54 protein-coding genes, 1 tRNA gene and 9 pseudogenes (1 of these 64 running past the window's edge) are annotated in these 57671 nt (G+C 29.8%); 45 read left to right on the forward strand and 19 right to left on the reverse strand.

The genetic code is table 11. The features are described 5' to 3' along the window. Positions 1–23: 23 nt before the first annotated feature. Both ACOTU8_RS03545 and ACOTU8_RS03550 read right to left on the reverse strand, forming a co-directional pair. A complete protein-coding gene (locus ACOTU8_RS03545) occupies positions 24–899 on the reverse strand; it encodes a hypothetical protein (protein ID WP_422341813.1) in 876 nt (291 codons plus the stop codon). Positions 900–1014: 115 nt separating this feature from the next. Beyond that, a complete protein-coding gene (locus ACOTU8_RS03550; RefSeq protein WP_422341814.1) occupies positions 1015–1233 on the reverse strand; it encodes a hypothetical protein in 219 nt (72 codons plus the stop codon). A 288-nt stretch (positions 1234–1521) separates the two neighbouring features. On the opposite strand from ACOTU8_RS03550, the gene fdhD reads away from it, so the two are divergent. The 6 genes and pseudogenes from fdhD to ACOTU8_RS03580 form a co-directional block, all read left to right on the forward strand. Next, positions 1522–2304, forward strand: a complete 783-nt coding sequence (gene fdhD / locus ACOTU8_RS03555; protein WP_422341815.1) for a formate dehydrogenase accessory sulfurtransferase FdhD — start codon at positions 1522–1524, stop codon at positions 2302–2304. Beyond that, on the forward strand, positions 2297–3034 hold the full coding sequence (locus ACOTU8_RS03560; protein ID WP_422341816.1) for a winged helix-turn-helix domain-containing protein: 738 nt from the start codon (positions 2297–2299) through the stop codon (positions 3032–3034). The genes fdhD and ACOTU8_RS03560 overlap by 8 nt, the downstream gene beginning before the upstream one ends. 112 nt (positions 3035–3146) lie before the next feature. Further along, a complete protein-coding gene (ccaA, locus tag ACOTU8_RS03565; RefSeq protein ID WP_422341817.1) occupies positions 3147–5249 on the forward strand; it encodes an aspartate chemotaxis receptor CcaA in 2103 nt (700 codons plus the stop codon). A 109-nt stretch (positions 5250–5358) separates the two neighbouring features. Further along, positions 5359–5931, forward strand: a complete 573-nt coding sequence (yedF, locus tag ACOTU8_RS03570) for a sulfurtransferase-like selenium metabolism protein YedF (protein ID WP_422341818.1) — start codon at positions 5359–5361, stop codon at positions 5929–5931. A gap of 10 nt (positions 5932–5941) precedes the next feature. Then, entirely contained in the window at positions 5942–6964 is a 1023-nt protein-coding gene (gene selD / locus ACOTU8_RS03575) for a selenide, water dikinase SelD (RefSeq protein WP_422341929.1), read from the forward strand. Between the two features lie 128 nt (positions 6965–7092). Then, positions 7093–7313, forward strand: a pseudogene (locus tag ACOTU8_RS03580) (hypothetical protein); the annotation flags it as partial. 50 nt (positions 7314–7363) lie between these two features. Here ACOTU8_RS03580 and tnpA read toward each other — a convergent pair. Continuing rightward, positions 7364–7798 carry an IS200/IS605 family transposase gene (tnpA, locus tag ACOTU8_RS03585; protein ID WP_422341819.1) on the reverse strand — a complete coding sequence of 145 codons (435 nt, stop codon included), beginning with the start codon at positions 7796–7798 and terminating at the stop codon, positions 7364–7366. 66 nt (positions 7799–7864) lie between these two features. Here tnpA and ACOTU8_RS03590 point away from each other — a divergent pair. The 3 pseudogenes from ACOTU8_RS03590 to putP all read left to right on the forward strand — a co-directional run bounded on the left by ACOTU8_RS03590 (position 7865) and on the right by putP (position 11417). Then, a pseudogene (locus ACOTU8_RS03590) lies at positions 7865–9106 on the forward strand (RNA-guided endonuclease InsQ/TnpB family protein). An 18-nt stretch (positions 9107–9124) separates the two neighbouring features. Further along, positions 9125–9931, forward strand: a pseudogene (locus ACOTU8_RS03595) (aldehyde dehydrogenase family protein); the annotation flags it as partial. 17 nt (positions 9932–9948) lie between these two features. After that, a pseudogene (putP, locus tag ACOTU8_RS03600) lies at positions 9949–11417 on the forward strand (sodium/proline symporter PutP). 15 nt (positions 11418–11432) lie between these two features. On the opposite strand, the gene yedF (ACOTU8_RS03605) reads toward putP, so the two are convergent. After that, entirely contained in the window at positions 11433–11660 is a 228-nt protein-coding gene (gene yedF, locus ACOTU8_RS03605; RefSeq protein WP_422341820.1) for a sulfurtransferase-like selenium metabolism protein YedF, read from the reverse strand. Between the two features lie 3 nt (positions 11661–11663). Further along, positions 11664–12872 carry a selenium metabolism membrane protein YedE/FdhT gene (yedE, locus tag ACOTU8_RS03610; RefSeq protein WP_422341821.1) on the reverse strand — a complete coding sequence of 403 codons (1209 nt, stop codon included), beginning with the start codon at positions 12870–12872 and terminating at the stop codon, positions 11664–11666. A 138-nt stretch (positions 12873–13010) separates the two neighbouring features. Here yedE and ACOTU8_RS03615 point away from each other — a divergent pair. From ACOTU8_RS03615 to ACOTU8_RS03760, 30 genes and pseudogenes are all read left to right on the forward strand, one after another. Next, positions 13011–13108 (forward strand) — tRNA-Sec (locus tag ACOTU8_RS03615). Between the two features lie 28 nt (positions 13109–13136). Continuing rightward, positions 13137–14387 carry an adenylosuccinate synthase gene (gene purA, locus ACOTU8_RS03620; protein WP_422341822.1) on the forward strand — a complete coding sequence of 417 codons (1251 nt, stop codon included), beginning with the start codon at positions 13137–13139 and terminating at the stop codon, positions 14385–14387. Further along, positions 14384–14812, forward strand: a complete 429-nt coding sequence (locus tag ACOTU8_RS03625; RefSeq protein ID WP_422341823.1) for a flagellar export protein FliJ — start codon at positions 14384–14386, stop codon at positions 14810–14812. The genes purA and ACOTU8_RS03625 overlap by 4 nt, the downstream gene beginning before the upstream one ends. After that, the gene (locus ACOTU8_RS03630) at positions 14805–15323 is read left to right on the forward strand and encodes a MotE family protein (protein ID WP_422341824.1); all 519 of its coding nucleotides are present in this window, start codon (positions 14805–14807) and stop codon (positions 15321–15323) included. The genes ACOTU8_RS03625 and ACOTU8_RS03630 overlap by 8 nt, the downstream gene beginning before the upstream one ends. A 92-nt stretch (positions 15324–15415) precedes the next feature. Next, complete coding sequence (locus tag ACOTU8_RS03635) at positions 15416–15967, forward strand: DUF507 family protein (RefSeq protein WP_422341825.1); 552 nt, start codon at positions 15416–15418, stop codon at positions 15965–15967. Further along, positions 15967–17085 carry a glutamine-hydrolyzing carbamoyl-phosphate synthase small subunit gene (gene carA / locus ACOTU8_RS03640; RefSeq protein WP_422341826.1) on the forward strand — a complete coding sequence of 373 codons (1119 nt, stop codon included), beginning with the start codon at positions 15967–15969 and terminating at the stop codon, positions 17083–17085. Before ACOTU8_RS03635 ends, carA begins: the two co-directional genes overlap by 1 nt. Next, positions 17082–17741, forward strand: a complete 660-nt coding sequence (locus ACOTU8_RS03645; protein WP_422341827.1) for a sulfite exporter TauE/SafE family protein — start codon at positions 17082–17084, stop codon at positions 17739–17741. Before carA ends, ACOTU8_RS03645 begins: the two co-directional genes overlap by 4 nt. Further along, the gene (bumS, locus tag ACOTU8_RS03650; protein WP_422341828.1) at positions 17738–18949 is read left to right on the forward strand and encodes a butyrate sensor histidiine kinase-like phosphatase BumS; all 1212 of its coding nucleotides are present in this window, start codon (positions 17738–17740) and stop codon (positions 18947–18949) included. The genes ACOTU8_RS03645 and bumS overlap by 4 nt, the downstream gene beginning before the upstream one ends. Positions 18950–18951: 2 nt before the next feature. Then, positions 18952–19632, forward strand: coding sequence for a butyrate response regulator transcription factor BumR (bumR, locus tag ACOTU8_RS03655; protein ID WP_422341829.1), 681 nt, complete (start codon positions 18952–18954; stop codon positions 19630–19632). 125 nt (positions 19633–19757) lie between these two features. Next, the gene (gene ccoN, locus ACOTU8_RS03660) at positions 19758–21224 is read left to right on the forward strand and encodes a cytochrome-c oxidase, cbb3-type subunit I (RefSeq protein ID WP_422341830.1); all 1467 of its coding nucleotides are present in this window, start codon (positions 19758–19760) and stop codon (positions 21222–21224) included. Positions 21225–21236: 12 nt separating this feature from the next. Then, entirely contained in the window at positions 21237–21902 is a 666-nt protein-coding gene (gene ccoO / locus ACOTU8_RS03665; protein ID WP_422341831.1) for a cytochrome-c oxidase, cbb3-type subunit II, read from the forward strand. A 4-nt stretch (positions 21903–21906) separates the two neighbouring features. Beyond that, the gene (gene ccoQ / locus ACOTU8_RS03670) at positions 21907–22170 is read left to right on the forward strand and encodes a cytochrome c oxidase, cbb3-type, CcoQ subunit (protein WP_002851307.1); all 264 of its coding nucleotides are present in this window, start codon (positions 21907–21909) and stop codon (positions 22168–22170) included. Beyond that, a complete protein-coding gene (gene ccoP, locus ACOTU8_RS03675) occupies positions 22170–23033 on the forward strand; it encodes a c-type cytochrome (protein ID WP_422341832.1) in 864 nt (287 codons plus the stop codon). The genes ccoQ and ccoP overlap by 1 nt, the downstream gene beginning before the upstream one ends. Beyond that, positions 23030–23251 (forward strand): DUF4006 family protein, encoded by a 222-nt coding sequence (locus ACOTU8_RS03680; RefSeq protein ID WP_422341833.1) that lies wholly within the window; start codon positions 23030–23032, stop codon positions 23249–23251. The genes ccoP and ACOTU8_RS03680 overlap by 4 nt, the downstream gene beginning before the upstream one ends. Continuing rightward, complete coding sequence (locus tag ACOTU8_RS03685) at positions 23248–23349, forward strand: hypothetical protein (RefSeq protein ID WP_002858872.1); 102 nt, start codon at positions 23248–23250, stop codon at positions 23347–23349. Before ACOTU8_RS03680 ends, ACOTU8_RS03685 begins: the two co-directional genes overlap by 4 nt. Continuing rightward, positions 23346–23948, forward strand: coding sequence for a hypothetical protein (locus ACOTU8_RS03690; RefSeq protein ID WP_422341834.1), 603 nt, complete (start codon positions 23346–23348; stop codon positions 23946–23948). Before ACOTU8_RS03685 ends, ACOTU8_RS03690 begins: the two co-directional genes overlap by 4 nt. Beyond that, positions 23935–24456, forward strand: coding sequence for a FixH family protein (locus tag ACOTU8_RS03695; protein ID WP_422341835.1), 522 nt, complete (start codon positions 23935–23937; stop codon positions 24454–24456). Before ACOTU8_RS03690 ends, ACOTU8_RS03695 begins: the two co-directional genes overlap by 14 nt. Next, positions 24453–26819 carry a PD-(D/E)XK nuclease family protein gene (locus ACOTU8_RS03700; RefSeq protein ID WP_422341836.1) on the forward strand — a complete coding sequence of 789 codons (2367 nt, stop codon included), beginning with the start codon at positions 24453–24455 and terminating at the stop codon, positions 26817–26819. Before ACOTU8_RS03695 ends, ACOTU8_RS03700 begins: the two co-directional genes overlap by 4 nt. Continuing rightward, a complete protein-coding gene (locus ACOTU8_RS03705; RefSeq protein WP_422341837.1) occupies positions 26816–29581 on the forward strand; it encodes a RecB-like helicase in 2766 nt (921 codons plus the stop codon). Before ACOTU8_RS03700 ends, ACOTU8_RS03705 begins: the two co-directional genes overlap by 4 nt. Before the next feature lie 83 nt (positions 29582–29664). Further along, positions 29665–30090: a 50S ribosomal protein L13 gene (rplM, locus tag ACOTU8_RS03710; protein ID WP_422341838.1), complete on the forward strand. Its 426-nt coding sequence runs from the start codon at positions 29665–29667 to the stop codon at positions 30088–30090. Positions 30091–30092: 2 nt separating this feature from the next. Then, a complete protein-coding gene (gene rpsI, locus ACOTU8_RS03715) occupies positions 30093–30482 on the forward strand; it encodes a 30S ribosomal protein S9 (RefSeq protein WP_002851459.1) in 390 nt (129 codons plus the stop codon). A gap of 119 nt (positions 30483–30601) precedes the next feature. Beyond that, positions 30602–31561 carry a fibronectin-binding outer membrane protein CadF gene (gene cadF / locus ACOTU8_RS03720; protein WP_422341839.1) on the forward strand — a complete coding sequence of 320 codons (960 nt, stop codon included), beginning with the start codon at positions 30602–30604 and terminating at the stop codon, positions 31559–31561. Beyond that, positions 31561–32202, forward strand: coding sequence for an HAD family hydrolase (locus ACOTU8_RS03725; RefSeq protein WP_422341840.1), 642 nt, complete (start codon positions 31561–31563; stop codon positions 32200–32202). Before cadF ends, ACOTU8_RS03725 begins: the two co-directional genes overlap by 1 nt. 92 nt (positions 32203–32294) lie before the next feature. After that, positions 32295–35855, forward strand: a complete 3561-nt coding sequence (nifJ, locus tag ACOTU8_RS03730) for a pyruvate:ferredoxin (flavodoxin) oxidoreductase (protein WP_422341841.1) — start codon at positions 32295–32297, stop codon at positions 35853–35855. A gap of 23 nt (positions 35856–35878) precedes the next feature. After that, on the forward strand, positions 35879–36190 hold the full coding sequence (ctsR, locus tag ACOTU8_RS03735) for a transformation system protein (protein ID WP_422341842.1): 312 nt from the start codon (positions 35879–35881) through the stop codon (positions 36188–36190). Next, positions 36168–37579 (forward strand): annotated as a pseudogene (gene mshL, locus ACOTU8_RS03740) (pilus (MSHA type) biogenesis protein MshL). Before ctsR ends, mshL begins: the two are co-directional and overlap by 23 nt. Next, entirely contained in the window at positions 37572–38180 is a 609-nt protein-coding gene (gene ctsP / locus ACOTU8_RS03745; protein WP_422341843.1) for an ATP-binding protein, read from the forward strand. Before mshL ends, ctsP begins: the two are co-directional and overlap by 8 nt. Positions 38181–38183: 3 nt before the next feature. Next, a pseudogene (locus ACOTU8_RS03750) lies at positions 38184–38773 on the forward strand (transformation system protein). Then, a pseudogene (gene ctsE, locus ACOTU8_RS03755) lies at positions 38763–40322 on the forward strand (GspE/PulE family protein). Before ACOTU8_RS03750 ends, ctsE begins: the two co-directional pseudogenes overlap by 11 nt. Continuing rightward, positions 40319–41496: pseudogene (locus ACOTU8_RS03760) on the forward strand (type II secretion system F family protein). Before ctsE ends, ACOTU8_RS03760 begins: the two co-directional pseudogenes overlap by 4 nt. Here the strand turns inward: ACOTU8_RS03760 and ACOTU8_RS03765 are convergent. The 10 genes from ACOTU8_RS03765 to ACOTU8_RS03810 all read right to left on the reverse strand — a co-directional run bounded on the left by ACOTU8_RS03765 (position 41493) and on the right by ACOTU8_RS03810 (position 49188). After that, complete coding sequence (locus ACOTU8_RS03765; RefSeq protein ID WP_422341844.1) at positions 41493–42257, reverse strand: TSUP family transporter; 765 nt, start codon at positions 42255–42257, stop codon at positions 41493–41495. The pseudogene ACOTU8_RS03760 and the gene ACOTU8_RS03765 overlap by 4 nt on opposite strands. A gap of 2 nt (positions 42258–42259) precedes the next feature. Then, positions 42260–43024, reverse strand: coding sequence for a TIGR02757 family protein (locus tag ACOTU8_RS03770; RefSeq protein WP_422341845.1), 765 nt, complete (start codon positions 43022–43024; stop codon positions 42260–42262). Positions 43025–43040: 16 nt separating this feature from the next. Next, the gene (gene flgK, locus ACOTU8_RS03775; RefSeq protein WP_422341846.1) at positions 43041–44867 is read right to left on the reverse strand and encodes a flagellar hook-associated protein FlgK; all 1827 of its coding nucleotides are present in this window, start codon (positions 44865–44867) and stop codon (positions 43041–43043) included. Positions 44868–44876: 9 nt separating this feature from the next. After that, positions 44877–45311 (reverse strand): flagellar protein FlgN, encoded by a 435-nt coding sequence (locus ACOTU8_RS03780; RefSeq protein ID WP_002779263.1) that lies wholly within the window; start codon positions 45309–45311, stop codon positions 44877–44879. 40 nt (positions 45312–45351) lie between these two features. After that, positions 45352–45549, reverse strand: a complete 198-nt coding sequence (flgM, locus tag ACOTU8_RS03785) for a flagellar biosynthesis anti-sigma factor FlgM (RefSeq protein ID WP_422341847.1) — start codon at positions 45547–45549, stop codon at positions 45352–45354. A 63-nt stretch (positions 45550–45612) separates the two neighbouring features. Beyond that, entirely contained in the window at positions 45613–45954 is a 342-nt protein-coding gene (locus ACOTU8_RS03790) for a hypothetical protein (RefSeq protein ID WP_422341848.1), read from the reverse strand. After that, the gene (gene flgI / locus ACOTU8_RS03795) at positions 45954–47000 is read right to left on the reverse strand and encodes a flagellar basal body P-ring protein FlgI (RefSeq protein WP_002826014.1); all 1047 of its coding nucleotides are present in this window, start codon (positions 46998–47000) and stop codon (positions 45954–45956) included. Before flgI ends, ACOTU8_RS03790 begins: the two co-directional genes overlap by 1 nt. 58 nt (positions 47001–47058) lie before the next feature. Continuing rightward, positions 47059–47742 (reverse strand): 16S rRNA (guanine(966)-N(2))-methyltransferase RsmD, encoded by a 684-nt coding sequence (rsmD, locus tag ACOTU8_RS03800; protein WP_422341930.1) that lies wholly within the window; start codon positions 47740–47742, stop codon positions 47059–47061. Then, positions 47735–48118 carry a hypothetical protein gene (locus ACOTU8_RS03805; RefSeq protein WP_422341849.1) on the reverse strand — a complete coding sequence of 128 codons (384 nt, stop codon included), beginning with the start codon at positions 48116–48118 and terminating at the stop codon, positions 47735–47737. Before ACOTU8_RS03805 ends, rsmD begins: the two co-directional genes overlap by 8 nt. After that, positions 48115–49188: a DUF5644 domain-containing protein gene (locus ACOTU8_RS03810; RefSeq protein WP_422341850.1), complete on the reverse strand. Its 1074-nt coding sequence runs from the start codon at positions 49186–49188 to the stop codon at positions 48115–48117. The genes ACOTU8_RS03805 and ACOTU8_RS03810 overlap by 4 nt, the downstream gene beginning before the upstream one ends. A gap of 86 nt (positions 49189–49274) precedes the next feature. Here ACOTU8_RS03810 and thiL point away from each other — a divergent pair, with 86 nt between their 5' ends. The 3 genes and pseudogenes from thiL to ACOTU8_RS03825 all read left to right on the forward strand — a co-directional run. Next, on the forward strand, positions 49275–50096 hold the full coding sequence (gene thiL, locus ACOTU8_RS03815; protein ID WP_422341851.1) for a thiamine-phosphate kinase: 822 nt from the start codon (positions 49275–49277) through the stop codon (positions 50094–50096). Continuing rightward, complete coding sequence (gene truD / locus ACOTU8_RS03820) at positions 50065–51183, forward strand: tRNA pseudouridine(13) synthase TruD (RefSeq protein ID WP_422341852.1); 1119 nt, start codon at positions 50065–50067, stop codon at positions 51181–51183. Before thiL ends, truD begins: the two co-directional genes overlap by 32 nt. A gap of 111 nt (positions 51184–51294) precedes the next feature. Next, positions 51295–51606 (forward strand): annotated as a pseudogene (locus tag ACOTU8_RS03825) (hypothetical protein); the annotation flags it as partial. Positions 51607–51759: 153 nt separating this feature from the next. Here ACOTU8_RS03825 and prfB read toward each other — a convergent pair. Next, complete coding sequence (gene prfB / locus ACOTU8_RS03830) at positions 51760–52866, reverse strand: peptide chain release factor 2 (protein WP_422341853.1); 1107 nt, start codon at positions 52864–52866, stop codon at positions 51760–51762. A gap of 74 nt (positions 52867–52940) precedes the next feature. On the opposite strand from prfB, the gene rimO reads away from it, so the two are divergent. Both rimO and tilS read left to right on the forward strand, forming a co-directional pair. Then, on the forward strand, positions 52941–54260 hold the full coding sequence (rimO, locus tag ACOTU8_RS03835) for a 30S ribosomal protein S12 methylthiotransferase RimO (RefSeq protein WP_422341854.1): 1320 nt from the start codon (positions 52941–52943) through the stop codon (positions 54258–54260). Further along, positions 54250–55215, forward strand: a complete 966-nt coding sequence (gene tilS / locus ACOTU8_RS03840) for a tRNA lysidine(34) synthetase TilS (protein WP_422341855.1) — start codon at positions 54250–54252, stop codon at positions 55213–55215. Before rimO ends, tilS begins: the two co-directional genes overlap by 11 nt. Here tilS and ACOTU8_RS03845 read toward each other — a convergent pair. The 3 genes from ACOTU8_RS03845 to ciaI are packed head-to-tail and all read right to left on the reverse strand — an operon-like array spanning position 55198 to position 57203. Beyond that, entirely contained in the window at positions 55198–55911 is a 714-nt protein-coding gene (locus ACOTU8_RS03845; RefSeq protein ID WP_422341856.1) for an EI24 domain-containing protein, read from the reverse strand. The genes tilS and ACOTU8_RS03845 overlap by 18 nt on opposite strands. 1 nt (position 55912) lies before the next feature. Then, positions 55913–56602: a dUTPase gene (gene dut / locus ACOTU8_RS03850; RefSeq protein ID WP_422341857.1), complete on the reverse strand. Its 690-nt coding sequence runs from the start codon at positions 56600–56602 to the stop codon at positions 55913–55915. A 37-nt stretch (positions 56603–56639) separates the two neighbouring features. Next, positions 56640–57203, reverse strand: coding sequence for an intracellular survival protein CiaI (ciaI, locus tag ACOTU8_RS03855; protein WP_422341858.1), 564 nt, complete (start codon positions 57201–57203; stop codon positions 56640–56642). A 74-nt stretch (positions 57204–57277) separates the two neighbouring features. Here ciaI and ACOTU8_RS03860 point away from each other — a divergent pair, with 74 nt between their 5' ends. Next, positions 57278–57671: the 5' portion of a hypothetical protein gene (locus ACOTU8_RS03860; protein ID WP_422341859.1), read on the forward strand. Its footprint extends 14 nt past the window's final position; the window shows 394 of its 408 coding nt (coding positions 1–394); its start codon is at positions 57278–57280; the stop codon falls past the right edge of the window.

The raw sequence follows: 57671 nt of genomic DNA on the forward strand, positions 1-57671 counted from the left end.
GCTAAAACTTTTTAAATCTAGTCCTAAACCTTGATCTGCAAGTTTGTCCGCGATTTCTCTAAGATTACAGCATTATATTCAGCACTTCCTTCTTTAAGGTTGTATAATTTTACTACTTCTTTGTCTAAGTTTGGATTGTTTTCACCTTTTTTTATTATTTCATTTAATTTATTTTTTTGGTCTTCAAGCTGTTCTTTTATTTGTTTATTATCACTAAATTGTTCTATTAGTTTTTCTAGCATTTTTAAGTCAATTTTTAATTGAGTTAGAGTATTTTCTAAATGCTCAGTTGCTGTTCCATTTGCTACCAAGCATTTGCTAGATCCGCAATTTACTTCTTTTAAATTGTAATCTACTAATTCCATACTCAGTAAGTCTTCATCAAGTGTTATACTTTGAAAGGTGTCTTGATTTTTATCTATATCGATATAATCACTTGCAAATTTGCCATATGAAGCTCCAGCTGTATTTGATGTGCTTATATCCTTGTTAAATCCTTGTGCTTGGATTAAAAGTGTGTTTTTAGCAAGCAAATCTCTAAAAGATGTACCATTTACGCTAAATTTAGAACGAGTGATATTCGCATTTTTAGCAACTTTTATAGAATAATTTTGCACTGCATAAGGATTGCCAAATTCAAAAAAGGTCTTGTCTGTATTTAAATTTCCATTTACAACAAGGTTATTTCCATATACAGATACTCTTGAGCCTTTTTGTGTATCATCTTCTACTAAATTAGTTCCGCTAAGGCTTAAATCCCCATTGAACACCGAGCCACTTTGATTGACATATAAATTCATATCTTTAAGTATGGTTTCTTTAGCATTTACATAAAGATTTGCAATGTTAGAACTTCCTGTATTAATATTTTTGATATTTAAAGTATTTTTATCGCCCAAATCAAAGACATATTTAAATTCATCAGTATCGATATCTTTATCATCTGAATTTAAAAAGCTTTCATCATCAAATCTAGAAATTTTTGATTTTATGGTTAAATCATTGCCTTTTAAACTATCTCCATATTATTAAAACTACATCTTGCCCTTTAACTTCAAAATAATCTTGCAGATTTTTTCCGCTAGTCCCACCTAGTTCTATTTCAGTTGGTATTATCTGAGCTTCAACTAAGGTATTTTTAGAATTTAAATCTACTGCCATTGCATTGCTACAAAGTGCAGCACCTAAGCCAAAACCCACTAAAACTTTACTCGCTGAAAACGAAAGCTTCATAAATTCTCCTTATACAAAAAATAAAAAAAACCATTATACCCCCCCCATAAAAAAGAGCTTAAAAAGTAATCCCATAAAGAGAAAATTTTATTTTTGTTTTTAAATTTCAAATTGTTAGTATATTTTCACTTGAAGAGTTTAAAGAGTAAATTTATGTTTTTTTGACATAAAATGCTTTAAAATTCTTAAAAATTATAAATTAAATCCCTATTTTTTCATTAGTATTACTTTTAATTATATTTTTTTGATATAATTAAATTTTTAAAATAACGCGAAAAGAGAAAGCTTATGGAACCCTTATTTACAACTCAAATTCAAAAATATAAAGGCAATGAACTTTTAACTTGTGATGATACCTTAGTGCGTGAAATTAAGCTTGAAATTTTTATTAATGATGAAAAAGTAGGTGCTTTAATGGCAACCCCTGTAGATGAACAAGCCTTAGCTATAGGGTATTTAATGAGTGAAAATATCATTGCTAAAGTAAGCGATATTGAGAGTATAGAAACAAAAAATGATGATATGAGTGTATATATTAAAGCAAAGATTGATAAAGAAAATTTGGCAAAACTTAATGCCGAAGGTGTAGTTATAAGTGGTTGTGGTAGAGCACATACTGCAAATATCGATCCAGAAGCTATTGAAGCAAGTAAAATTAGTTCCGATGTAAAATTTAGTAAAAATGAAATTTTAAAACAAATGAGTACTTTTTATACTCAATGTGAGCTTTATGAGAAGACAGGCTGTGTACATACGGCTAAACTTTTTGTTGATGAGAAAACTTTTTTTATAGGTGAAGATATAGCTCAACACAATACCATAGATAAAGCCTTAGGAAAGGCATGTTTAGCTGGGATTGATTTGAGTCAATGTTTTTTAATGGTTAGTGGAAGGCTAAGTTCTGAAATGGTGGCTAAAGCAGTCATGCATAAAATTCCAGTACTTGTTTCACGTACAGCTCCTACTTGTTTAGGAGTTATGATAGCAAGGAAATTTGATTTAACACTTTGTGGTTTTGCTAGAGAAGATAAGATGAATATCTATAGTGGAGAATTTAGAATTCATGGATAAAAATCAAGAAAAAGAAATCATCTCATATATGAGAGAATTGTTAAATAGTAATGAAAAATTAGATTGTGGTACGGCTTTTAAAGTTGCAAAAAAATTTAATGTAAATATAGAAAAAATTGGACAATTAGCCGATGAAAATCACATGAGAATTGATAATTGCGAGTTGGGGCAATTTGGACATTTAGATTTTGAAAAAGCAAAGATTGAAGTGCTTAAAAAAATAGAACCTAGTTTAGATGAAAAGCGTAGAATTTTTTGTAAAGATGCAAGAGATATTGCTAAAGAAGAATGTGGACTTAAAAGTATGCGTTCAGCTTTAAAAGCTTATAAGGTTGATGTAAAGTATTGTCAACTTGGTTGTTTTAAAGAAAAAAAAGGAAAACAATTTATAGTAAGAACAAAAACTTGGATTGAAAATGCGGATGGAGATTTGCTTTTTGGACGAGGAAAAACAGAACTTTTAGAGCTTATCGGACAAACAGGTAGTTTATTGCATGCTTCTAAACTAATGGGGATTAACTATAAAAAAGCTTGGATGCATTTACAAACCTTACAAAAAAATTCTCAAGAAATTTTAGTTAGCACACGACAGGGACGCTCTAAAGAATCAGGAACAAAACTTACTCCTAGAGCTTTGGAATTAATGGAAAATTACTCTATTTTGCAAAAAGACATAGAAGAATACGCTAATAAACGCTTTAAAGAATTGTTTTTAAAAGGAAAAAAATAAATCTTTCACAAAAAAATACTAATACATAATATTTTTATAATTAATTAATAGTATTTTTTTAAAAAATATGTTAAAATATAAAATCCAAAATTTTATTTTTAGGAGTTATAAGATGTTTAAATCTTTAAATATAGGTTTAAAACTTATTTTTTCTGTAGCAACTGTTGTTGTTATTGGGCTTATTATTTTAATCTCATTAATCACAAAACAAGTAAGTCAAAATATTACCAAAAATACAGAAGATATTTTAGCTTCTATCACGAAAGAATATGCTACCCAAGCTCAAGGAATTTTTGGGGAAATGATTGCTTTAAATAAAAGTATTTCAGGTACTTTAACAGAAATGTTTAGATCAACTTCAAAAGAAAATTTAGATATAGATAATATAACAAATATCATAACCAATACTTTTGATAATAGTGCTTATTCTAATTTTACTTATTTGTATCTTATCGATCCGCCAGAATATTTTAAAGAGGAGAGTAAATTTTTCAATACTCAAAGTGGAAAATTTGTTATGCTTTATGTTGATGAAGAAAAAGATAGCAAAGGCGGGATAAAAGCAATACAAGCTAGTGATGAAATAGCTAATTTACAAGTCGTGCAAGATATATTAAAAAAAGCAAAATATGGGGAAAATAAAGTATATATAGGACGTCCTATTAGGATGAATTTAGAGGGCCAAGATTTTAATGCTGTAAATATTGCTATGCCTATATTTGACCGAAAGAATCAAGTTGTAGGTGTTATCGGTATGACTTTAGATTTTTCGGCTATTGCCACTTATCTTTTAGATCCTAAGAGTCAAAAATATGATGGAGAATTAAGAGTTCTTTTAGATTCGGATGGTCTTATGGCAATACATCCAAATAAAAATTTAGTTTTGAAAAATTTAAAAGATATCAATCCTAACAAAGGTGCACAAGAGACTTATAAGGCTATGAGCGAAGGAAAAAATGGAGTTTTTAACTATATAGCTTCTGATGGTGATGATTCTTATGCCGCGATTAATAGTTTTAAAGTGCAAGATAGCTCTTGGACAGTTTTGGTAACTGCTCCTAAATATTCAGTTTTTGAGCCTTTAAAAAAATTGCAATTAATTATTATTGGAGCATCTTTTATTTTTATTTTTGTTGTTTTGGGAGTGGTTTATTATTGTGTAAGAAAAATTGTTGCATCTAGATTGCCTGTTATTCTCAGTTCTTTAGAATCATTTTTCCGTTTTTTAAACCATGAAAAAATTGAGCCTAAAGCCATTGAGATTCGTGCTAATGACGAATTAGGAGCAATGGGTAGGATTATAAATGAAAATATTGAAAAAATTCAAATATCCTTAGAACAAGATCAGAATGCTGTTGATGAATCAGTGCAAACTGCTAAAGAAATTGAAAAAGGTAATTTGACTGCAAGAATTACTAAAAACCCTATAAATCCTCAACTAATAGAACTTAAAAATGTTCTTAATAGAATGCTTGATGTTTTACAAAATAAAATTGGCTCTGATATGAATGAAATTAATAGAGTTTTTGATAGTTATAAAGCACTTGATTTTAGTACAGAAGTATTTAATGCTAAAGGTGAAGTTGAAATCACAACTAATATTTTAGGCAAAGAAATTAAAAAAATGCTTGTAGCTTCTTCAAATTTTGCTAAAGATTTAGCCAATCAGTCAGAGGAATTGAAAAATTCTATGCAGAAACTTGCTGATGGTTCTAATGCTCAAGCAAGCTCTTTGGAACAATCAGCTGCAGCTGTAGAAGAAATTAATTCTTCTATGCAAAATGTAAGCGGAAAAACAGTTGAAGTTGCTTCTCAAGCCGATGATATTAAAAATATTGTTAATGTAATTAAAGATATTGCTGAACAAACCAATCTTCTTGCTTTAAATGCTGCTATTGAAGCTGCTCGTGCAGGAGAGCATGGACGCGGTTTTGCGGTTGTTGCAGATGAGGTAAGGCAACTTGCAGAAAGAACAGGGAAATCTTTATCTGAAATTGAAGCAAATATTAATATACTTGTCCAAAGTGTTAATGAAGTAGCAGAGTCTGTAAAAGAGCAAACAGTAGGAATTACGCAGATAAATGATGCTATAGCACAACTTGAAAGAGTAACTAAAGAAAATGTTGAAGTTGCAAATGCGACTAATAATATAACTAATGAAGTTAATCAAATTGCTGCGGTAATTCTTGAAGATGTAAATAAAAAAAGATTTTAAAAAGCTCATTTTTTGAGCTTTTAAATTTTTTCTTAACTTTTTAAATTTTTAAACACAAAACAAGTGATAAAATAATATTATTTTTCAAAGTTAATATCTAAGGAAAATAATGAAAATTGATTGTCGTAATCTTTCTTGTCCTCAGCCTATAGTTGGAACAAAAAACGCTCTTGAAAAACTTCAAGAAGGTGAAACTTTAGAAATTGTTTTAAATTCTATTATTTCAAAAAAAAATGTTGTAAAATTTCTTAACTCTTTAAATTTAAACCCTGTTGTAGATGAAAATGCACAAGAGTTTTGCATCAAAGTGCAAAAAAAGAATTTTAATTCTAGTGAAGTAAATGTTCACGATTATAGTGTTTTATTTTTAAAAACTGATAAAGTAGGTGAAGGTGAATTGGGACAAAATTTACTTGTAGGATTTTTAAGTACCTTAAAAAATTTAGATCATGCTCCAAGTAAAATTCTTTGCGTAAATGAAAGTGTTTTAATCAATGTTGATGAAAATCATAAAGCACATTTAGCTATGAAAGAACTTGAAAATTTAGGTATCGAGATTATAAGTTGCGGAGCTTGTCTAGAATTTTTTAATAAAAGCAAAGAGCTTAAAATAGGAAATATAGGCAATGCTTATGAAATTTTAAATGAGCTTTTTGGTAAAGCAAAAATTATTACTCTATAAAGGAAAAATGCTGAAATATAAAAATCAAAATTTAACATATTTTGTTAAAGCAGCAGGTTGAGCAGCGAAATTAAGCCCGGGTGGTCTTAAAACAATTTTAAATTTCATGCAAAAAAGCCCTGCTTTACTTAGTGATATCGGTAATAATGAAGATGCAAGTGTATATCAAATCAGCTCTGATTTAGCTTTAGTACAAACGCTTGATTTTATTACTCCTATAGTAGATAGTGCTTATCATTTTGGTGCTATTGCTGCGGCAAATGCTTTAAGTGATGTTTTTGCTATGGGTGCAGAGGTAATTAATGCCTTAAATATAGTAGGTTTTGATACTTGCAATCATGATTTAAGTATTTTAAAAGAACTTTTAGAAGGTGCAAATGATAAAGTTAAAGAATGTAATGCTTTAGTTGTGGGTGGCCATACTATAGAAAGCACTGAGCTTTTTTTTGGACTTAGTGTTACAGGAAAAGTACATCCTAGTAAATTTATTGCAAATAATACTGCTAAAATCGGAGATTGTATCATTTTAACCAAGCCTTTAGGAACAGGAATTTTAAGTACAGCTTTAAAGGCACAAATGTTAAATCAAAAACATTTAGATATAATGCTTAAAAGTATGATGGAGTTAAATTATAAAGCCAGTCAAATCGCTCTTAAATTTCATCCAAGTGCCATGAGTGATGTCACAGGTTTTGGACTTTTAGGACATTTAAAAGAAATGCTAAATAAAAATATTTCTTTTGAAATTTTTGAAAGTGAACTTCCTTTTTTAGATGGAGTAAAAGAGTATTTTAATATGGGTTTAATTCCTGCTGGAGCTTATAAAAATTTAGAATTTATAAAAGAATTTATCCCTAGTTTAAATGAAGAAAAATTGTTACTTTGTGATCCGCAAACTTCAGGAGGACTTTTAATTTCTATAAGTGAAAAAGAATCCTTAGAATGTTTAAAAAAATTACAAGATGAAAATATTCAAGCTAAAATTATTGCCAAGGTTGTAAATAAGCAAGAAAATGATATTATTATCTCTTAATTTTTGTTACTTATATACCCATTAAAATTTTTTTATCATTTTTTATACATTTTCTATGATTTAAAATATTATTTTTATCTTATTTATATATTATTTATTAAAATTTATTTTATCTTAGGAGATACGAAATGATACAAAAAGCTTTGGTTTTAGCAGAAGAATTGCAAGGAAAAATAGAAGTCAACATTTCAAATTTTGAAAAAGAATTTCACTCAAAAATGCAAGTTTTAAGCTTATAGAATATACTTTGAGTAAATATGGTATAGCGGATTTTTTTAGCACTTTTGAAAAATTCCTACTTTTTAGCTTTTTAAATTTTGGCAAATTTGCTCCTAATTTAAACCCATTTAAGCAGAAATCCCAACTGCTTTAGTGTGGTTGGGCTGAATGCCAACGAGCTTAGCGAGTTTTATCCTTTTTTATATAAGCCTTGATTGTTTCAGGGTTTGCTTCGCCTATACTACCAGCAAAAAATCTATCAGTCCAAAAAGTCTTTTCTTTCCAAAAATGTTGTTTTAGAAATGGTTCAAATCTCTTGTCTCTCCAAACATAAAAAGTCATTATTTGTTTTATCTTTTGGACAATGTAGCTTATACTAACTCTTGGTAAGTATTGTATCATTAAACGGATATGGTCTATATCGCTTTCCATAGCTAAGATTATAAATTCTCTATTCTCACTTATTTCATCAATTTTAGCTTTTATAAAATTATTCAAATCACCTTTTAGAAGTTTCTTTCTATATTTACAAACTAAAATTATATGTGCTTTTAGATTGTGCTTAGAGCGATTTGTAGAGATATATCCGTGTAGTTCATAATTATTCTTTTTCATTTTTATACTCACATTTATATTTTTGTATTTTAATTATATAAAAATATAAACAAGGAATACTAAAAATTGCTAAGTACTGTAAAATATAGAATTTATCCTACAAAAGCTCAAAAAGAATTAATCCATAAACACTTTGGCTGTGCTAGAGTAGTTTATAATTATTTCTTAGATTATCGTCAAAAACAATTTAGTAAAGGCATAAAAGAAACATACTTTACTATGCAAAAAGAGCTTACTATTCTAAAAAAGCAACATGAATATAAATATCTTAACGAGTGTGCTTCACAATCTTTACAAATGGCTCTTAGACAATTAGTTACTGCTTTTGATAATTTCTTTACTAAAAGAGCAAAATACCCAAATTTCAAGTCAAAGAAAAATGCAAAGCAAAGTTATGCTATTCCACAGAATATTAAGCTAGATGATAAAAAAGTTTATATTCCAAAATTTATAGAAGGTATAAAAGCTAAAATCCATAGAAAGCTTGATAAGGATTACACAATAAAACAAGCCTTTATTTCTAAAATAGCTAATGAATACTACATTGCAATTAGCTACGAAAACAATAAATCTTTACCTAAACCAAAAGTAATAGAAAATGCTGTTGGTTTAGATATGGGTTTATCAAATCTTATCATTAGAAGCGATGGTATAGTTTATAAAAATCACAAATTCTTACAAGATAAAGAAAATAAACTCATAAAGCTTCAAAGACAACTTAGCAAAAAACAAAAAGGTTCAAATAATCGTGCAAAAGCTAAGCTAAAAGTAGCTAAAGCTCATCAAAAAATTACAAGAGCAAGAGATGATTATTTGCATAAGATAAGCGATGAAATCACAAATTTATATGATTTTATAGCTGTTGAAAATCTAAATATTAAAGGACTAATTAAAAACAAACACTTATCTAAATCTATTACTAATGCTAGTTGGGGTAAATTTATCAACTTGCTAACTTATAAAACCGAAAACAAAGGTTAGACGCTAATGCAAATTGATAAATTTTTTCCTAGTTCTAGGATTTGTAGTCATTGTGGAAGCAATACAGGTAAAAAGTCTCTACATATTAGAAACTTTACTTGTCCTAATTGTCATACTAAACATAATAGGGACTTAAATGCTAGTATCAATATAAGAAATTATGCACTAGGTATCATTGATGATAGATATAAGATAAAATTAGATAAATCTAGGGTAGGAATTACCCAAAGTTACGCTTGTGGAGATAGCTCTAGTAGGGTATCAAAATATGGTTATATACTTGATACTAGCTATCTATCGATGAAGCAAGAAGCCCACTTGCTTTAGCAGGTGGGTGATTCACCTGCAGGTTTTGAAAGCTTAGATGAAAGAGAATGGGAGTATTTTCACACCCACATAGAAGCGGGAAATATTTATATCAATAAACCAACCACAGGGGCTATAGTGCTTCGTCAACCTTTTGATGGGATTAAAAATCAGCTATAGGTTTGGGTAGAAAAGTGGGAATTTATAATTATATCACTCAATTTTTAGAGATTAAGCAAGAAGATTTTGATGATCATTTAATTGAAGATAAATTTTCAAAAAAAATTAGCACAAATAGATTTAAAAGAAGCACAAGATTTTATGAATGATTTAATTAAAATGTCTCAATCTTATGCTTATCATTATAAAAATGAGTTTAGTGTTTCAAAAGATTATGTCAATATTCGTGGAGAAGATAATCTTTTTTCTTATACCGAAATAAAGAATATGGTTTTAAGACTTTGTGGAAATGAAAGCTTAAAAGATGTTTTAGGGGTGATTTTAGGTGCAAATATTGCAAATATTGATCTAAGTATTAGTTATGATGAACAAGATATTAGCATGATAGAACAAATTGTTCAAAGTATAGGAGCAAAAGTATTATTTTTAAAAGAAAATAAAGAAAATTTTATCAAGGGTATTAAAAAATATGAAAGAGAGCGTTATTTAGCAAAGCCAGATGTAAATGATGAGATTTATAAAGAGGCTGCAAAGCTTGCTAAAATCATCATAAGAGAAAAGCCATTATTAAATGGTCGTTTTGAACTTTTAAATTATTTTAATGAAAAAGCTTTGAGTGTATCTTTCCATCGCTATCGAAATTTAGGCATTAGAGCAATATCTTAATGATTAAGGAGAGATTGATGGAAGTAGTTCAAATTAATACCCCAATAGCAGTGATGTTTGTAGTTTATGCTTTATTGATGCTTTATATAGGTTTTTATTTTTATAAGCAAAATAAAAATTCAGAAGATTATTTTCTAGGCGGGCGTACTATGGGGCCTGTGATATCTGCGCTTAGCGCAGGGGCTTCTGATATGAGTGGTTGGCTTTTAATGGGATTACCAGGAGCTTTATATGTAAGTGGTTTTATAGATTCTTATATTGCGATCGGGCTTACTATAGGAGCTAGTTTAAATCGGATTTTTGTGGCAAAAAGACTTAGAATTTATACCAGTGTGATTGCAAATTCTTTGACTATTTCTGATTATTTTGAAACTCGTTTTGATGATGATAAACATATACTGCGCATCGTATGTGCGGTGGTAATTTTGATATTTTTTACCTTTTATGTTTCATCAGGGCTTGTAAGTGGAGCAAAACTTTTTGAAAGTACTTTTGGCATCAGATATGATTATGCTTTAACTACTGGAACGATTATTATTGTTGCTTATACTTTTTTAGGTGGATATAAGGCAGTTTGTTGGACGGATATGATACAAGGGCTTTTAATGATGATGGCTTTAATCATTGTGCCTTTGGTTATGCTTTATCATTTAGGTGGCTTTGGTGAAGCGATGAATATAGTAAGGGAAATAAAGCCACAAGCTTTATCTATGGGTGAAGGAGTAGGAGTTGTAAGTATTATATCTGCACTTGCTTGGGGTTTGGGTTATTTTGGTCAACCACATATTTTAGTGCGTTTTATGTCGATTCGTTCTACTAAAGATATTCCTATGGCTACTTTCATAGGTATTGCTTGGATGGTGGTTTGTCTTTTAAGTGCTTGTATGATAGGTTTTTGGGTATAGCTTATGTGTATAAATTTGAATTAAGTTTGCAAGATCCTGAAAAGATTTTCATCGTGATGTCGCAGCTTTTATTTAATCCTTGGATAGCAGGTATTTTACTCAGTGCTATTTTAGCAGCTATTATGAGTACTGCTAGTTCTCAACTCCTTGTTTCAAGTTCTACTATAGCGGAAGATTTTTATAAAAAGATTTTTAGAGAAGATGCGCCAAGTCATGTTGTATTAAATTTAGGTAAATTAGGTGTTTTACTGGTAGCTGCAATAGCGTTTTTGATTTCTACTGATAAAAACTCAAGTGTTTTGAGTATAGTTTCTTATGCATGGGCTGGATTTGGAGCTTCTTTTGGTTCTGTAATGCTTTTTTCTTTATTTTGGAGTAGAATGACAAGAGCAGGAGCGATCTTAGGTATGATAACAGGAGCTGCTACTGTGGTGCTTTGGAAGAATTTGGTAAATTTAGGTCTTTATGAAATAGTTCCAGGGTTTTTAGCAGCTTCAGTAGTGATAATTATTGCAAGTTTGTTTACAAATATAAGATCTGGAACTAAAGCAGCTTATGAAAAGATGTTAAAAGAGCTTTGAGAACAAAAGCCTTTTTTAAGGCTTTTGGATTAAAAATTTTAGCGTGGGCCCACTTTGATCGATTTCAAGTATTTTAAAACCTCGGTTTTTTGCATCTTGAGGTATGGAATTGATACTTTGTGGACAATCACAAAGCACTTCCAAAATTTCTCCGCTTTGAAGCTTAGGTAAGACATCAAGTGTTGCTATAGCAGGATAAGGACAAGCTTCACCTTGTAAATTTAAACTATAAGTAATTTTCACTGTTTATCCTTTAAGTTGATTTTTAAAAAAGTGTTTTTTGTAAAACACTACAAAAGCAAACATTAAGATGAATAAAATAAGATTGATAAAAAATCCATTTAAATTGCCAAATTCAGTTAAAAGATTGATTTTTATACCTTCTTTAAAAGCCTTTGGTAAAAAGTCATAACTTAAAGCTAAAATCATAGTTCCTATTATATTTGCAATTCCTACTATCATAAAATGACTTTGTCCTTCAAAGGCACGATAAGTCCAACCACACTCGCAACCTCCAGCAAAAACTATACCAAAACCAAACAAAAATGCTCCTATAGCTACAGCAGGAGAAAGTTCTATGAGTTTGCTAGTATGACCTTGTAAGATAAAAGCAAAAGCGATTAAAGAGGCGATAATCATACCGATTAATGCGCCTTTTATAGCATTGTCTCTACCAAATAAAAATAAATCTCTAAAGCAAGAAGTAAAACAAATTTGTCCCCTAGAAATAACAAAACCAAAAACAAAACCAAAAATCAGTGCTAAAGCTAGAAGACTTTGTTTGTTTTGTGTGCTGATATTGCCATTTATGGATATAAGATAAAACACCCAAATTAAAAAGGCTATGAAAAGCAATATGCCTAAGTTAAAATATAGTTTTGTACGCGAACTTTGCTTGTTTAGCGGCAAGTTTTCTTTATTTACCCGTTCTAATTTAGCTTTAGGTTTAAAAAAAGAAGTATTACAAATTTTCACTCCTAAATAAATTCCTAAAACCATAAAAACAGTAAAAAGCCAAGTGTGTAAAGAAAAATAAGGTAAACCTGTAAAAAAATTAGCTAAATTGCATCCAAATGCAAGTCTTGCTCCATATCCTGAAAGAATTCCACCTACTATTGCTTGAAAAATTCTTATATTGCTAGCAGGTAGACGAAATTTGATTTTGTTAGCTAAAAGTGCGGCTACTAAACAACCTATAAACATACCTATGAGCATAATACCATCAGTTCTTGTTAAAGGGGTTCCATTTAAATTTTGCTTTTGGTAATAAGAATATGCATCTAAATTCATACCTAAAAGTTCTAAAAATTCACCGCCCCAACGCGTCATTTCTCCAGTAACAGCCCAAACGCCACCAAAAATCCCAAAATACACTGCACTTAAAATTCCAAGTGCAATCATAGAACGGGAATTGTCCCAAAAATTGATTAAATATTTTTGTTTAAAAGAATTCAAAGAAAGATCCTAAAATGTAATCATCAAAACTTGATGCTAAAAAAGAGTGAGATTATAGCTTAAATTTAATATGAAGTCAAAAAGAATATTGATAAATTTATTTTGTTTTACATTAAAAATCGTTATAATTGTTACTTTGGAAGATTAGCGTATCTGGTGATCGCCACTGACTTCAAATCAGATGAAAGGATAGTTGACTATTCTTTGGGGAGTTCGATTCTCTCATCTTCTCGCCAATATTAAAGTAAAATCAAGGGAATTTTTATGAGCAAAGCAGATATTATTGTCGGCATTCAATGGGGCGATGAAGGAAAAGGCAAGGTAGTTGATAAATTATGCGAAAATTATGATTTTGTTTGTAGAAGTGCAGGTGGACATAATGCAGGACATACGATTTGGGTAAATGGTGTAAGATATGCACTTCATCTTATGCCAAGTGGAGTTTTGCATCCAAGATGTATTAATATTATCGGAAATGGAGTTGTGGTTTCTCCTGAAGTATTGATTGCTGAAATGGCTCAATTTGAAAATTTAAAAGGTAGATTATATATCAGCGATAGAGCTCATTTAAATTTAAAACATCATTCTTTAATAGACATTGCAAAAGAAAAACTCAAAGGCAAAAATGCCATAGGAACAACAGGTAAGGGTATAGGACCTTCTTATGCAGATAAGATTAATCGTACAGGACATAGAGTTGGAGAGCTTTTAGAACCACAAAGACTTTGCGAGGCTTTGATGAAAGATTTTGAAGCTAATAAAACTTTTTTTGAAATGCTTGAAATTGAAATTCCAAGTGCTGAAGAATTGCTTGCTGATTTAAAACGCTTTAATGAAATTTTAACTCCTTATATTACAGATACTACAAGAATGCTTTGGAAGGCTTTAGATGAAGATAAAAGAGTGCTTTTAGAAGGAGCTCAGGGCTCTATGCTTGATATTGATCATGGAACTTATCCTTATGTTACAAGTTCAAGTACTATTTCAGCAGGCGCTTTAACAGGACTTGGGTTAAATCCTAAAGAAGCAGGAAATATTATAGGTATTGTAAAAGCTTATGCAACGCGTGTGGGAAATGGAGCTTTTCCTACTGAGGATAACAGCGAAGATGGAGAAAAAATTGCGCAAATTGGAAAAGAAATTGGCGTAAGCACGGGACGTAAAAGACGCTGTGGATGGTTTGATGCAGTTGCTGTAAGATATACAGCAAGGCTTAATGGTCTTGATGCTTTATCTTTGATGAAGCTTGATGTTTTAGATGGTTTTGAAAAGGTAAAAATTTGTCGTGCTTATGAATATAAGGGCATGGAAATTGACTACATACCAAGTGATTTAGAAAATGTTCAACCTATTTATGAAGAAATGGATGGTTGGGATAAAGTTTTTGGTATAAAAGATTATGATTTATTGCCAGAAAATGCTAAAAAATATATAGCAAGACTTGAAGAGCTTGCAGGGGTTAAGGTTAAGTATATTTCTACTAGCCCTGAAAGAGATGATACTATTATCTTATGAAAAGCAAATATAATTCTGTTGTAAAAGTAAGAAAACAACAACTTGATAAAGCAGAAACAAATCTTAATCAAGCCAAACAAAGACAACTCGAACATGAGAAAGCTTATGAACTTTCACGCCAAGAGTGCGAAAGTTTAGGCGTATTGCCAAAATCAGGTTCTATAGCAGAATTAAGATCGAATTTAAGTATGGCACAAGTAGGACGCGAGGCTTTAGCAAGAGCTAAGGAGAAAGTAGAACTTTCTAAAAAAGAAATGAATCATTATCAGTTTTTATATCAAAAAGCGCATTTAGATTATGAAAAAATGAAGGTTTTAGAAGCTGAAGAAATTAAACAAAAACAAAAAGAACTTGCCAAGGCTGAAGAAAAATTTTTAGATGAAATTGCAATCAGTCGTTTTTTCAAAGGAGAAAAAGATGGTTAAAAAAATTATATTTTTAGTTTTTATTTCAAGTGTAGTTTTTGGGGCTGAACAAGATTGTGAGCAGTATTTTGAAGCTAGAAAAGCTCAGATTGAATTGCAAACTAGAGAATTTGATGAGGCAAGACAATCTTTAGAAGCTTATAAAGCCTCTTTTGAAGCTTTGCAAAAAGAAAGGCTTGAAAATTTAGAAAAAAAAGAGGCTGAGGTTAATGCAACTTTGGCAAAAATTGAAGAATTGAAACTTGAAAACGCAAGGCTTGTAGAAGAACAACAAAAGATTTTAAATTCAATCAATGATAAGACTCAAGGTAGGGTTAAAGAAATTTATTCTCAAATGAAAGATGCAGCCATTGCAGATGTTTTAAGTCAAATGGATGCAGAGGATGCAAGTAAAATAATGCTTTCTTTGGAATCGCGTAAAATTTCAGGTGTTTTATCTAAAATGGATCCAAAAAAAGCCAGCGAGCTTACTTTGCTTTTGAAAAATTTAGATAATAATGCGAGTAATTAGGTGATTAAAAAAATGAAAATTTTTCATTTTTAACATTCTTTTACCAAAAATAAGCTATTATTTCAAACATTATTAAATAAAAGGTTTTTAAGATGCGTATAAAATTACCACATATTCCTTATATCGCAAATAAAATGATGTTAGATATAGCTAATTCTTCTTTTGTAGAAATTAAAGATCAATTAGAAAAGCTTAAGGTATGTATAATAGAAGTTTTAGAGAAAGATATTCTAAATGAAAGAAAATTAGATGAAAGAGTAAAAGAGCTTTTAGAGCAGCAAGAAGATGAAATGGAACTTATGCAAGTAGATCGTAAAAATATGTTTTGGCTTGTGAAGAAAAAGTTAGCCCCCGAATTTAATATGATTTTAGATTCTGAAGATAGGCATAATCATCTAGCGCATCAAATTTTAGAAGAACTTGTAGAAAATGATTATATTAATTTTATAGTGAGTGAAAATAGAGTTAAAAACTTAATCTTTTCAAGCATAGAGTCTTATCTTAAAATTTATGAAAAACTTGAAGATGAGGTTTATGAGAAAATTAGTAACTATAAAACAAAACCTATTCCAGGTAGCGAAGAATATGATCTTATCTTTGAAAAACTCTATCAAGAAGAGCTTAGAAAAAAAGGTATGTTTTAATGAAGGCTTATATTTATTTAGAAAATGATATTTTTTTAAGCGCTAAGGCTTTTGGAAAGAGTGGTACTTTTTTTGGAGAGCTTGTATTTAACACTTCTTTAACAGGGTATCAAGAAATTATTTCAGATCCTTCTTATGCGGGGCAATTTATCGTATTTTCCATGCCAGAAATTGGTATAGTGGGAACCAATGAAAATGATAATGAAAGTAAGGAAATTTTTGCAAGTGGTGTTTTAATGCGTGAATTAAGTTCCAGTTTTTCAAATTTTCGCGCTAAAGAAAGTCTGCAAGATTATCTTGAAAAACATGGAAAAATAGGAATTTATGAACTTGATACAAGATATTTAGTAAAAATGATAAGAAATAATGGCAATTTAAGAGCTGTAATTTCAACTGAAATTTCAAATAAAGAAGATTTAAAAATCGCTTTAGAGAAATCAGCAAAAATTGATGAAGTAAATTTTGTAAAAGAAGTTAGCACTAAGAAAAATTATTCTCATAAACAAGGCGTTTGGAATGCTAGTTTTCAAAAATTTAATGAGGCTAAAAGAAGTGAGAAAAAAGTTGCTGTTATAGACTATGGTGTTAAAACAAATATCTTAAATGAACTTGTAGAAGTAGGTTTTGAAGTAGAAGTTTATCCATATAATGTTAAAGCAGATGAGTTGATTGCTCTGTATAAAAAAGGTGAAATTCAAGGTGTGTTTCTTTCTAATGGTCCAGGTGAGCCAAGAATTTTAAAACAAGAGATTGTAGAGATTAAAAAACTTGCAGAAGCTAAAATTCCTATGCTTGGAATTTGCTTAGGTCACCAGCTTTTAAGTAATGCTTTTGGATATGAAACTTATAAAATGAAATTTGGACAACATGGAGCAAATCATCCTGTGATCAATCTTGATACAAAAATGATAGAAATTACTGCACAAAATCATAATTATAATGTTCCAGAAGAATTAGCTCAAGTAGCTCATATCACTCATAGAAATTTATTTGGCGATAATGTTGAAGGAGTAAGATATAAAGACTATCCTATTATTTCAGTGCAACATCACCCAGAAAGTTCTTCAGGCCCTCATGAAAGTAAGTATATTTTTAAAGAATTTATGAATTTGATGTGAGTATAGATTTTTTAGCTATTATCAGCGTTGCTTTTTTATCTAGTTTTGGACACTGCTATTCTATGTGTGGTGGTTTTAATTTACTTTTTATAAATTTGAATTCAAAAAATAATAATTTATTTTTATTAACTTTTATTTATCATTTGTTTAGAATTTTTGCTTATATTGTTTTAGGGATAATTTTTGGGACTTTTGGAAATATCTTGGCAATCAATGCTAAGGTTCAAAGTTTATCCCTTTTTATTCTCGGTATATTTATGATGATTTTAGGTTTTGCTCTTATTTTTAGAGGTAATATATTATCTTTTATTGAAAATAATGTTTTTTTTAATAGTTTTATAAAGAAAATTATTAAAAAATCTAAAAATTTTAAAGGATTAAAATCAGCTATATTTTTAGGATTTTCAAATGGTTTTGTTCCTTGTGGATTGGTGTATTTTTTTATAGCCAATGCAATGAGTAAGCAAAATATTTTTGAAGGTATTTTTGTAATGATGATTTTTGGAATATCAACTTTACCTGCGATGTTATTTTTTTCAAAAATTTCACAGTTTTTTAGTGATTTTTTGAAAAATTTGTTTAATTATTTATCATATGGCATTATTGTTTGTTACGGTATAAATCTTGCCTATATAGGTTTTAAGGCTTTTCAATGAAAGATTTTTTTAAAGATCAGTTTTTTAAAGCTCTTGAAAAAAATACAATTTTTTCAAGAGCTGATGTTCAAGGAAATTTAATTTTTGTCAGTGATAAGCTTTGTCAAATAAGTGGATATAGTAAAAAAGAGCTTATAGGAAAAAAACATTCAATATTTAAACATCCAGATGTTGAAGAATGTTATGTTGAGAAGCTTTTAAAAGATCTTTCATATAAAAAGCCTTATCAAGTTATTTTTAAAAATATTGATAAATTAGGCAAAACCTTCTATCTTGAAACTTTATTAACCCCAATATTAGATAAAAATAATGAATTAATAGAAATAGTAGCACTTTCTCATGATGTCAGTAATTCTTTTAAGCTTAATGAAGAGCTTGCTCTAAATCACGCTAAATTAAGAGAATTAAGTATTAATCTTGAAAATACAGTTAAAAATCACCAACAAGAATTTATACAGTTAGGTAAAAAATTTGAGAAAAAAATGAAAATTGCCTTGGAAAAAAATGAAAAAGATATTAAAATAGCATATGAAGAGATTTTAAAATCTTCATTAGAACAAGTGATTAGTGATATAGCGCATCAATGGAGACAACCGTTAAATGAGCTTGGTATTGCCATGTTTCAAATGAAGCAAAATCTTAAAGATGAAAAAGGATTTGCTGAAATTTATTCACAATCAAAAGATATGATTAAAAATATGTCAGAAACAATTGATGTGTTTAGAACTTTGTTTAACAAAGGAGTAGGGCAGTGTGTATTTATAAAAGAGACTTTAAATAAAGCCTTAGAAATTGCTTTTGAAACTATAGAAAAAAATCATGTAAATATTAATATTGTTTCGAAAAGTGATTATGAAGTTTTGGCGTATGAGAATGGTTTAATAAGAGTTTTTCTTAATTTGATTTTAAATTCAATAGAAGCATTTAAAAACAAAAAAAGGAAAATCATAACAATAAATTTTTCAAAATTTGGAAAAAATTATCTGAAAATTACAATAAAAGATAATGCTGGTGGGATTGATAAAGAAAATTTAGATAAAATTTTTCAACCTTATTTTACAACAAAACATCCCAGTCAAGGTATAGGAGTAGGACTTTATATAAGTAGACAAATTATCGAAAGTTTCCAAGGAAAAATAAAAGTTAAGAATGGAAAAGATGGGGCTTGTTTTGAAGTATTTTTAAAGTTAAAAGAGAGGCTAGAGTAGAAATGTCACAAGAATGTAAAGAATTGATAATATTAGTAGTTGAAGATGAGGTTAAGACTAGAGAATCATTGATTAATGTATTAAGTGAACGCTTTAGTAAGGTAATCGGAGCTCAAAATGGAGATGAAGGGCTTAAAAAATTTAAAAAATTTAAACCGGATTTAGTTATTACAGATATTGCTATGCCGATAATGGATGGACTGGATATGGCAAGAGAGATTAAAGAAATTTCAGATGATGTCCCAATTGTCGTTCTTAGTGCGTATTCAGAGAAAGAGAGACTTTTGCGTTCTATTGATATTGGTATAGATAAATATTTAATTAAACCTGTTGATATAGAAGAATTGTTTAAAGTCTTAGATTGTTTAGTGGGTGAAAAAATTGAAGCAAACATGCTTGTAAAAATTTCCGAAGAATATCAATTTAACAAAACTAAACGAACTTTGATTCATAATGGTAAAGAGATTGTTTTAACTAAAAAAGAATTGGCTTTTATTTCTTTGCTTTTAAAACAACCTGGGGTTTTGGTTTTGCATGAAGATATTAAGAAAAATGTTTGGATAGGTGAATATGTGAGTGATACTGCTGTTCGAACTTTTATTAAAAGAGTAAGAGATAAAGTGGGTGAAGATTTTATAAAAAATGTGCCAAGTTTAGGTTATAAGATAAATATCAATAAATAAGACTGATTTAGCTTTAAAATATAAAGCATAACAAATGATTAACAAAATTATCATTTTTAAGAAAAAATGTATAATTAATATTCTATAATATTCTCTTGTTATCAAAAATTTTAAGGAGAAAGTCGATGCATCCAGGTAATGTATTAAATTATGACTATACGGTTGCAAGATATTTTATGTTTGCGACCATATTGTTCGGCATTGTTGGTATGGCTATAGGAACTCTTATAGCTTTTCAAATGGCATATCCTAATTTAAATTATTTAGCAGGAGAATATGCCACTTTTTCAAGACTTAGACCACTTCATACCTCAGGTGTGATTTTTGGTTTTATGCTTTCAGGGATTTGGGCAACTTGGTATTATATAGGTCAGCGTGTTCTTAAAGTGAGTATGGCTGAGTCAAGATTTTTAATGGCTGTTGGTAAGCTTCATTTTTGGCTTTATATACTTACTATGGTTTTAGCTGTTATATCTTTGTTTATGGGTGTGACTACATCTAAAGAATATGCAGAGCTTGAGTGGCCTTTAGATATTCTTGTTGTTCTTGTTTGGGTTTTATGGGGTGTAAGTATTTTTGGACTTATTGGAATTCGTCGTGAAAAAACTCTTTATATTTCTCTATGGTATTATATAGCTACGTTCTTAGGTATTGCCATGCTTTATCTTTTTAATAATATGGAAGTGCCAACTTATTTTGTTGCAGGAATGGGAAAATGGTGGCATAGTGTATCAATGTATGCAGGAACAAATGATGCTTTAGTGCAATGGTGGTACGGTCATAACGCTGTTGCATTTGTATTTACTGTAGGTATCGTTGCTCAAATTTATTATTTTTTACCAAAAGAAAGTGGCCAGCCGATTTTCTCTTATAAACTTTCTTTATTTGCATTTTGGGGCTTAATGTTTGTTTATCTTTGGGCAGGTGGACATCATTTGATTTATTCAACTGTACCTGATTGGATGCAAACGATGGGTTCGGTTTTCTCTGTAGTGTTGATTTTACCTTCTTGGGGTTCAGCGATTAATATCTTGCTTACTATGAAAGGTGAGTGGAGTCAGCTTCGTGAGAGTCCATTGATTAAATTTATGATTCTAGCATCAACTTTTTATATGTTTTCAACACTTGAAGGACCAATTCTTTCAATTAAATCTGTTAATGCTTTAGCACACTTTACAGATTGGATTCCAGGGCATGTTCATGATGGAACACTTGGTTGGGTAGGATTTATGACTATGGCTGCGCTTTATCATATGACTCCTAGAGTTTTCAAAAGAGAGCTTTATAGCAAATCTTTAATGGAAGCTCAATTTTGGATCCAAACCACAGGTATAGTTCTTTATTTTGCTTCAATGTGGATTGCGGGTATTACTCAAGGTATGATGTGGAGAGCAACAGATGAGTATGGCAACTTGCTTTATAGCTTTATTGATACTGTTGTGGCTATTGTGCCTTATTATTGGATTAGAGCGATTGGTGGATTGTTGTATCTTATCGGTTTCTTTATGTTTACTTATAATATTTACAAAACAATTACTTGTGGAAGAGTGCTTGATAAAGAACCAAAAAGCGCTTCGCCTATGGCAGCATAAAAAGGAGAAAATATGTTTAGTTGGTTAGAAAAAAATCCATTCTTTTTTGCTGTAGCTGTTTTTGTAGTGATTGCTTATGCAGGCATAGTTGAAGTTTTACCAAATTTTGCAGAAAATGCAAGACCAATTGAAGGTAAAAAACCTTATACGGTTTTACAACTTGCAGGACGTGCAGTATATATTAAAGATAGTTGTAATGCTTGTCATTCACAGCTTATTCGTCCATTTAAATCAGAAACAGATCGTTATGGTATGTATTCTGTAAGCGGTGAATTTGCTTATGATAGACCTTTTCTTTGGGGTTCAAAAAGAACAGGACCTGATCTTGCTCGTGTAGGAAATTATAGAACAGCTGATTGGCATGAAAATCATATGTGGGAGCCTACTTCTGTTGTTCCAGATTCTATTATGCCTTCATATAAGCATATGTTTAAAAATAATGCAGATATTGAAACTGCTTATGCTGAGGCTTTAACTGTGAAAAAAGTTTTCAATGTTCCTTATGATACAGAAAATGGAACAAAACTTGGTTCTTGGGAGGATGCACAAGCTGAAGTAAAAGCTGAAGCTCAGGCTATAGTTGATCAAATGAAAAATCAAGAAGTAAAAGATGCTTTTGCTAAAGGTGAAATCAAAGAAATAGTTGCTTTGATTGCCTATTTAAATAGCTTAAAGTAAGATGATGGAACATTTATCAATAGTTTTTGATGTGATTAAAAATTTAATCACATTTGATTTAGCAACAGTTCAAAAACATGAGTGGGAGATTTTCCAAGGTTATGGTTTTTTTGCACTCGTGATGTTTTTGTCAATAGTATTATATGCGTATTGGTATCATTTATATAGAACAGAAAAAAAAGGCGAGAGAAATTATGAAAATTATGCAAACCTTGCCTTAAAAGATGATATTGATGATAGTGTATTAGAAAGTAAAAGGAGTGCTTAATGCAATGGTTAAATTTAGAAGATAATGTTAATCTCTTATCTTTAATTGGAGCTATTCTTATCATTTTAATCACACTAGTTATTGTGGGTAGAATGTTTAAGCAAATGAAAGAAAAAAAAGGCGAGTCAGAGCTTAGTGAACATAGTTGGGATGGAATAGGAGAGTATAAAAATGCTGTTCCTACTGGTTGGGCTGTGGTATTTGTTCTAACTATTGTTTGGGCTATTTGGTATTTTCTATGGGGATATCCTTTAAATTCTTTTTCAAGTATAGGTCAATACAATGAAGAAGTAGCAACTCATAATATAAAATTTGAAGAAAAATTTAAAAATTTATCTGCTAAAGATAAAATAGCAATGGGGCAAAATATCTTTTTAGTTCAGTGTTCAGCTTGTCATGGAATTACAGGCGATGGTATCAATGGTAAAGCTCAAAATTTAAATATTTGGGGTAGCGAAGAAGGTATAATCAATGTAATTAAACATGGTTCAAAAGGTATGAATTTTCCAGGTGGAGAAATGCCTAAAGCAGCTGATTTAGGTGTGACAGAAGAAGATATTTCTGCTATTGCTGCTTATGTGGCAAAAGATCTTTCAGCTATTAAGAAAACTGCAAATGAAAATTTAGTAGCAAAAGGTAAAGAAGCTTATGCAACTTGTGCAGCATGCCATGGAGAAGATGGAAAAGGTCAAGATGGAATGTTCCCAGATCTTACAAAATACGGTTCTGCGGCTTTTGTGGTAGATGTTTTACATAGTGGTAAGGCTGGTTTTATAGGAACAATGCCGAGTTTTCCAACGCTTAATGATATTCAAAAAGAAGCTGTTGGCGAGTATGTAATTTCTCTTTCAAGGGGTGAATGATGGAAAATAATAATAGATGCGTGTTTTCTCTTTCAGGTGTTACAGGTATGTTAATTGCTACGGTTTTGTTACTTGCTATCTTGGTAGTTTTAACTATTTGGGGTCTTAAAGCTCAGCAAGAAGTGATGCAAAAGCCATATAGTCTTAAAGATGTACAAAGTGTAAAGATGTTTGGTTCAAAAGAACAAGATCATAGAAGTATAAAGGAAGTACAATGAGTAAGGCTTTGGAATATTTAATTGTTATTGGTTTAGTTGTTGCTGCTGCAATCACCGCTTGGTCGGTTTTGACTGTAAATCATCTTCACATAGGATGAAAAAAATATTACAAGATGGCTTTTTTTTAGCCATCTTCTTCTTTGTTTTATTGCCTTCTAGGGTTTTTGCTCTCGATGCTGTACTTTTTAATGAAAATATTTTAAGTCAAAAAGTAAGTAATGAGATTAATCTTATAGGAAAAGAGCTTTACCAAAAAAGTAATATTTTTATCGGCGTTATGGTTGGTGATAAAACTGAAATTGAAACTTTATTAAATAAACAAAAAGAACTTCCTCAATCTTATATATTGCTTCTTTTGTCAAAAAATTCTCACAAAGTTGATATAGTGGGCTCAAAAGGTGCTTTAGCTTTGATTGATAAAGAAGCCGTGCTTAGTCCTTATCCTGGAACAGGATCTATTTTGCCGATATTAGCTACAAATAAAGGTGATATTTATAATGCTGCTATACTTAATGGTTATGCAGATATTGTAGATCGTGTGGCAAAATCCTTGGGATTGCAATTAGAATATTCTATAGGTAATGCAAATCGTGATACTATCAATATCTTAAGAATACTTATCTATGGATTTATTTGCTTTGCATTGTTATACTATACACAAAGAAGAATAAAGAGGAAAAAAAATGTTAGAAACTAAAAAAAGTTTTTGGCCTTATGGTATTTTGCTTTCACTTTTGGCTATAATTATTGCTTGTATTGTAACGATTTTTATAGCAAGTCACCATCCTGTGCATGAGGATGATTTTTATTTTGACTCTTATCAAAACGTTGAAAATAATTACAATCAAATACAGAAACAACAAGTAAATTTTGATAAATTTTTTAAAGTAAATTTTCAAAATGATAAAATCACTTTTATAGGTAAAAGAAAAATTCCTAGTTATGAAGTGGAACAAAATTCCTATGTTGCAAATTTTAAAATTTCTGCATTACAAAATATAAATTCTGATGATTTAAAAGTTCAAGCTCTTCTTACAAGACCATTCACTAAAAATTTTGATCAAAAGTTAGAAGGACAAGTTAAAAATGGAATTTTAAGCATCGCTTTACCTAAATTAGATAAAGGTAGATGGGAGCTTAAGCTAAAGTTTTATGCAAATCAAGAAACAGTGGGTTTTTTTAGCTACGAATTAAATGCTCAATGAAGTTAAGAATTTTTAGTTCTTCAAGACAAATTAGAGAGTATTATAACCAAAAGAAACAGCAAAATGCTTTATTAGATAGCGCTATTCATATAGGCGAATTTTTAGATAAAGTTTGTTTGAGTAATTTTCATAAGGCAAGTTCTTATGAAAGCTTACTTTTAATGCAAGAAGCTTGTCTAAAAAGTAAGGATTTAGAAAAAAAACTAGGAATTTCGGTAGAATTTTTTGCTTTTTTGAAAAATAACGAATATCTTTTTTCTTTTTTCAAAGAACTTAGTTTAGAAAAAAAAAGCATAGAAGATCTTAAAAATAATGATTATTATGCTACCTATAATGAACATTTGGAAATTTTAGATGAGGTATATAAGAATTATCTTGCTTTGCTTGAAAAGAATTCTTTTTATGATGATCTTTCTTTGCCTAAAAATTACACTCTTAATAAAGATTTTTTAGATGAGTATGAAGCTATATTTTATGATTTGCAAGGTTTTTTGAGTAAATTTGAAGAAAATTTATTAAGCGAAATTTCTCAGATTAAAGAAGTGGTTCTGAGTTTTAAAACGAGTAAATTTAATCTTGAATATCTTTTAAAACTTGATTTTTTAAAAATATTTGATTTAAAAATAAACACTTATTATGAAATCAATCTTTCAAAACAAGAGATCTTAAAAGAAGAAATTTTTAAAACAAAAAATTCAAAAATTAAACTCAAATCTTTTGAATTAAGGGCTTTACAATGTGCCTTTGTTATGGATGAAATTTCACATTTTATACGCAAAGGTTTAAAGCCTGAAAATATTGTAGTTATAACTCCAGATGAAGGCTTTTGTGAGTTTTTAAGACTCTTTGATAAAGACAATATGCTTAATTTTGCAAGTGGGATTAGTATTAAAGAGAGTTTATTTTATCAAAAATTTCAAGCACTTTATGAAAGTGCTAGTAGTGCTTCTTTTGTCTATAAAAATCAAGAGGATTATTTTGAAGATACACAAATGATTTTTGATTATCACAATACGCTTTTACATTCTTTAAAGCTTGATTTTATAGAGTTTAAAAAGTATTTTGATGAGAAATGTGATTTTGAACATTTTGAAAAATTACTTGCTTTATTTTTAGAAAATGAAAAGCAAGAGCTCATTTATTTGATACGAAAAGAACTTTATTTTATTAAAGATTTATTGAAAAATCAGTCTTTAACTTTTAAAGAGTTGATCCATCTTTTTTTCATGCAAATTTCACAACTTTCCCTTAGTGATGTAGGTGGAGGTAAGGTTACGGTAATGGGACTTTTAGAAAGTCGTGGGCTTTGTTTTGATGGGGTAATTTTGGTTGATTTTAATGAAGAATTTATTCCTAAAAGAAGCGTTAATGAACTTTTTTTAAACAATGAAGTGCGTAAAAAAGCAGGATTGATTAGCTATGATAGAAGAGAAAATTTACAAAGATTTTATTATGAAAGCTTGATGAAGAATGCTTTAGAAGTAAGTATTTGCTTTGTGGAAAATGAAGAAAAGAGCAAATCACGTTTTTTAGATGAACTTGATTTTGACTTTTTTTATGAAACCCATATCCACCAAAAAGCTTATCTTAATGCTTTAAAATTAGACTATGAAGGCATAAAACCTGATTTAACTCCTATAAAAGCTCCTATTTTAAAGCATAATCCTTTTGAATTTCCGCTTTCTTTTAGTCGTTTTAATTTATTAGAAAATCAAAAAAGAACTTATTATTATCGTTATATTTTAAATTTAGCAGAACCTAGGGTTTTGAGTGAGGAAAGCAAAGCAAAGAATCAAGGAAATTTTATCCATAAAATGCTTGAAATTTATTATAAAAATTATGCAAATAATGATTTTGATATAAAAGTTTTTAAAAATTTATTGGATAAAGAATATCAAAAATACAATATCAGCGAACTTGATCTTGAAGTATTCAAATTAAAATTTACACAATTTGCTAAAAATGAAAAAGAGCATTTTTCAAAAGGCTTTTATGTCGCACATACAGAGCTTGAGTTAAATAACATTTTAAAACTTGGAACAGATAGTATAAAACTTAAGGGTACTATAGATCGTATCGATAGTTCAAAAGAAGGTAATTTGATTATTGATTATAAAAGTGGAAAAGTACCAAGTAATTCTTATCAACTTGCTTTTTACCAAGCTTTATATGATGAAAATGCAAGCGTGGGTTTTTATGATTTAAATAGTATGCAAATATTGCATCAAAAAGCTAAAAGTTTAGATGAGCTCAGAGAAAGACTCAAAGATTTAGTTCTTATGAGCAAGGAAGAAATAGAGTTTGAAAATGAACAAGATGAATATTGTCCTTATAAACTCATTTATAAAAAGGAATTAAAATGAGTCAATTTAAGCCTTTTTTGGCATTAGAAGCGAGTGCGGGAAGCGGAAAAACCTTTGCTTTGAGTGTGCGTTTTGTAGCACTTATTTTAAAAGGAGCTAGGATTAATGAAATTTTAGCTTTAACTTTTACTAAAAAAGCTGCTAATGAAATGCAAAAAAGAATTATTGAGACTTTTTTAAATTTAGAAAAAGAAAATAAAACAAGTGAATGTAATGAACTTTGTAAGCTTTTAGGTAAAGATAAAGAAGATCTTATTTCTTTAAGAGATGCTAAAAAAGAAGAATTTTTAAGAACAGAGCTAAAGATCAGTACTTTTGATGCTTTTTTCGGAAAAATTTTGCGTGTTTTCGCTTTAAATTTGGGCTTAAGTAGTGATTTTGCAATGAGTGAAGAGAGGCTTGATGTAAGAGAGATTTTTTTAAAACTTCTTAAAAAAGATGAATTAAAAGATTTAGCTTATTATATTAATTTAGTTGATGAGAAAGAAAATTTTTTTAACGAGCTTGAAAAATTTTATGAGAATGCTTATTTTCAAAATCGTCCTAAAATTCCAAATCCATCTAAAGCTTATATTAATAAAGCTTATAGTGAGTTAAGAAGTTATTGTTTGGGTCTTACTCATGTAAAAAATTATAAAAATTTGTGCGACAATTTTAAAAGTGAAGTTTTAGATTTATCCGTGTTTATGCAATCAAGTTTTATGACAAAATTTGAAAGTACAAAATATTTGCATGATTTAGAAAGCACAGACTTGCATTTTAGCGCAAAAAGAATGGAGCTTATAAATGCTTTAAATACTTATGCCATAGAACTTGAAAATTATAAAGTTGCTAATTTAATGAATCTTTTAAATCATTATAGTGAAGCTAAAAATATATTCCATAAAGATAAAAATACCTTAAATTTCCAAGATGTGAGTAAAAAAGTTTATGAGCTAATAACCAGTGAATTTAAGGATATGATTTATTTTCGTTTAGATGGTTTTATTTCGCATTTGCTTATTGATGAATTTCAAGATACGAGCGTGATCCAATATCAAATTTTACGCCCTTTGATCGCTGAGCTTGTTTCAGGAGAAGGAGTTAAGAAAAATCGCACTTTTTTTTATGTAGGAGATAAAAAACAAAGTATTTATCGTTTTCGTAAAGGAAAAAAAGAATTATTTGATTTGTTAAAACAAGAATTTAGTCAAATTAAAAGTGATAGTTTAAATACTAATTATCGTTCCAAAGAGCTTTTGGTTAATTTTGTTAATGAAATTTTTAAAGAAAAAATCAAAGATTATAAAGAACAATTTGCCTTAGAAAGTAAAAAAGGTGGTTTTGTGCGTATTGTGGAATCTAAAGAACAAAAGGTTAAAAACCAAACTCAAGAAATCAAGGAAAAGACTTTAGAAACTTTATTTGAGCAAATTAATTTTTTAAGATCTAAAAATATTTCTTATGATGATATTTGTATTTTGTGTTGGAAAAACGATGATGCAGATATGGTGTTAGATTTTTTAAAAGAGCAAAAAATTCCAGCATTTACTCAAAGCAATGTTTTACTTGAAAATAAAGCAAGTGTAAGACTTGTTTTAGAATATGCTAAATATTGTATTTTTGGTGATACATTTTATTTGATATTTTTAAAAGAGCTTTTAGGTTTTGAGCCAAGAAAAATTACTCTTGATTTTTCAAAAAATACTATGGAAAATGTACTTTTTTTAATAAAGGAATTAAAACTTGATTTAAATGATATCGCTTTAATACAATTTATCGAATATGCTAAAACTAAGGAAAATTTTTTAAAGCTTTTATTTGAACCTTGTACTTTGAAAATAGTAAGCGAACAAAATATGGGCATTAGTATTATGAGTGTGCATAAATCTAAGGGTTTGGAATTTGATCATGTAATCTTGCTTGATAGCTTATCTAAAAGCAATTCAAACAATGAAGACATTATGCTTGAATACGATATTAACCAAGGCTGGCAACTCCATATTAAAGATAAAATCAGAGAACTTACTAAAGAGCCTATTTATACTCTTTTTAAAGAAAATATTGCAAGAGCAAATTATGAAGATGATATCAATAAACTTTATGTGGCTTTTACAAGAGCTAAGGAAAGTTTGATCATCGTAAAAAGAAATGAAGAAAGTGTAAATGGAAATTATCCGAGTTATTTTAAGGGAAAGTTTTTAAATATACACTCTCAAGAGAGAGGTTTTTTAGAAAACAAAGAGCCAATTTTAAATGTTAAAAAAGAAAGTATTCAGAATTTACAAAAATTTGAAAAAATTAGCCCACAAGAAATTCAAAGCGAAGAAAAGATTGATAGCAAAGAACTATATTTTGGAAATGCTTTTCACTTTTTTATGCAAAATTTAAAACTTCCTAGAGGTGAAAATTTTCAAATACTCACTCAAAGATGCAAGAGCAAATTTAGGCATTTTTTAGATGAAGGTGATTTTGAAAAGCTTTTTAAAAGAATTGAAATTTTGCTGAAAAATACTCAATTTCAAAATTTTATTGGTGATGGAAAACTTTTAAAAGAACAAGCTTTGAGTTTTAATAGAGAAATTAAACAATTAGACTTGCTTGCTTTAAAAGATGAAGAAGCTTTCATAATTGATTATAAAACAGGTCTTGCTATGCAAGATAAACATAAAGAGCAAGTAAGAACTTATAAGATTGCCATTAGTGAAATTTTGAAAAAAGATAAAGTGCGTGCTTTTATAGTTTATTGTTTGGAAAATGAAATTCAAATTTTGGAAATATAAACTTTATTTTTACTTAAATTAAGTAAAAATTAATATTATTTTTTATACAATCACATTTTAAATTTTTGGCAAAGGTAAAAATTATGACAAAGATAACAAAGCCAAACGAAGTAAAACGAGAATGGATTGTTTTAGACGCAGAAGACAAACGCTTTGGTCGTCTTTTAACTGAAGTAGCAACAATTTTGAGAGGTAAAAATAAACCTTGCTTTACTCCAAATGTTGATTGTGGTGATTATGTAATTATCATCAATGCTTCAAAAGCTGTATTTACAGGTACTAATAAAGCAGAAGATAAGCTTTATCATAGACATTCAGGATATTTTGGAAGTGTAAAAAGCGAAAAATTTGGTGATTTACTTGAAAAAAATCCTGCAAAATTATATAAATTAGCAGTTAGAGGTATGCTTCCTAAAACAAATTTGGGCAGAGCTATGCTTAAAAAATTAAAAATCTATGCGGGTAGTGAGCACCCACACACTGCGCAAATTGCTAAAGAAGGAAAATAATCATGGCAACAACATACGCAACAGGCAAGAGAAAAACTGCTATCGCAAAGGTATGGGTAAAACCAGGTAGTGGTAAAATTAGTGTTAATGGTGTTGATTTAAACACTTGGCTTGGTGGACACGAGGCGATTAAGCTTAAAGTGGTTCAACCTTTACTTGTGACTAAACAAGAAACTTCAATGGATATTAAAGCAACCACTTTAGGCGGGGGCTATAGTGCTCAAGCTGAAGCTTTAAGACATGGAATTTCAAGAGCTTTAGCAGCTATGGATGCTGATTTTAGAGCCTTATTAAAACCTAAAGGACTTCTTACTAGAGATAGTAGAACTGTTGAGCGTAAAAAATACGGACGCCGCAAAGCAAGAAGAAGCCCACAATTCTCTAAACGTTAATATTTTTTGGTGGGATTTTCCCACCTTTCTGCAATTTTTTGTAAAACTCATCCTTTTTTTTATCATTTATGATATAATTGCAAAATTTAAATTTTATAACACAATGAAAGGTTTTTTCTATGAAAAAAATATTATTATGTTTAGGTTTGGCAAGTGTTTTATTCGGTGCTGATAGCAATGTAAAATTTGAAATCACTCCAACTTTAAACTATAATTACTTTGAAGGTAATTTAGATATGGATAATCGTTATGCACCAGGTGTTAGACTTGGTTATCATTTTGACGATTTTTGGCTTGATCAATTAGAATTTGGGTTAGAGCATTATTCTGATGTTAAATATACAAATACAAATAAAATTACAGATATTACAAGAACTTATTTGAGTGCTATTAAAGGTATTGATGTAGGTGAGAAATTTTATTTCTATGGTTTAGCAGGTGGAGGATATGAGGATTTTTCAAATGCTGCTTATGATAATAAAAGCGGTGGATTTGGACATTATGGCGCGGGTGTAAAATTCCGTCTTAGTGATTCTTTGGCTTTAAGACTTGAAACTAGAGATCAAATTAATTTTAATCATGCAAACCATAATTGGGTTTCAACTTTAGGTATTAGTTTTGGTTTTGGTGGCAAAAAGGAAAAAGCTGTAGAAGAAGTTACTGATACTCGTCCAGCTCCACAAGCAAAATGTCCTGTAGAGCCAAGAGAAGGTGCTTTGCTAGATGAAAATGGTTGCGAAAAAACTATTTCTTTGGAGGGTCATTTTGGTTTTGATAAAACTACTATAAATCCAACTTTTCAAGAAAAAATCAAAGAAATTGCAAAAGTTTTAGATGAAAATGAAAGATATGATACTATTCTTGAAGGACATACAGATAATATTGGTTCAAGAGCTTATAATCAAAAGCTTTCAGAAAGACGTGCTAAAAGTGTTGCTAATGAACTTGAAAAATATGGTGTAGAAAAAAGTCGTATCAAAACAGTAGGTTATGGTCAAGATAATCCTCGCTCAAGCAATGACACTAAAGAAGGTAGAGCGGATAATAGAAGAGTGGATGCTAAATTTATTTTAAGATAATGAATAAAACTATTTTATTTGATTTAGATGGCACTTTAATTGATTCTACTGATGCTATTTTAAATTCTTTCCAAGGAGCTTTTAAAGCCCTTGGATTAACTTCTAAAAATAATAAAGAAATCAAAAATCTTATAGGTTATCCTTTAGAGCAAATGTTTAGAATGCTTTATCCAGATAAAGTAAATTTAAGTAAAGAATTTGTATTAGCTTATCGTGAAATTTATGCACAAATTTATTTAGAACAAACCACTCTTTTACCTAAAGCAAAAGAAGCATTAGAGCTTGGAAGTGAAATTGCAGATCTTGGTATAGTTACAACAAAAGGTGGTAAATTTACTCCGATTTTACTTGATTATTTGGGAGTTAAAAAATTCTTTAAAACTTTAATTACTCTTGAAGATGTTATAAATCCAAAGCCAAGTTCCGAACCTATAATTTTAGCCTTAAAAAGACTCAATAAAACTCAAGAAAATGCCTATATGATAGGCGATACAATACTAGATATTCAAGCTGCAATTTCTGCTAATATCACCCCTTTGGCCTTAACTTGTGGCTATGGCAATGAAAATGAATTAAAAGCCTATTTTACAGTATTTTTAAATGCATATGAGGCTGTTAATTATATAGCTAGATTAAACTAATTTCAAGTTTTCGTTAAACGCCTTTTAAGAGAATTTATAGTAAATTGATGGCTAAAAAATTATAAAAATTATCAATATAAAGGAAGGTCTCAATGGGCAAAATTATGAAAACTATGGACGGAAATGAGGCTGCTGCGTATGCTGCGTATGCTTTTACTGAAGTCGCTGGAATTTATCCTATTACACCTAGTTCTCCTATGGCTGATTACACCGATATGTGGGCATCTGCAGGTAAAAAAAATCTTTTTGGAGTTCCTGTAAAAATCGTAGAAATGCAAAGTGAAGCAGGTGCTGCAGGTAGTGTGCATGGATCTTTACAGGCTGGGGCTTTGACTACAACTTATACAGCTTCTCAAGGATTACTCCTTAAAATTCCAAATATGTATAAAATAGCAGGTCAATTACTCCCCTGTGTAATCCATGTAGCAGCGCGTTCTTTGGCTGCTCAAGCCTTATCTATTTTTGGCGATCATCAAGATATTTATGCAGCAAGACAAATTGGTTTTGCTATGCTTTGTTCGCATTCTGTACAAGAAACCATGGACTTAGCTGGTGTAGCACATTTAGCTGCAATTAAGGGAAGAGTGCCATTTTTGCATTTTTTTGATGGTTTTAGAACAAGCCATGAAATTCAAAAAGTTGAAGTAATGGATTATGCGCATTTTGATAGATTATTAGATAGAGAAGCTTTGCTTAAATTTAGAAATAATGCTTTAAATCCAGAAAATCCAAAAACACGCGGAACAGCACAAAATGATGATATTTATTTTCAAACTAGAGAAGTAAGCAATCGTTTTTATGATGCTTTACCTGATGTTGTTAATGAATATATGCAAGAAATTTCAAAAATTACAGGCAGAGAATATAAACCGTTTACTTATTATGGACACAAAGAGCCAGAGCGTGTGATTGTTGCTATGGGTTCTGTAACTCAAGCACTTGAAGAGGTAGTGGACTATCTTAATGCTAAGGGTGAAAAAGTAGGGATTTTAAAAGTTTATCTTTATCGCCCATTTAGTTTAAAATATTTCTTTGATGTTATGCCAAAATCAGTGAAAAAAATCGCAGTTTTAGATAGAACCAAAGAACCAGGAAGTCTTGGGGAACCGCTTTATCTTGATGTAAAATCAGCTTTCTATGGAAGAGAAAATGCTCCTGTTATAGTGGGTGGAAGATACGGACTTTCTTCAAAGGATGTTGATCCTGCTCAAATGATAGCAGTATTTGAAAATCTTAAACTTGATAATCCAAAAGATGGCTTTACTGTAGGTATAGTTGATGATGTAACTCATACTTCACTGAGCACTGGAGAGAAAATTTCACTTGGAGATGAAAGTACGATCGAATGTTTATTTTACGGACTTGGTGCTGATGGAACTGTGGGCGCAAATAAAAACTCGATTAAAATCATCGGGGATAAAACGGATTTTTATGCTCAAGCTTATTTTGCTTATGATTCTAAAAAATCAGGGGGTTATACAAGAAGTCATTTAAGATTTTCTAAAAAACCTATCCGTTCAACTTATCTTGTTTCAACTCCGCATTTTATCGCTTGTTCAGTAGCGGCTTATTTGGAAATTTATGATGTTTTAGCAGGAATTCGTAAAGGCGGAACTTTCCTTTTGAATAGTATTTGGAATGCTGAAGAAACTATAAAACAACTTCCAGATTCAGTAAAGAAAACTTTAGCTGAAAAAGAAGTAAATTTTTATATTATCAATGCGACTAAACTAGCTCGTGATATAGGCTTAGGAAACCGCACAAATACCATTATGCAATCAGCCTTTTTCAAACTTGCAAAAATCATTCCTTATGAAGACGCACAAAAATACATGAAAGAACTTGCGTATAAATCTTATAGCAAAAAAGGCGATGCTATTGTAGAAATGAATTACAAGGCTATTGATGTGGGTGCTGATGGACTTGTAAAAGTTGAAGTAGATCCAAATTGGAAAAATTTAGAGCTTAAAGAGAAAGAACAAACCAATGCCTATAAAGGTACTGAATTTGTTGAAAAAATCGTAAAACCTATGAATGCAGCTAAGGGTGATGATTTACCTGTTTCAGCCTTTTTAGGTTATGAAGATGGAAGTTTTGAACACGGCACAACCGAATACGAAAAACGCGGTGTTGGAGTTATGGTACCAAGATGGATAGAGGCAAATTGTATCCAATGTAATCAATGTGCTTCAGTTTGTCCACATGCTGTTATTAGACCGTTTTTGATCAATGATGAAGAAATGGCAAATGCACCTCGTGGAGTAAAAGATCATGCTTTGGAAGCTAAAGGAACTAAAGGAGAAAAATTAAGCTTTAAAATTCAAGTTTCTCCGCTTGATTGTACAGGCTGTGAGCTTTGTGTTCATGAGTGTCCTACTAAAGAAAAATCTTTGGTTATGGTGCCACTTCAAGAGGAAATGGATTTTGGCGAGCAAGAGAATGCGGATTATTTATTTAAAGAAATCACTTATAAAGATGATATTTTAAATAAAGAAACCACAAAAGGAGCGCAATTTGCTCAACCTTTATTTGAATTCCATGGGGCATGTCCTGGATGTGGGGAAACTCCTTATATTACTTTAATTACGAGATTGTTCGGTGAAAGAATGATTGTAGCTAATGCTACAGGATGTAGTTCGATTTATGGGGGTTCAGCTCCATCAACTCCTTATAGAAAAAGTGTGAAAAATGGACACGGCCCTGCTTGGGGAAATTCACTTTTTGAAGACAATGCTGAGTTTGGTTTGGGTATGAAAATAGCAACTGAAAATACAAGACACCGCATTGAAAATATCATGAATGAAAGCATGCAAGAAGTTCCAAATGCTTTATCAGCCCTTTTTAAAGATTGGATTGCAAATAAAGACAATGGTGCTATGTCTGTGGAAATTAAAGATAAAATGATCCCTATTTTAGAACAAAATAAAAATATTAAAGCGGTGCAAGATATATTAGAGCTTAAACAGTATTTAAGTAAAAAATCTCACTGGATTTTTGGTGGTGATGGTTGGGCTTATGATATAGGCTATGGCGGACTTGATCATGTTTTAGCAAGTGGAGAAAATGTAAATATTTTAGTACTTGATACAGAAGTTTATTCTAATACGGGTGGTCAAAGTTCAAAATCTTCTAGAACAGGAGCTGTGGCACAGTTTGCAGCAGCAGGCAAACCTATACAGAAAAAAGACTTAGGTCAAATTGCTATGACTTATGGTTATATTTTTGTAGCACAAGTAAATTCAAGTGCAAATTATACTCATCTTATTAAAGCTATCACTGCAGCTGAGGCTTATAATGGGCCATCTTTGGTGATTTGTTATTCTCCTTGTATAGCTCATGGTATTAAAGGTGGGCTGGGTTACTCAGGAGAGCAAGGTGAGCTTGCTACAAAATGTGGTTATTGGCCACTTTATACCTTTGATCCGCGTTTGGAAGAACAAGGAAAAAATCCTTTAACTCTAACAGGAAAAGAACCTGATTGGGATTTATATGAGCAATTTTTAATGAATGAAGTGCGTTATAATTCACTTAAAAAAGCAAATCCTGAACACGCTGCTGAGCTTTTTGAACGCAATAAAAAAGACGCTCAACGTCGCTATAGACAGCTTAAGCGTATTGCTATGGCTGATTATAGTAATGAGGTTGAAAGCTGATAAAATATATTTTTAGTGCAATATTGTGTTTTAGCACTTTGTTTGCACAAGATAATTTTGAAGAGTATTTTAAACTTATAGATAAAGAAAATCGCATAAATTTTAATGCTCTTCAAAATCCATTTGTGAATCCTACTTTTGAAAAATTAAGACATATTAAAATTATTGCAATTATGCTTGATAAAGTAAAAATTTATGATCGATGGTATAAAAAAGGTGATATGATTGATGATGCTATAATACATGAAATAAATACTAAAGAGATTAAATTCCAATATGATAATTTAGAAATTGCAATCCAAATAAATAAAAATGATAAGATTAATATTAATTAACATTCTTTTTTGCCATTATCTTTATGCTTTAGATTGTCAAAAGCGTCTTTTTGATATCAGTATTAATGAAAAATTAAGCATACAAGAAAGTCTTGATGAGCTTGCAAAATATTGTTCTTTTAGTATTATTATTAAAGATAAAATTGCCAAAGAAAAATTAGAAACATTGCAAAATTCTGTCAATATTCATCAAATGAGTTTAGACGAAATTTTTAATTTTTTTATCAAAGAGCATGATCTTAGCTATGATTTTGATGGTAAAATTTTAAGAATTTCAGGTATTAATACGAAGATTTTTAAGATAAGTTATATCACTTCTATCAGAGAAGGACAAAGCATAACTAAAGCGTCTGTAGACGCTAAACCAAGGCAAAGTGAATATAGCGGTAGTTTTGATGATGCAGAAGACAATATGATTAAAAGTATGGAAAAATTTGATTTTTGGCAAAATATAGAAAAAGAGATTATTGTATTATTAAAAAATTCTCATGAAGATTATGAGGCTAAAACTCCCATTATAAATCCCAATGCAGGTCTTATTATAGTAACTGGAACAAATTCTCAGTTAAAAAGTGTGAAAAATTATTTGCAAAAACTAGAAAATCGTCTTAAAAAACAAGTTATTATCGATGTTAGTATACTAGCTGTGAGTTTAAATGAAAATCATTCTAGTGGGATTAATTGGCAAAATTTTAATATAGGTTTAAATTCACAGGTAAATAATGGAAATTCTTTTATTCAGTTTCAAAATGGGCAAGGTTTTGTTAAGAATTTGGGTTTAAGGGCAAATTTAAATTTTGATTCTATTATTAACTTTCTTTCTCAAAATGGAAAAACTAGCGTACTTTCTAATCCAAAGCTTATGGCTTTAAATAACCAACAAGCCATTATTTCTGTAGGCGATACTATAAATTATCAAGTCAAAGAAAGCTCTAAAGGTACTGAAAATGGGACTACTGTTAGTGAAAGTTATAATAATTATTCTATTTTTGTAGGCATTTTACTCAATATCTTGCCTGAAATTTCTGATGATGGAAAAATAATGCTTAGGATTAATCCGAGCTTAAGTGATTTTAAGTATCCAGAAGATAATAAACGACAAAAAGAATCAAGAACTATTGCTCCTGATACCATACAAAAAAAGCTTTCTAGTGTTGTGCAAGTAGAGAATAATCAAACTTTAATTTTAGGTGGATTGATTTCTCACGATAAATCTAATGAGAAAAATTCTATCAATTTTCTATCAAAAATTCCAATCCTAGGTTCTTTGTTTAAAGGAGAAGTTTTAAATTCTAAAGCAACTGAAATTGTTTTTATTATCACTTCAAGTATAGTGATAGCATAAACGCCCCAAGTCTTAAAGATCTAGGATTTAAGCATTATGAGTAAAATTATTCCATTTAGAGAAGAAATTTTTCATCAAATCAATCAAATTTTAGAAAGCCAAAAAGCTTTTATTTTTTTATGGGAAAAAAGTGGTAGTGGTAAAAGTGTATTGTTGCAAAGATTGGCAAAAAAATATAATGTTGATTTTATTAATGAAAATTTTAAAGATCAAAATTTTTTAAAAGAAAAAATTGAGTTTTTGATTTCACAAGGTCAGAATTTAATCATTCTTGATGAAGTGGGAATGTATGATTATGCAATGCTAGAAAGAATCAGGATTTATAGTGATTCTATAAGTTTTGTTTTAAGTTCTCATAAAAAGTCAAATACACTTAAAAAAGAGCATTTTAAAAGTCGTTTAAGTGCTTGTTTTGAATTGAAAAATATTAGTCTTTTAGAGCTTGATGATTATATTAAATTGAAATTTGGAATGAATTTTTCAAATAAATGTCTTAAGTTTTTACAAAAAATTTCTCAAGGAAATTTAAGATATATTGATAAAACTTTAAAAAGTTTTTATGAGATAAATAGTTTTTTTGATAAAAACAAAAGTCAAGAGTATATTTTAAAGCTTAGTGCTTTAGAGAATGGCTTATTAAGGTAAGATATGCAAGAAAGAATTAAAGAGCTTGAGCTTAGGTATAAATACTTTTTACTTAAAAAATATTTAAAATATTTATTGTTAATTATCCTAATATCAGTAATAGCATTTTGTTTTTTTGTGCTAATGCAAAAATATAATAAGCAAAAAAATATTTATTTGCAAGCTATTGAACATAAAAAGCATTTAGAGCAAAAGATTCTTCAAGCGCAAATTTTACAAGAAAAAAATAAGATTTCTAGGGAAAAGTTATATAAAGAACTAGAAGAAGTTAAAGCAGTGCAGGAAAATACACACATTAGTAAGATAGAAATTGATTCTAAAATTTTAAATATTTCTGATTTAAAAAAATCTTTTTATCAAAATCCAAGCTATGAAAAGGCATTAAATTTAGCTAAGAAGTATTTTGATATTAAAGCTTATCAAAAGACAATATTTTGGGCTTTAAAAGCCAATGAACTTGACAAGCAAAAACAAGATTCTTGGCTGATTTTTGCTCAGGCTAAAAGAGCTTTAGGCGAAGAAAAAGAAGCTCAAAGTGCTCTTTAGATGCTTATATAAATTATTATGGTTTAATGGAATTAGATGGAAAGTAGAATGGATAAAATTTTTCAAGCTTATATTGATAATGAAATAAGTCTTGATGAAATTTGCACTAAATTTAATATCACTTCTTGGGATTTTTTTAAAAAATTAGCAAATTTTTGTAATTTACATTTTGTTGATTTAGATGAAGATGATGATTTTATTTATGAAGGTATACCTTTTTCTTTACTTTTAAAATTTAAATTTCTGCTTATTAAAAACAATGACGGCTTTATGATTATTAGATCCAAACCTTGTTCTTTAGAGCTTTTAGAGCAAGTTAAGACTTTTATGATTTGTGAAAAAATCGACACTGCAATTGTCGATGAATTAAAGATAGCTAAAATTTTAAATCAAATTCGCATTCAAGAGGAGATTAAAAGATTAAGCATTAAGCTTAGACTTGAATGGCAAGAAAATCAAAAAAGAGATGATCAAAGTTGCATCAGTCAAATTTTTGATTTTTTATTACATGAAATTTTATCTTTTCATGCGAGTGATATTCATATAGAAGCAAGGAATGATGATGCTTTGATTAGGTTTAGGGTTGATGGAATTTTGCGTGAATTTGCTATTTTTGAGAAGGATATTTATGAAGCTTTGGTTTTTCATGTCAAATTTTTAGCTTGTTTGAATTTAGCTGAATCAAGAAAAGCACAAGATGGAAGTTTTGAATTAGATTTTGAAAATGAAAGATATGATTTTCGTGTTTCATGTTCGCCTTTGATTTATGGCGAAAGTGTTGTTATAAGAATTTTAAAACATGATAAAGAAATTTTGGATTTGTATAAACTAAATCTTGGAGATAAAAATTTAGAAATTTTAAAAAAGATTTTACATCGTCCCAATGGAATGATTTTATTAACCGGCCCTACAGGTAGTGGTAAAAGCACAACTTTATACGCGTGTTTAAATGAGTTGAAAAGTATTGAAAAAAAGATTATCTCCGCAGAAGATCCTATAGAATATAAAATTCCTTTAGTACAGCAAATTTTGCTCAATTCAAAAGTTGGAGTCGAGTTTAATAGTGTTTTAAGAGCAATTTTAAGGCAAGATCCTGATATTATCATGATAGGAGAAATCCGCGATGAAGAAAGTTTAGATATTGCACTTAAAGCTTCTTTAACAGGTCATTTGCTTTTAAGACCTTGCATACTAATGATGCTCTTGGTGCTATTGATAGGCTTTCGGATATGCAAGCAAAAAGTTACTTGATAGCATCGGCTTTGAGCCTTGTTATAGCACAGCGTTTGGTTAGAAAACTTTGTCCTTGGTGTAAGCAAAAAAGCAAAAAACATTATATTGAATTTGAAGGTGAATTTTTTGAACCAAAAGGATGTGAGCGTTGTTATCATAGTGGATTTTTTGGCAGAGAGTTAATCGCTGAGTGCTTAGAGATCAATGAAGATTTAGCTTGTGCAATTAGGGAAAATCAAGATAAAACGATTTTAATGGAGCTTGCAAAAAAAATATGGCTTTCAAACTATGTTTGAACAAGGTTTAAAAAAAGCCAAAGAAGGTCTTGCAAGCATAGATGAGCTTTTAAGGGTTGTAAGATGAAATTTTATGAAGTAGAATTTCTTAAAAACAATCAAAATTATACAAAAACTATAAAAGCTGAAAATTTAAATATAGCACAAGCAAAAGCCTTATCAAAGAATTGGAAAATCATTGATATAAAAGAAATTCAAAAATCTAATTTTCAGAGATTAAAGGATGAAAATTTTATACTCTTTTTTAAAGAGCTGGCTTTGTTGTGTGAAGTTGGATTAAGTGTTCAAGAAGCGATTAGAGAATTATATCTTATGCATTCTTGCAAGATTATGAAAAAAATATTAGACAATTTAATTTTAGCCCAAAATCTAAATCAAGCTTTTGAAAATGCTAATTTTGGATTAAATCGTGCGGAGTTAGCCTTGATTAAAACGGCTGAAAAGACAGGAAAAATCAGTGAAGTGTTTAGTCAAATTTCTAAACTTCGAGAAAAAAGCTTAGAGAGTCAAAAACAATTAAAAAAGGCTTTTAGATATCCTACTTTGGTTTTTTTAAGTATTATCGGATCATTTTTGTTTTTAATGCTTTTTGTAGTGCCTAATTTTAAAGATTTATTTGAAAATTTAGGCGCGAGTCTGCCTTTTATCACGCATGTAATGTTAGAAATTTATAATTTTTTAGATGGCTATGGAATTTTTTGCATATTTTTGTTTGTTATTTTTATTGTTATGCTTATTTTAGCTTATAAAAATTTTCATTCTTTTGCTTTTTCTTGCGATTTTTTATTTTTAAAAATACCTTTGATTTCTTGTTTGATTATTTATAATCAAAATTATTATTTTTTATGGTTTTTTCTTTGCTTTTAAAAAATGGAATTTCAATATCTAAAGCTTTTGATTTAGCTATTATAGGGCTTGAAAATAAATTTTTAATTTCTCAGTATAAAAAACTTTTTAGTTTTATAGATTCTGGTCTTGAGTTAAGTCAAGCTTTTAAAAAGATTGATATTTTCGATTCTTTGGTATTTTCTATGCTTAGTGTTGCGATGAAAAGTGGAAAACTTGAAGTGTTAAGTGAAGAAATTGCCAAATACTATCAACAAAAAAGTGAAAATTTGATGGATAGATTTTTGGTTTTTTTAGAGCCTATGATGACTTTATTTGTGGCACTTTTAGTTTTGTTTTTAGCCTTAGGTATATTTTTACCTATGTGGGAGCTTAGTTCAGGGGTCAATTTTTAACTAAAATAATCCCAAGCTACTTTAATAATAGTAGCTCCTACAACAATTAAAAATAAAGTTTTTATAAATTTTTCATTGGTTTTTAATACAAGTTTTGAGCCTAGATAGGCCCCTAAAACTTGCCCTATACCCATAAGTAAGCCTAAAATCCATAAAAGTTCATATTGCCATAAAAATATAATAAGAGCAATGATATTGCTTGTGAAATTTAAAATTTTAGTATTAATGCTCGCTTTTCTCATATTAAAACCTAGTAACATCACACAGGCAAAAATCCAAAATGAACCCGTTCCAGATCCTAAAAATCCATCATAAAAGCCTAAAGTTAAGCCACAAATTAAATGAAAAATTTTGATATTTTTTATTTTAGGTTTGCTTTCGTGTTCGCCTAAGTTAGGACGTAAGGCTGTATATAAGAAAGTAAGAGTTAAAAAGATTAAGATAATAAGCTTTAATTGCTCATCTTTTACAAAAAGAACGCTATAACTTCCTATAGCTGCTCCTAAGGCTGTAAAAAAAACACCCCAAATAAGATGAGGTAGAGTAGTAGATTTAAAATAAGTTAAAGTAGCTGTAAAAGAACCAAAGACGCTTTGGAGTTTGTTTGTTGCTAAGGATAAATGCGCAGGAATTCCACAAGCTATGAGTGTTGGTAGAGTAATAAGTCCCCCTCCGCCTACAATAGAATCTATAAAACCAGCAAAAATAGCTACAAAAAAAAGTATGAAATAATAAATCGTATCTAAGTGTTCAAAGCCCATTTTCACTCCTTAAATTTGTCAATTTCTTTACTTTGTCCTAAACGATAGAGTGCAAAGTCATATTTTATGGGATCATTTGCATCTAATTTTTTTAAATTTTGCGTGAGTTCTAAAACACTTTTATAATCATATATTTTACGCTTTAGAAGTCCTAAAGTCAAGGAAATTTTATGTGTATGTGTATCAAGTGGGATTAAAAGATCTTTGGTGTGAATTTTGGTAAAAAGTCCAAGATCAAGTTCATCTTTTCTAACCATCCATCTTAGATACATATTATAACGTTTAAGAGGTGAAGTAGGGGTGCTTTGCCAAATTTTTCCAAAGAAAAAATCATACCCATAACTTGAATATGAATTTAAGGTTTTGATTTTTTGCATAAAAGCTAAGATGGCATCTGTGGTATTTTCTCTTTTTTGATAGGCTTGGTGAAAAAGTTCGTAGAGTGAAATTTCATTTTTCAGTCTTGAAAGAGTGATAAAAATTTCTTGTATATCTCTTTCGTTTTGGAAGCGGTATTTTAAATTTTTAAGTTCTTTTTTTATTTGTTTTTCTTGAAGATTTAATAAAGAAAAATCAAGTTTTTTTAGAAAATTTACTATATTTTTAGCATTTCCATAGGCAAATAAAGCACAAATTAAGGCAATAAATTCATCATTGTGAATTTTAGCAATTTGTAAAGGATCTGGAGTTTCAAAAAGGGAATGATTGGTATTTTTTTGATTAGCTAAAAAATCAAGCTTAGCTTTAAGATGGATAAAATTTTTCACTTGATATTACTAGAGCTTAAGATTTAAGTCCTAGTAAGGTATCAAGCATTTGATCTACGGTTGAGACGATTTTTGCTGCAGCACCGTAACTTGATTGATATTGTATAAGAGCGGCTAATTCTTCATTTGTATTTACACCACTTTTAGATTGGTACTCGCTATAAACAGAATTATAAAGAGTTTCATTGCTTGCGTTTACAATATTATTATTCTCGCCATCTGAAGCTATTTTACCTGTAAGTTTGCGGTAATATTCTTCCATAGTAAGATTATCAATGGTGCCATCTTCATTATAAAAATTAACTTTTTGATATTGAAGTTGGATGATTTTATTTGCCATGTCATTGCCACTATCAACCCCATTTGAGCTTGCTCTTACTGTGCTTGGATCATTTAAGATAGAATCTTTTACTTTCATATCACTTGCATCAGTTCCGCTGAAAAAACCACCTATGCTAAACGCACCTGCGAAATTTGTACCCTTATCTTCAATGGCTACCTTAAAACCTGATTTTGCATTGATTTGAAATAAACCATCTCCAGTTTTTGCATCGTAGCTAAAACTTGCATTGATATGATCATCAACATCATTATTTGCATTGTGATCGTTATTATCATCTGTATTAGCATTGATTTGACGCATGATATCATTCATGGTTGTATTTACATCTATGGTGATGGTTTTGGTGAGTTTTTTATCGCCTTTATCATTATAAATGACTATATCAAAACTTCCTGGTTGTATGGTTCTATCGTAATTAACTAAAGGAATATCTCCCTTAAGCCCAGATAGATAATCAGAAGTGACAGAACTTTTCGCAGAACTTGCATAAAGATTGTTAGTTTCATTGATCATGGTTTTAGCAAAAGTATCTAAAGAATCCATATAACCTTGGATAATTCCATCTTCATATTTTCCTTCGCTTTTGCTATAGTTTCTACCGCGTAGATCAAGTTGGGCACCTAGTTGTCCACCGCTAATCTTTGCAGTAAGATCGCGAACTTTTTCATCAGGAGTTTCATAATAAATACTATAAGATTTATTTTTATCATCATAATCAAGCTTTAAAGGATGAAAATTTATCCCATCTACTATACTAAAACCTTCTATACTTAGATTGTATTGATGTCCCGGATCAGTGATGGTTGTATCAAGGCGATTGTCTTGATTGATTTCATTTTTGCTTGCAACTGCGCTAACTAGCTTTGAAAGAGTAAGCTCAAGTTCATCTCTTCTATCCCTAAGCTCATTTGCGTGTTCTGTTGGTAGAGCTTCTTGTCCGTAAATTTGTTTATTTATAGTAGCAATTTCTTCGCCGATTTTATTAATCTCATCAACCGTATTTTTAATATCATCATTTACTTTTTTTTGGATTTTATCCAAGGTTGCAAAGGTATTATTAACGCTTTCTGTTAAGGTTTGAGAAGCTTTTACAAGGGCTATTTTTGTGGCATTTTCGTTGGGGTTAGATGCAAAATCATTCCAAGCTTTGTTATAATTTTCTAAATCTTGCAAAATCCCTGTATTTTGTAAGTCTGGAAAACGCTGAGCAATTTCTTGTAAAGTTGAAGCCATATATTTAGTGTATTCTAGTTGGTTAGATGCGCCTTTTAATTTATAGTAAGAATACTCATCATGCAAACGCACTATACTTTCTACAGCAGTTCCTGTACCTACTTGAACTCCACCTGTGGTAATATACCCATTTGTAGTTTGCACCACTCTTTGGCGTGTATAAAAAGTTGCATTAGCATTTGAGATATTATTTCCGGTTGTTGCGATTTGAACTTCGCTTGCTTTTAAGCCTGTAACACCTGTGTATAATGTTCCAAAAATACCCATTATAAATCCTTATACATTGATCTTGAAAATTGACTCTGGATTTGTCTTTTTATCTCCATAAGCATTATTTGTTCCATCATTGATATCAAACATTTTATTTACTAAGCCATCAAGAAAATCTTTGACAATAAGAACAAATTTAGCATACTCTTTGTTTTTACTATGAAGGTTTTGAAGATTTTTTTTAAGTAGATCCAGTTTTTGTTTATCTTCATCATCTAAGAGTTCACTAAGCCCTTTTGTAGAGCTATTGTTTAGCTCAACCAAGGCAACATCAAGTTGTTTTTTAGCTGTAATAAATTCGGCAATAAGTTTGTTTTTTTCTTCTACACTTGGCGTTACGCTCTCATGTTTAGCCACTTTGATATTTTCTATATCTTCTTCGGTTAAAGCAATAAGTTTTGCTAAGATAGCATTTACTTCATCAAGTCTTTGTTTAAGCATATTCTCTCCTTTTCTCTCTCAAAAAAGGAGAATGAAAATTTTAGATTAAAGAGTCAGCAATCGCAGCAGCTGTAGCTTTTGTATCGATTTTATAAGTCCCATTTTTAAACTGCTCTGCGATTTTACTCGCTTTATCATTTTCCGTTTTTTGAGTATCGTTTGTTTTAGTTTCTTTATCTATTCTATTTGTATTTAATGTGGTATTTGCCACATAACTTTGTTGTATAGGATTGATCATTTCTGCCTCCTTGATCTTTAGTTATAATCCTCTACAAACCATATCGACCTAAATTTAAAAAACTTAACCCCTTTCTTTTAAAAAATCGTATAATAATTTTGAAAAACCCATACCTCCACTTAAAGCTTTACTCATAGTATCATTATACATGGAAGAGTATATTTCATCGCTGGCATCTTTTCCAAAGAGTGAATTTTGACTTTTTAAAGATACGTCTAAAACTTGCTTTAAAAAAAATGCTTCAAAAGCATCCGTTTGTTCTTTTAAGGCTTCATCTTCTTTGGTTTTTGTAACTATATCATTATCATTTATTTTGATGCTTGATTCTAAACTTCTTGCTTTGGTTGCACGATCAAGTAAAACGCTATTCATACTATAAGTATTTAAAAAATTATCTACTTTCATTAGATGATCTCCAAATCCGCGTTAATTGCACCTGCGCGCTTTAAATTTTCCATAATAGCGATAATGTCATTTGGAGTTGCTCCAAGTTTGTTAAGCATTCTAGCTATATTTGCAACTGTGCTTTTTGCATTGTTGATTCTTAAGGTATTTGAACTTGGATCTACAAAACCACCATCTTTCATATCAATTTCATTTTGATTAGCTACTGCATTATTGTTTGGATCTATTTTTATGGTGATATCCTTATGAGTGATTAAAACAGGTTCTACCTCTACATCAACTCCAGCAATCACTGTTCCTGTTCTTTCGTCGATGATAACTTTGCTTTGTGGTTTATAGGCTATATCTTGTTCTAAAACTCTTGCCATAAAATCAACATTTGAAAGATCTTCAGGTTTTTTGAGTTTTACTGTGCGAGAGTCGATGGCTTTAGCCACTTCTTCGCCAAAGACAGTATTTAAAACTCTTTCTATATCGTTTGCGGTTTTAAAGTCTGCTACTTTTAAACTTAAGGTTAAATCATTGTTTTGGCTAAAATTTTGTGGAATTTCTCTTTCTACATTAGCTCCGCCCATTACAGTTGCAGCAGTTGAGTGAGAACCTGCTCCTCCTGGTCTAGGTGTCAAACCTCCTGTTGAGATAGAGCCTTGTGCTATGGCATAAATTTCACCATCAATCCCACGAAGTGCAGTAAGTAACAGTGTTCCACCTTGTAAAGATTTTGCATCGCCCATAGATGAAACGGTAATATCAAGTTTATCTCCGCTTTTTGCAAAGGCTGGAAGTTTGGCTGTAACCATAACAGCTGCGGTATTTTTTGATTTGATATCGTTAGGATCTACTTTGATATTCATACCTTGTAAAAGGTTTGAGATAGATTGTAGTGTAAATTTAGAGCTTGTTCCATCGCCGCTTCCATTAAGCCCTACAACAAGTCCATAACCTATAAGTTGGTTATCTCTTACGCCTACAGTGTTTGCTACATCCTTGATTTGCACTGCAAAAATGCTTGTCATAAAGAGTAAAAATATCGTTAAAACTCTCATGGATTCTTCCTTTAATCTATTGTTGATGATAGATCAAGCAAGAAGTGTTCCAAGTGAGTTAAGAAGAGTAAAAACTTAAACTTGTTGATCCAAATTTCTTTTCTTTGACTTTTTGAAAATTTTGGATTTTTTCAGGGGTTTTTATGGTTGAGTGGTGTTCAAAAATGATTAAATTTAAAGTTTTTAAATCTAAATTTTCTAAAAAATGATAAATTTTTTCATAAATATCGCTAAAACCTTCCCTGATATCAAAAGGTGGGTCAAGATATAAGATGATTTCATTTTTTGAATTTTCTATGAGTTTGGGTAAAATTTCAAAAGTATTTGCATGGATCACTTCTAAATTTTGATCTATATTTTTAGCATTTTCTAAAGCAATTTTATAAGCTTTTGTATCAAGTTCTATAGCATAAGATTTTAAAGCATAATTACTTAGTGCTTCAGCCGCCATCAAAGCACTTCCACCAAAGGCTTCAATGAAAATTTTATCTCTTAAATCTTCTCTTATTACATTAAAAACACAACTTTTTACTATGCTTTTAGTGCTTCTTGTTGTTGTAAGACTAGGTAAAAGTAGTTTTTTTCCTTTGTATTTACCACTTTCTATATTTGTATAAAGCTTTGTTTCTTTGATTTTTTTTATTTTTTCTTTAGGGAAACTAATTTCTTGTTTTTGAAGAAATTTTTTTCTTTTTTCATTGTGATTAAAAAAGTCTTTAACGCTTATAAATTCATCATTCATCATTAAGTGCTTTTACGAGTTTGTTTTTAAGATCTTTTATGGCAAGATCGATTTTATTTTCATAATCTTTTTTAAATTCTAAGGCAATAGTGTCGATTTTTTCTTCAAGCAGTCTTTTTTGTTCAAGTGCAAGTTGTAAAGCTGCTGCTTTTAAAGCATTGTCAAATTCATTTAAAGACTCAAACAAGGCTTCTTTGCTAAATGGCACGCTTAAAAATGGAGAGTTCTTAGAGATGATAAATAAGGGTTTTGCGGTGTGAATTTTTTCATCGCTAATGATAAAATCACAGTCTTTTTTTATCACCAAATGATCTTTTAAAAAAAGTTCTAAAGTTTTTTCTATGATGAGATCTTTACATTCTAAAGAGATTTTCATATCAAACTAACCTTTAAAGTATGATTTTTTAATGATGGAGCTTGTATGCCTTGAATAAGGGCTAAAAACTCAAAACGGCTTAAAATATAAAAGTCTTCAAATTCTCTACCACTTATTTGCATAAGTTTTTTAGCACAAGTATCAAAAAGATAAAAATCCTTTTCTTCTTTTACTACCATAAAATCAGCCCCGCTATCATAAGCGTCTAAAACAATATCTGCAGTCATTTTATAGCTTAGTGTAGGATTTAAATTCAGTAAAGTAAAACCATTATTTTTTGTACTGTTTTCATATGAAATAAATTTAGCTTCAAGTTTGGATTTTAAAGTATTGCAAGCATTAAAGCCATAAAAAGCTATATTGAAATCTTTAAAGTTATGTTTAATTTCTTTAAGTTCTTTGATCTCATTATCAAAAGCATTAGTTTTAGGTAAGTTAAAATGTAAAATATTTTTATCAAAAAGCCCTAAATTTAAAATTTCATTTTGTAGATTTTTGATCGTTGTTTCTAAAATTTCATTTTTGCTTTCAAGATGATAAAAAATACCCTTTTCTTTATCTGCTAGAGTTTTTAAAATTTCTATCTTTTTTTCAGGATATTTTTCTATCATTTTTGAAGCCAAATAAAACACTCCATCACCCATATATTCAGGAAGATAGTCTAAAATTTCACTTGCATAATATAAATAATCGTATTTTGCGTAAAGCTTTTTATCCTCTTCATCGCCAAATTTTTCAAGATATTTGTATTTGTCTAAAAAATCATTTTTATCGATGATAAGATCTTTAATAGCTCTTTTTGTGCTTAAAGGCTCGATACAAAGATTAAAATCAAATTCTTTTACTATTTTTTCTAAAGGTGTAAAAAGCGGTATGATTTGCTTATTTACAACTATGTAAGTATTTTCATCTTTATCAAAATCAAAATAAATATCATCATTTTGAACTTGCAAAAGTAGATCATAAAAACTTGCAAAATTTTCATAATTATCATAAACATAAGGTTTATAATAAGCCTCATAATCTTTGGTTTTATCAAATCTAAAAATTTTTAATTCTAATTTTTTCATGGTTTTTCCTTAAATATTTCTATGATTATATAAAATTTTTCTAAAATTCACTAGAATTTAAAAGGAAATTTTATAAAATCCGCATTATGAACAAAGAAGATTTTATTATCAAAGCTTTTTTAAATGAAAAAAATGGCGATGATGGAGCTATTATAGATGATTGGTGTTTCAGTAAGGATTTGTTTTTTGAAAATGTGCATTTTAAAAGAGAGTGGTTTAGCTTAGAGCAAATTGCTACAAAAGCAATGCTTGTTAATATCTCAGATGCTATTTCAATGAATGCTGTACCAAAATACGCACTTCTAGGACTTGCTTTACCAAAAAATTTAAGCGAAAATGAGATCAAAGCTTTGCAAAAAGGTTTTTTAAAAACAGCTAGGAAATTTAATATAAAAATCATAGGTGGTGATACTATAAGCAATGATAAAATAGACATTAGTCTTACTATCATTTCAAAGATCAATGATAAAGCCGTTTTTAGAAAAGGTTTAAAAAAAGGACACTTACTCGCTTATACAGGAAAATTAGGACGAAGTTTAAAAGGGCTTGAAATTTTACAAAATGGGGGTACTTTAAAACCAAACCATGTATTTATAAAGCCAAAATTAAGAGCTAGTTTTTTTTATGAAATCGCACCCTTAATTTCTTGTGCTATGGATATTTCAGATGGTTTAAGCAAGGATTTATCAAGGCTTTTAACCTTAAATAAATGTGGAGTTTCTTGGTTTAAAAAGCTTGATGATTATACGCTTTATAGCGGAGAAGAATATGAAATTTTGTTTGCCTTTGATGAAAAAGAACGACAAAATATAGAAACAATAGCCAAAAAACACGGCGTGAAATTAAATATCTTTGGAAAAGCAGTGAAAGGAAAATATGAATTTAGAGGAAGAGAACACCATTTTTAAGCCTTTGTATAGTTTAAAACACAGTCCTATTAATGCGTATTTTAGTAAAAATAGCGATGATTTTGTAGTGCGTGAAAGGCCTTTGTATCAATTTAGTGGTAAGGGCGAGCATCTTATTTTACATATCAATAAAAAAGATTTAACCACAAATGAGGCTTTAAAAATTTTAAGTGAAGCAAGTGGGGTTAAAATAAGAGATTTTGGTTATGCAGGGCTTAAAGACAAGCAAGGATCAACCTTTCAATACTTTTCTATGCCTAAAAAATTTGAGAGTTTTTTGTCAAATTTTTCTCATCCTAAACTTAAAATTTTAGAAACTTTTATCCATGAAAACAAGCTAAGAATAGGGCATTTAAAAGGAAATTCTTTTTTCATACGCTTAAAAAAAGTTTTACCAAGCGATGCTTTAAAACTAGAACAAGTTTTGATGAATTTGGATAAACAAGGTTTTGCAAATTATTTTGGCTATCAGCGTTTTGGAAAATTTGGGGATAATTATAAAGAAGGGCTTGAAATTTTGCGTGGCAAAAAAATGAAAAATGTAAAAATGAAAGAGTTTTTAATCTCAGCTTTTCAAAGTGAGCTTTTTAATCGCTATTTGAGTAAAAGAGTGGAGTTATCACATTTTGCAAATGATTTTAGCGAAAAAGAATTGATCCAAATTTATAAAATTTCTAAAGAAGAAGCTAAAGAACTTAAAAAACAAGAACAATTTTTTAAGCTTTTAAAAGGCGAAGTTTTAGGGCATTATCCTTTTGGAAAGTGTTTTTTATGCGAGGATTTAAGTACTGATCTTGAGCGTTTTAAGGCAAGAGATATAAGCGCCATGGGGCTTTTAATCGGTGCTAAGGCTTATGAAACAGGAGAAGGTTTGGCTTTAAATTTAGAAAATGAAATTTTTAAAGATACTTTGGAGTTTAAATCCAAAATGCAAGGTTCAAGACGCTTTATGTGGGGATATTTAGAAGAGTTAAAATGGCGTTATGATGAAGAAAAAGCTCATTTTTGCATAGAGTTTTTCTTACAAAAAGGCTCTTATGCTACTGTAGTTTTAGAAGAAATTTTGCATAAAGATTTGTTTGAATGAAATGATTATGAGTTAAATTTTAATGTGATTTTTGCTTTAGAATTTATTGCAAAAATGATATTTAAATTTAGATATGATTATATCAATTTAATTTTTAAAATAGAAGTAAAAATGAAAAAGATTTTAACAAGTGCTTTGGCTTTAGGAGCTATGACTTTGATTATAGGTTGTGGTGATGGTGATTTAGTCGAGTTAAAAAACAATGGCAACGATCAAGCTATGTTTGATTTAGGTAATCAAGAGATTATGAAAAAATATCCAAATTATAAGCTTTATGATTATACTTCAGTCAGAGCAATTAGTGATATTAAAGATCCAGAAGGTAAAATCAAAGAAATGAAGCGTGATTTAGAAATAGATAAAACTCCATACTCAAACTATGTTTTCTTATTAAATCCAAACGATAAAAAAGACTATAAAGTTGTGAGTGTTTATTGCGATAAAGACTTTAAGAAAAGAGTTTATTGTTCTGTGAATGATGCTTTTAGGTTTTATGCAAGATAATAAAACAAGCGGGAAAATCCCGCTATCTTTCTAATTCTTTTTATACCGACATTTTATGAAAATTACTTATTTTTAAGTTTGTTGCTCTGCTTTTAAAGCAATCAAAACACCTTCTATCATTTTTTTAATATCTCCATCTAAAATATTATCCACTTGAGAAAAAGCTTCATTGGATCGATTGTCTTTAACTTGTTGATAAGGGAAAAGCACATAAGAGCGGATTTGATGCCCCCAACCTATCTCGCTTTTTTCTCCAGCATTAGCACTATCTTGTTGTTTCATAAGTTCAAGTTCATAAAGGCGAGATTTTAGCATTTTAAAAGCGGTGGCTTTGTTTTTATGTTGGCTTCTGTCATTTTGGCATTGTACGACTATACCAGTTGGAAAATGCGTAATTCTTACGGCTGATTCTGTTTTATTGACATGTTGTCCGCCTGCACCGCTTGCTCTGTAATAATCTATTCTTATATCTTTTTCTTCAATTTCAATTTCTATATCATCATCAAGTTCCGGGCTTACCATAACGCTTGAAAAGCTTGTATGTCTACGTCCTGCACTATCAAAAGGAGAAGTTCTTACCAAACGATGGATACCATTTTCAGCCTTTAAATAACCATAAGCATTTTCGCCTTTAACTAAAAAGCTCACATCCTTAAGTCCTGCCTCTTCGCCTTCTTGAAAGTCTAGAGTTTCAACCTTAAAACCTTCTCTTTCACAAAATCTTAAATACATTCTATAAAGCATGCTTGCCCAGTCATTGCTTTCTGTTCCGCCCGCACCTGGGTGAATGGAAACAATGGCATTTTTACCATCATTTTCCCCACTTAAAAGCATGGAAATTTCAAGACTTGTGATGGTATCTTCTAGTTTTGGGGCGTCATTAAATAAAGCTTCAAGTGTTTCTGTATCGTTTTCGCTATTGGCCAGATCGAAAAGTTCGCTTGCGTCATTTAGGGCATTAAAAGCATTTTCATAGTTTTTAAGTAGATTAGTGATTTTAGTTTTTTCTTTGCCTATGATTCCTGCTTGTTTAACATCGCTCCAAAAAGAAGGAGAATTTTCAAGTTCTTCGATTTCTTTGAGCCTTGTTTGGATATTTTCAGGCTTGATGATGGAGGCTATGTTGCCGACTTTGTTTTTTAAAGTTTTTAAAAGTTCGCTAAATTCGTAATTATCCATGAAAATTTCTTTGCTATAATTATATTTTTAAAATCAAAAATTATATCAAAAGAAAACTTTAATATAGGAAAAAAATGTCAAAACTTTATCTTATATCTTTGGGTTGTAATAAAAATTTAGTTGATAGTGAAATTATGCTAGGTCGTTTAAGCGAGTATGAAATTTGTGATGAACCAAGTAAAGCTGATGTTTTAATTGTAAATACTTGTGGTTTTATTGATAGTGCAAAAAAAGAAAGTATTAATGCGATTTTAGATTTGCATGAGCAAAGAAAAAAAGATTCTCTTTTAGTAGTTACAGGCTGTTTGATGCAGCGTTACCGCGAAGAGCTTATGAAAGAACTTCCAGAAGTTGATCTTTTCACGGGTGTAGGTGATTACGAGAGAATCGATGAAATGATACTTAAAAAAACAAATTTATTTTCAAATTCGACTTATTTACAAAGTGAAAATTCTAAACGTATTATCACAGGATCTAATTCGCATGCTTTTATAAAAATTGCCGAGGGTTGTAATCAAAAATGCTCCTTTTGTGCGATCCCAAGTTTTAAGGGTAAGTTAAAATCCCGTGAGCTGAGTAGTATTATAGTTGAACTTAAAGATTTGGTAGCTAAAGGCTATAAAGATTTTTCTTTTATTGCGCAAGATACGAGCTCTTATTTGTTTGATAAGAGCGAAAAAGATGGACTTATACGCTTAATCGATGAGGTGGAAAAAATCAAAGGCATAAGAGTAGCTAGAATTTTATATCTTTATCCCACAAGTGCTAGTGAAGCTTTGATTAAACGCATTATAGCTTCTGAAATTTTTGTAAATTATTTTGATATGCCTTTGCAACATATAAGCGATAATATGCTTAAAATCATGAAGCGTGGAGCAAATAGCACAAGACTTAAAGAAATGCTAAATTTAATGAAAAGTGCACCAAATAGCTTTTTACGCACAGGCTTTATCGTAGGACACCCAGGCGAAAGTGAGGCAGATTTTGAAGAGCTTTGTGAGTTTGTTAAGGACTTTGGTTTTGATAGAGTGAGTGTTTTTGCTTATTCTAAAGAAGAGGATACTGCTGCTTTTAATATGGAGCAAGTGCCTTTTAAGGTGATTAACAAAAGGATTAAAATCATAGAAAAAATTGTTAATGAAGTGATAGAAAAAAGTTTTGAAAAAGAAGTAGGGAAAAAGCGTTTGGTAGTTTGTACGGGAGAAAGTAGCGAGGGAGAGTTTTTCATCGCAGCTAAAGATTTAAGATGGGATAGAGAGATTGATGGGGAAATTCTTATCAATGAAAGTGAATGTGGAAATTTAGAAATGGGGCAAATTTATGAATGTGAAATTTTACAAAACCTCGATAAAAAGCTTCTTGCTAAGGCTTTAAGAAAAGTAGATGCAAATTAAAGATGAAATTTTAGCCCTTTTAAAAAGGGGTAAAAATTTACTCGCTTTTTCTTATGGAAGTGATTCTAGTGCACTTTTTTATCTTTTAATGCAAGAAAAGATCGACTTTGATCTTGTGATGATAAATTACAAAACAAGAAAAAATAGTGATTTAGAAGAGTTAAAAGCCAAAGAACTTGCTTTGAAATTTCATAAAAAAATTTTCATAAAACACGCTCCTAAATTTCAAAGTAATTTTGAAAAAAAAGCCAGAGATTTTCGCTATGAATTTTTTGAAAAAATTTGTCTTGAGCAAGATTATGATCATCTTATTTTAGCGCATCATTTAAACGATCAGTTTGAATGGTTTTTGATGCAGCTTTCTCGCGGGGCAGGTTTGGCTGAAATTTTAGGTATGCAAGAGTATGAAAAACGCTCAAATTATACACTTTTACGCCCTTTACTCTTTATAAGTAAAGATGAAATTTCATCTTTTTTAAAAGAAAAAAATATCTTTCATTTTCATGATGAGAGCAATGAAAATGAAAGATATTTTAGAAATTATATAAGAAAAAAATTCTCCAATGTTTTTGTAAGTGAATTTCATCAGGGTTTAAAAAAAAGCTTTTCTTATCTTGGTGAAGATAGAAAAAAACTTTATGATTTTGAAAATATTAAAGAAGTTCAAGGACTTCTTATTTGCCCTAAAAATGAAAGCTTGATTGCTAGAGCGATTAAAATGAAAGGTTTGCTTTTAAGCACGGCACAAAGAAAAGAGCTTTTAAAGGGTGATTGTGTTTTAGGTGGTAAAATAGCACTTGTGTATAAAAATGAACAAGTTATTGTTTTTGAGTATGAAACTTGTCAAAAATTACCTAAGAATTTTAAAGAAGAGTGTAGAATAGCTAAAATTCCAAGACTTTTAAGAGCTTATTTATACAATCATAAAATCGATATTTCAAGTCTTAATTTCTAATTTTAAAATTCTTTGATAGCCTAAATGTGTAAGAAAAATCACAAAAAACACTTGTAAAAAAAGTCCTAAAAGTGGTACTGATGAGAGTAGATAAAAACAAAGAGTGCTAAATTTAAACTCTAAAGGAGAAAGGTTAGAATTAAAGCTTTTAAAACTTTCTTTGTCTAAAATTGTGCTTGTAACATCAATCATTAAAAGTTTATGAAAGAGATAATAAAAAGCAAGATAATATACAAAAATATTGATAAAAGGCAAAAATAAAGCCAAAGTGCAAAGTAAAAAAATCCCTATAAATTTTATAAAAATTTTAAAAATTTCAAAGATAGTTTTTAGGGTTGAAACTCCGTTTGTATTATCATAATGGTAATATTTTTGGTTGATTTCTTTAGCGATAAAAGGGGTAAGAAAAGAAGTGATAAAAAGGGCTAAAAAAACCGAAGCAAAAACAACAATAAAGCTTGAAAATAAAAAACTTATGATGGTGATTAAAATTTGTACAAAATGAAGAGCATAAAACCACGCCCAAAAGGAATCTTTGCTAACGCTAAATAAAGAATTAAAATAATCCAGTAAAGCTGAAAAACCAAGTACTCCTAAAAAAAGCATAAGTACAAGGCTAAAAATTAAAGGAATTAAAGCAAATTTTAAAAATTTAAAACTTAAAAAATCTTTGATTGCAAGTTTTAAAATATCCAAATTATGCCTTTTTATAGCATTCTTCTAGTTTTTTATAAATAGTATCAAAATCAAGCTCTTGTTCTAAAATTTGAGCTAAAACTTCATTGTCTTCTTTGCCATTCCAAGTTTTTTTATAGCTACCATCTTTGTAGCCATGGTTTTGTCTAAAGATATTTAAAACATTTTTTCCTATATAGGTTTTATAAAGAATTTCAAGATTAAGTCCGCATTTAATAGCTAGGGTAAAATAGGTTGAAAGCAGTTCTTCAAGATTAAATCCAAAGCCACTGCATTTATGGATAATAAGCTCTATATCATTTAAAATACCATAAATATCACTTTCATTAGGATGTTCTTCTTCTTTGCAAAAATCTTTAAATACACTCACAGCATTAACTTCTGTAGCTATAACTTTGAAATCTTTACCGTTTTTATCGTGATACTCTTCAAGCAAAAGACTTAAGATAAAATGCCAAATATCGACAATCTCTATACGCACATTTTCCCAATTTGTTAGACTTGAAATATTTTTCCAATGTTTCCATGAAAAAGAGTCTATAAGTTCTGCACATTCCATATAAATACAGCGTCTCCAACTGATCAGTTTCCCTTCTTTGGTATAGCCATTTTCCCAATCTAAGCCGTTTGTTTCGTCATTGAGTTTTTGTTGGAGTTTGAGCATATTTTCTAAAATTTCAATATTTGTCATTTAAAAACTCCTTGATAATTTTTTAATATTATATGATTTAAGCGTAAAGATTTAAACTATCATCTGCTTTATCTTGATTTTCCTTAGTTTTTTCTTGCTGTTTTTCAAGTTGTTTTTTCATTTGTTCTAAAACTTCATCGAGTAGTTTTTTACTATCTTCAAGCATAGAAGTGTTGATATCTTTATTATTTGTTTGATTTTGTTTTAGTAAATCACTGAGTTTATTAGTAAAATTATTCATAATAGCATTTTGATGGTTTTCATCATTTGGAGTTGGTAGAACATTTGCTATTTGCATGGCTGATTCTATGATTTCTTTCGGTTTTAAGTCTCCAACCTTGGAATTTGCTAAAAAGTCTTTGATCATGGGTTCAACTTCTTTCATGGCATTTTTAATCTCATCAAGATCATTTTGTGTGAGTTTAGAGCCTTCAAAAGCAAAGCTAAAACCATACTGACGCTTAAGATTAAGAGTTTTACCTTCTTCATTATTTGCATAACTTACACTTTGATTGTCATACATAGATAAGGCTAAATGCTTACCACTTTTTGTTGTATAATCCATCGAAAAACTTTGATTTTTACTAGCATCAATTTGCATTTCTTCCCCTTTATAGCTACGTTTAAAACTAAAAATCGGTTATTTTTAAAAATATTTTAGTATAATTTTACAATATGGATAAAAGAATTTTAGATTTTATAAAAAATGAGCAGCTTTTATCTTGGGCTATGATTGATGAAACAGGTGTTTATACAGCTAGTGCTTTTTATGCTTTTGATGAGAAGAATTTAGCTTTTATTATCGCTTCGCATGAAGATACTAAGCATATAAGATTAGCCAGTGAAAATTCAAGCATTGCACTTAATATAGCTAAGGAAAGTAAAGTAGCTTTATTAAAAGGTATACAGGCTAAAGCTGAATTTAAAGTGGCAAGCAAAGAACAAATAAAAATTTATTTTTCTAAGTTTCCCTTTGCTAAACTTGATAAAAGTGCAAAAATTTATGCTTTAGAGCTTTTTTGGCTTAAATTTACTAACAATGCTTTAGGACTTAGTAAAAAGCTTGAAT

Origin of the sequence: Campylobacter jejuni (assembly GCF_049221745.1) — a bacterium.
GTDB classification, from domain to species: domain Bacteria; phylum Campylobacterota; class Campylobacteria; order Campylobacterales; family Campylobacteraceae; genus Campylobacter_D; species Campylobacter_D jejuni_E.

Coding starts and splice junctions, on each gene's coding strand:
- ACOTU8_RS03765 (WP_422341844.1), bottom strand. CDS start 42,257: ATGGGCTTTGAACACTTAGATACGATTTATTATTTCATACTTTTTTTT.
- ccoN (WP_422341830.1), top strand. CDS start 19,758: ATGCATCCAGGTAATGTATTAAATTATGACTATACGGTTGCAAGATAT.
- ACOTU8_RS03810 (WP_422341850.1), bottom strand. CDS start 49,188: ATGAAAAAATTAGAATTAAAAATTTTTAGATTTGATAAAACCAAAGAT.
- purA (WP_422341822.1), top strand. CDS start 13,137: ATGAGCAAAGCAGATATTATTGTCGGCATTCAATGGGGCGATGAAGGA.
- ACOTU8_RS03790 (WP_422341848.1), bottom strand. CDS start 45,954: ATGAAAGTAGATAATTTTTTAAATACTTATAGTATGAATAGCGTTTTA.
- prfB (WP_422341853.1), bottom strand. CDS start 52,866: ATGGATAATTACGAATTTAGCGAACTTTTAAAAACTTTAAAAAACAAA.
- rplM (WP_422341838.1), top strand. CDS start 29,665: ATGACAAAGATAACAAAGCCAAACGAAGTAAAACGAGAATGGATTGTT.
- ACOTU8_RS03625 (WP_422341823.1), top strand. CDS start 14,384: ATGAAAAGCAAATATAATTCTGTTGTAAAAGTAAGAAAACAACAACTT.
- flgM (WP_422341847.1), bottom strand. CDS start 45,549: ATGATCAATCCTATACAACAAAGTTATGTGGCAAATACCACATTAAAT.
- ACOTU8_RS03805 (WP_422341849.1), bottom strand. CDS start 48,118: ATGAAAATCTCTTTAGAATGTAAAGATCTCATCATAGAAAAAACTTTA.
- dut (WP_422341857.1), bottom strand. CDS start 56,602: ATGACAAATATTGAAATTTTAGAAAATATGCTCAAACTCCAACAAAAA.
- ACOTU8_RS03635 (WP_422341825.1), top strand. CDS start 15,416: ATGCGTATAAAATTACCACATATTCCTTATATCGCAAATAAAATGATG.
- ccoQ (WP_002851307.1), top strand. CDS start 21,907: ATGGAACATTTATCAATAGTTTTTGATGTGATTAAAAATTTAATCACA.
- ACOTU8_RS03700 (WP_422341836.1), top strand. CDS start 24,453: ATGAAGTTAAGAATTTTTAGTTCTTCAAGACAAATTAGAGAGTATTAT.
- ACOTU8_RS03690 (WP_422341834.1), top strand. CDS start 23,346: ATGAAAAAAATATTACAAGATGGCTTTTTTTTAGCCATCTTCTTCTTT.
- rimO (WP_422341854.1), top strand. CDS start 52,941: ATGTCAAAACTTTATCTTATATCTTTGGGTTGTAATAAAAATTTAGTT.
- ACOTU8_RS03685 (WP_002858872.1), top strand. CDS start 23,248: ATGAGTAAGGCTTTGGAATATTTAATTGTTATTGGTTTAGTTGTTGCT.
- ctsP (WP_422341843.1), top strand. CDS start 37,572: ATGAGTAAAATTATTCCATTTAGAGAAGAAATTTTTCATCAAATCAAT.
- rsmD (WP_422341930.1), bottom strand. CDS start 47,742: ATGAATGATGAATTTATAAGCGTTAAAGACTTTTTTAATCACAATGAA.
- rpsI (WP_002851459.1), top strand. CDS start 30,093: ATGGCAACAACATACGCAACAGGCAAGAGAAAAACTGCTATCGCAAAG.
- ciaI (WP_422341858.1), bottom strand. CDS start 57,203: ATGCAAATTGATGCTAGTAAAAATCAAAGTTTTTCGATGGATTATACA.
- ACOTU8_RS03630 (WP_422341824.1), top strand. CDS start 14,805: ATGGTTAAAAAAATTATATTTTTAGTTTTTATTTCAAGTGTAGTTTTT.
- thiL (WP_422341851.1), top strand. CDS start 49,275: ATGAACAAAGAAGATTTTATTATCAAAGCTTTTTTAAATGAAAAAAAT.
- ACOTU8_RS03680 (WP_422341833.1), top strand. CDS start 23,030: ATGATGGAAAATAATAATAGATGCGTGTTTTCTCTTTCAGGTGTTACA.
- ACOTU8_RS03725 (WP_422341840.1), top strand. CDS start 31,561: ATGAATAAAACTATTTTATTTGATTTAGATGGCACTTTAATTGATTCT.
- cadF (WP_422341839.1), top strand. CDS start 30,602: ATGAAAAAAATATTATTATGTTTAGGTTTGGCAAGTGTTTTATTCGGT.
- bumR (WP_422341829.1), top strand. CDS start 18,952: ATGTCACAAGAATGTAAAGAATTGATAATATTAGTAGTTGAAGATGAG.
- tilS (WP_422341855.1), top strand. CDS start 54,250: ATGCAAATTAAAGATGAAATTTTAGCCCTTTTAAAAAGGGGTAAAAAT.
- ACOTU8_RS03550 (WP_422341814.1), bottom strand. CDS start 1,233: ATGAAGCTTTCGTTTTCAGCGAGTAAAGTTTTAGTGGGTTTTGGCTTA.
- flgI (WP_002826014.1), bottom strand. CDS start 47,000: ATGAGAGTTTTAACGATATTTTTACTCTTTATGACAAGCATTTTTGCA.
- carA (WP_422341826.1), top strand. CDS start 15,967: ATGAAGGCTTATATTTATTTAGAAAATGATATTTTTTTAAGCGCTAAG.
- yedF (WP_422341818.1), top strand. CDS start 5,359: ATGAAAATTGATTGTCGTAATCTTTCTTGTCCTCAGCCTATAGTTGGA.
- nifJ (WP_422341841.1), top strand. CDS start 32,295: ATGGGCAAAATTATGAAAACTATGGACGGAAATGAGGCTGCTGCGTAT.
- bumS (WP_422341828.1), top strand. CDS start 17,738: ATGAAAGATTTTTTTAAAGATCAGTTTTTTAAAGCTCTTGAAAAAAAT.
- ccoO (WP_422341831.1), top strand. CDS start 21,237: ATGTTTAGTTGGTTAGAAAAAAATCCATTCTTTTTTGCTGTAGCTGTT.
- ACOTU8_RS03695 (WP_422341835.1), top strand. CDS start 23,935: ATGTTAGAAACTAAAAAAAGTTTTTGGCCTTATGGTATTTTGCTTTCA.
- ccaA (WP_422341817.1), top strand. CDS start 3,147: ATGTTTAAATCTTTAAATATAGGTTTAAAACTTATTTTTTCTGTAGCA.
- tnpA (WP_422341819.1), bottom strand. CDS start 7,798: ATGAAAAAGAATAATTATGAACTACACGGATATATCTCTACAAATCGC.
- flgK (WP_422341846.1), bottom strand. CDS start 44,867: ATGGGTATTTTTGGAACATTATACACAGGTGTTACAGGCTTAAAAGCA.
- ccoP (WP_422341832.1), top strand. CDS start 22,170: ATGCAATGGTTAAATTTAGAAGATAATGTTAATCTCTTATCTTTAATT.
- ACOTU8_RS03705 (WP_422341837.1), top strand. CDS start 26,816: ATGAGTCAATTTAAGCCTTTTTTGGCATTAGAAGCGAGTGCGGGAAGC.
- truD (WP_422341852.1), top strand. CDS start 50,065: ATGAATTTAGAGGAAGAGAACACCATTTTTAAGCCTTTGTATAGTTTA.
- fdhD (WP_422341815.1), top strand. CDS start 1,522: ATGGAACCCTTATTTACAACTCAAATTCAAAAATATAAAGGCAATGAA.
- ACOTU8_RS03780 (WP_002779263.1), bottom strand. CDS start 45,311: ATGCTTAAACAAAGACTTGATGAAGTAAATGCTATCTTAGCAAAACTT.
- ACOTU8_RS03560 (WP_422341816.1), top strand. CDS start 2,297: ATGGATAAAAATCAAGAAAAAGAAATCATCTCATATATGAGAGAATTG.